This is a genomic window from Bacillus sp. SCT118 (assembly GCF_058566435.1).
On the sequence record NZ_CP191225.1, the window covers coordinates 3,235,344 to 3,293,014 of the forward strand.

50 protein-coding genes and 3 pseudogenes (1 of these 53 only partly in view) are annotated in these 57,671 nt (G+C 47.5%); 15 read left to right on the plus strand and 38 right to left on the minus strand.

Going from position 1 to position 57,671, the window contains the following annotated elements; all coding sequences use genetic code 11:
- Nucleotides 1-128: 128 nt before the first annotated feature.
- Nucleotides 129-476 (minus strand): YflT domain-containing protein, encoded by a 348-nt coding sequence (locus tag ACQVGT_RS16650; RefSeq protein ID WP_015383078.1) that lies wholly within the window; start codon nt 474-476, stop codon nt 129-131.
- 243 nt (nt 477-719) lie between these two features.
- Here ACQVGT_RS16650 and ACQVGT_RS16655 point away from each other — a divergent pair, with 243 nt between their 5' ends.
- The 6 genes from ACQVGT_RS16655 to ACQVGT_RS16680 all read left to right on the plus strand — a co-directional run bounded on the left by ACQVGT_RS16655 (nt 720) and on the right by ACQVGT_RS16680 (nt 6,153).
- The gene (locus ACQVGT_RS16655) at nt 720-1,088 is read left to right on the plus strand and encodes a YfmB family protein (protein WP_003233730.1); all 369 of its coding nucleotides are present in this window, start codon (nt 720-722) and stop codon (nt 1,086-1,088) included.
- Nucleotides 1,089-1,196: 108 nt separating this feature from the next.
- Nucleotides 1,197-2,144 (plus strand): Fe(3+)-citrate ABC transporter substrate-binding protein YfmC, encoded by a 948-nt coding sequence (yfmC, locus tag ACQVGT_RS16660; protein ID WP_015482946.1) that lies wholly within the window; start codon nt 1,197-1,199, stop codon nt 2,142-2,144.
- Nucleotides 2,145-2,216: 72 nt separating this feature from the next.
- A complete protein-coding gene (gene fecD / locus ACQVGT_RS16665; RefSeq protein ID WP_015482945.1) occupies nt 2,217-3,218 on the plus strand; it encodes a Fe(3+) dicitrate ABC transporter permease FecD in 1,002 nt (333 codons plus the stop codon).
- Nucleotides 3,215-4,216 (plus strand): Fe(3+)-citrate ABC transporter permease YfmE, encoded by a 1,002-nt coding sequence (gene yfmE, locus ACQVGT_RS16670; protein ID WP_003243506.1) that lies wholly within the window; start codon nt 3,215-3,217, stop codon nt 4,214-4,216. The genes fecD and yfmE overlap by 4 nt, the downstream gene beginning before the upstream one ends.
- Nucleotides 4,217-4,228: 12 nt before the next feature.
- The gene (gene yfmF, locus ACQVGT_RS16675; protein WP_015383075.1) at nt 4,229-5,029 is read left to right on the plus strand and encodes a Fe(3+)-citrate ABC transporter ATP-binding protein YfmF; all 801 of its coding nucleotides are present in this window, start codon (nt 4,229-4,231) and stop codon (nt 5,027-5,029) included.
- Nucleotides 5,030-5,133: 104 nt separating this feature from the next.
- Complete coding sequence (locus ACQVGT_RS16680; RefSeq protein WP_015482944.1) at nt 5,134-6,153, plus strand: NADP-dependent oxidoreductase; 1,020 nt, start codon at nt 5,134-5,136, stop codon at nt 6,151-6,153.
- A gap of 52 nt (nt 6,154-6,205) precedes the next feature.
- Here the strand turns inward: ACQVGT_RS16680 and ACQVGT_RS16685 are convergent, their stop codons facing one another.
- A complete protein-coding gene (locus ACQVGT_RS16685; RefSeq protein WP_015383073.1) occupies nt 6,206-6,652 on the minus strand; it encodes a GNAT family N-acetyltransferase in 447 nt (148 codons plus the stop codon).
- A gap of 68 nt (nt 6,653-6,720) precedes the next feature.
- The gene (locus tag ACQVGT_RS16690; RefSeq protein ID WP_015482943.1) at nt 6,721-7,851 is read right to left on the minus strand and encodes a DEAD/DEAH box helicase; all 1,131 of its coding nucleotides are present in this window, start codon (nt 7,849-7,851) and stop codon (nt 6,721-6,723) included.
- 172 nt (nt 7,852-8,023) lie between these two features.
- On the opposite strand from ACQVGT_RS16690, the gene ACQVGT_RS16695 reads away from it, so the two are divergent.
- Entirely contained in the window at nt 8,024-9,580 is a 1,557-nt protein-coding gene (locus tag ACQVGT_RS16695; protein ID WP_014476110.1) for an ABC-F family ATP-binding cassette domain-containing protein, read from the plus strand.
- Between the two features lie 35 nt (nt 9,581-9,615).
- Here the strand turns inward: ACQVGT_RS16695 and ACQVGT_RS16700 are convergent, their stop codons facing one another.
- Nucleotides 9,616-10,056 (minus strand): hypothetical protein, encoded by a 441-nt coding sequence (locus ACQVGT_RS16700; RefSeq protein ID WP_041518209.1) that lies wholly within the window; start codon nt 10,054-10,056, stop codon nt 9,616-9,618.
- A gap of 199 nt (nt 10,057-10,255) precedes the next feature.
- Between ACQVGT_RS16700 and ACQVGT_RS16705 the strand changes: the two are divergent.
- Nucleotides 10,256-10,446, plus strand: a pseudogene (locus ACQVGT_RS16705) (GNAT family N-acetyltransferase); the annotation flags it as partial.
- Nucleotides 10,447-10,481: 35 nt separating this feature from the next.
- Here the strand turns inward: ACQVGT_RS16705 and ACQVGT_RS16710 are convergent.
- The 6 genes from ACQVGT_RS16710 to yfmT all read right to left on the minus strand — a co-directional run bounded on the left by ACQVGT_RS16710 (nt 10,482) and on the right by yfmT (nt 17,207).
- Nucleotides 10,482-11,672 (minus strand): MFS transporter, encoded by a 1,191-nt coding sequence (locus ACQVGT_RS16710; protein WP_015383069.1) that lies wholly within the window; start codon nt 11,670-11,672, stop codon nt 10,482-10,484.
- Nucleotides 11,673-11,736: 64 nt separating this feature from the next.
- Nucleotides 11,737-12,159, minus strand: coding sequence for a MerR family transcriptional regulator (locus ACQVGT_RS16715; protein WP_014476107.1), 423 nt, complete (start codon nt 12,157-12,159; stop codon nt 11,737-11,739).
- A gap of 124 nt (nt 12,160-12,283) precedes the next feature.
- Nucleotides 12,284-12,730, minus strand: coding sequence for a YfmQ family protein (locus ACQVGT_RS16720; protein ID WP_015482940.1), 447 nt, complete (start codon nt 12,728-12,730; stop codon nt 12,284-12,286).
- A gap of 122 nt (nt 12,731-12,852) precedes the next feature.
- Nucleotides 12,853-14,742 (minus strand): ABC-F family ATP-binding cassette domain-containing protein, encoded by a 1,890-nt coding sequence (locus ACQVGT_RS16725; protein WP_015383066.1) that lies wholly within the window; start codon nt 14,740-14,742, stop codon nt 12,853-12,855.
- Between the two features lie 133 nt (nt 14,743-14,875).
- Complete coding sequence (locus ACQVGT_RS16730) at nt 14,876-15,736, minus strand: methyl-accepting chemotaxis protein (protein WP_003233767.1); 861 nt, start codon at nt 15,734-15,736, stop codon at nt 14,876-14,878.
- 13 nt (nt 15,737-15,749) lie between these two features.
- Entirely contained in the window at nt 15,750-17,207 is a 1,458-nt protein-coding gene (yfmT, locus tag ACQVGT_RS16735) for a benzaldehyde dehydrogenase (protein WP_015482939.1), read from the minus strand.
- A gap of 249 nt (nt 17,208-17,456) precedes the next feature.
- Here yfmT and bcaP point away from each other — a divergent pair, with 249 nt between their 5' ends.
- The 3 genes from bcaP to ACQVGT_RS16750 all read left to right on the plus strand — a co-directional run bounded on the left by bcaP (nt 17,457) and on the right by ACQVGT_RS16750 (nt 20,982).
- Nucleotides 17,457-18,842, plus strand: coding sequence for a branched-chain amino acid transporter BcaP (gene bcaP / locus ACQVGT_RS16740; RefSeq protein ID WP_003233771.1), 1,386 nt, complete (start codon nt 17,457-17,459; stop codon nt 18,840-18,842).
- A gap of 91 nt (nt 18,843-18,933) precedes the next feature.
- Nucleotides 18,934-19,641, plus strand: a complete 708-nt coding sequence (locus ACQVGT_RS16745) for a YjjG family noncanonical pyrimidine nucleotidase (protein WP_015482938.1) — start codon at nt 18,934-18,936, stop codon at nt 19,639-19,641.
- A 111-nt stretch (nt 19,642-19,752) separates the two neighbouring features.
- Complete coding sequence (locus tag ACQVGT_RS16750; RefSeq protein WP_015383063.1) at nt 19,753-20,982, plus strand: MFS transporter; 1,230 nt, start codon at nt 19,753-19,755, stop codon at nt 20,980-20,982.
- Between the two features lie 29 nt (nt 20,983-21,011).
- Here ACQVGT_RS16750 and ACQVGT_RS16755 read toward each other — a convergent pair whose 3' ends face one another.
- From ACQVGT_RS16755 to cypD, 7 genes are all read right to left on the minus strand, one after another.
- Nucleotides 21,012-21,947, minus strand: a complete 936-nt coding sequence (locus ACQVGT_RS16755; RefSeq protein WP_015482937.1) for a putative nucleotide-diphospho-sugar transferase — start codon at nt 21,945-21,947, stop codon at nt 21,012-21,014.
- Nucleotides 21,948-23,126 carry a glycosyltransferase family 2 protein gene (locus ACQVGT_RS16760; protein ID WP_015383062.1) on the minus strand — a complete coding sequence of 393 codons (1,179 nt, stop codon included), beginning with the start codon at nt 23,124-23,126 and terminating at the stop codon, nt 21,948-21,950.
- A 28-nt stretch (nt 23,127-23,154) separates the two neighbouring features.
- Nucleotides 23,155-24,066, minus strand: a complete 912-nt coding sequence (locus ACQVGT_RS16765) for a putative nucleotide-diphospho-sugar transferase (RefSeq protein ID WP_015482936.1) — start codon at nt 24,064-24,066, stop codon at nt 23,155-23,157.
- A 23-nt stretch (nt 24,067-24,089) separates the two neighbouring features.
- Nucleotides 24,090-25,058 carry a GDP-mannose 4,6-dehydratase gene (locus ACQVGT_RS16770; protein ID WP_003244102.1) on the minus strand — a complete coding sequence of 323 codons (969 nt, stop codon included), beginning with the start codon at nt 25,056-25,058 and terminating at the stop codon, nt 24,090-24,092.
- A gap of 6 nt (nt 25,059-25,064) precedes the next feature.
- On the minus strand, nt 25,065-25,829 hold the full coding sequence (locus ACQVGT_RS16775) for a glucose-1-phosphate cytidylyltransferase (protein WP_015383060.1): 765 nt from the start codon (nt 25,827-25,829) through the stop codon (nt 25,065-25,067).
- A 236-nt stretch (nt 25,830-26,065) separates the two neighbouring features.
- On the minus strand, nt 26,066-27,985 hold the full coding sequence (gene ltaS1, locus ACQVGT_RS16780) for a lipoteichoic acid synthase LtaS1 (RefSeq protein WP_003243930.1): 1,920 nt from the start codon (nt 27,983-27,985) through the stop codon (nt 26,066-26,068).
- Between the two features lie 446 nt (nt 27,986-28,431).
- The gene (gene cypD, locus ACQVGT_RS16785) at nt 28,432-31,617 is read right to left on the minus strand and encodes a bifunctional P-450/NADPH--P450 reductase (RefSeq protein WP_015383058.1); all 3,186 of its coding nucleotides are present in this window, start codon (nt 31,615-31,617) and stop codon (nt 28,432-28,434) included.
- Between the two features lie 149 nt (nt 31,618-31,766).
- On the opposite strand from cypD, the gene ACQVGT_RS16790 reads away from it, so the two are divergent.
- Nucleotides 31,767-32,837, plus strand: a complete 1,071-nt coding sequence (locus ACQVGT_RS16790; protein WP_015383057.1) for a DUF3900 domain-containing protein — start codon at nt 31,767-31,769, stop codon at nt 32,835-32,837.
- Nucleotides 32,838-32,871: 34 nt separating this feature from the next.
- Here ACQVGT_RS16790 and ACQVGT_RS16795 read toward each other — a convergent pair.
- The 5 genes and pseudogenes from ACQVGT_RS16795 to ACQVGT_RS16815 all read right to left on the minus strand — a co-directional run.
- A pseudogene (locus ACQVGT_RS16795) lies at nt 32,872-33,209 on the minus strand (FAD-dependent monooxygenase); the annotation flags it as partial.
- A pseudogene (locus ACQVGT_RS16800) lies at nt 33,209-33,277 on the minus strand (hypothetical protein); the annotation flags it as partial. The pseudogenes ACQVGT_RS16800 and ACQVGT_RS16795, both read right to left, overlap by 1 nt.
- The gene (locus ACQVGT_RS16805) at nt 33,277-33,921 is read right to left on the minus strand and encodes a Bax inhibitor-1/YccA family protein (RefSeq protein ID WP_003244397.1); all 645 of its coding nucleotides are present in this window, start codon (nt 33,919-33,921) and stop codon (nt 33,277-33,279) included. The gene ACQVGT_RS16805 and the pseudogene ACQVGT_RS16800, both read right to left, overlap by 1 nt.
- 109 nt (nt 33,922-34,030) lie before the next feature.
- Nucleotides 34,031-34,198, minus strand: coding sequence for a YezD family protein (locus tag ACQVGT_RS16810; protein ID WP_003244522.1), 168 nt, complete (start codon nt 34,196-34,198; stop codon nt 34,031-34,033).
- Between the two features lie 154 nt (nt 34,199-34,352).
- Nucleotides 34,353-35,225, minus strand: a complete 873-nt coding sequence (locus ACQVGT_RS16815; RefSeq protein WP_015482933.1) for an STAS domain-containing protein — start codon at nt 35,223-35,225, stop codon at nt 34,353-34,355.
- 197 nt (nt 35,226-35,422) lie between these two features.
- Between ACQVGT_RS16815 and ACQVGT_RS16820 the strand changes: the two genes are divergently transcribed.
- The 3 genes from ACQVGT_RS16820 to hmoA all read left to right on the plus strand — a co-directional run bounded on the left by ACQVGT_RS16820 (nt 35,423) and on the right by hmoA (nt 36,795).
- The gene (locus ACQVGT_RS16820; protein WP_015383054.1) at nt 35,423-35,911 is read left to right on the plus strand and encodes a hypothetical protein; all 489 of its coding nucleotides are present in this window, start codon (nt 35,423-35,425) and stop codon (nt 35,909-35,911) included.
- A 91-nt stretch (nt 35,912-36,002) separates the two neighbouring features.
- Nucleotides 36,003-36,365 carry a VOC family protein gene (locus tag ACQVGT_RS16825; protein ID WP_003233803.1) on the plus strand — a complete coding sequence of 121 codons (363 nt, stop codon included), beginning with the start codon at nt 36,003-36,005 and terminating at the stop codon, nt 36,363-36,365.
- Nucleotides 36,366-36,468: 103 nt separating this feature from the next.
- A complete protein-coding gene (gene hmoA, locus ACQVGT_RS16830; RefSeq protein ID WP_003243958.1) occupies nt 36,469-36,795 on the plus strand; it encodes a heme-degrading oxygenase HmoA in 327 nt (108 codons plus the stop codon).
- Between the two features lie 36 nt (nt 36,796-36,831).
- On the opposite strand, the gene ACQVGT_RS16835 is transcribed toward hmoA, so the two are convergent.
- The 16 genes from ACQVGT_RS16835 to ACQVGT_RS16910 form a co-directional block, all read right to left on the minus strand.
- Nucleotides 36,832-37,527 carry a DUF421 domain-containing protein gene (locus tag ACQVGT_RS16835; RefSeq protein WP_015383052.1) on the minus strand — a complete coding sequence of 232 codons (696 nt, stop codon included), beginning with the start codon at nt 37,525-37,527 and terminating at the stop codon, nt 36,832-36,834.
- Between the two features lie 74 nt (nt 37,528-37,601).
- Complete coding sequence (gene lplD / locus ACQVGT_RS16840; protein WP_015482932.1) at nt 37,602-38,942, minus strand: alpha-galacturonidase LplD; 1,341 nt, start codon at nt 38,940-38,942, stop codon at nt 37,602-37,604.
- Nucleotides 38,943-38,950: 8 nt separating this feature from the next.
- On the minus strand, nt 38,951-39,838 hold the full coding sequence (locus tag ACQVGT_RS16845; protein ID WP_003242715.1) for a carbohydrate ABC transporter permease: 888 nt from the start codon (nt 39,836-39,838) through the stop codon (nt 38,951-38,953).
- 14 nt (nt 39,839-39,852) lie between these two features.
- The gene (locus ACQVGT_RS16850; RefSeq protein ID WP_015482931.1) at nt 39,853-40,809 is read right to left on the minus strand and encodes an ABC transporter permease; all 957 of its coding nucleotides are present in this window, start codon (nt 40,807-40,809) and stop codon (nt 39,853-39,855) included.
- Between the two features lie 54 nt (nt 40,810-40,863).
- A complete protein-coding gene (locus ACQVGT_RS16855; RefSeq protein WP_015482930.1) occupies nt 40,864-42,372 on the minus strand; it encodes an extracellular solute-binding protein in 1,509 nt (502 codons plus the stop codon).
- 121 nt (nt 42,373-42,493) lie between these two features.
- On the minus strand, nt 42,494-45,067 hold the full coding sequence (locus tag ACQVGT_RS16860; RefSeq protein ID WP_015383048.1) for an exo-rhamnogalacturonan lyase family protein: 2,574 nt from the start codon (nt 45,065-45,067) through the stop codon (nt 42,494-42,496).
- Nucleotides 45,068-45,110: 43 nt separating this feature from the next.
- A complete protein-coding gene (gene yesZ, locus ACQVGT_RS16865) occupies nt 45,111-47,102 on the minus strand; it encodes a beta-galactosidase YesZ (RefSeq protein WP_015482928.1) in 1,992 nt (663 codons plus the stop codon).
- A 7-nt stretch (nt 47,103-47,109) separates the two neighbouring features.
- Nucleotides 47,110-47,763 carry a rhamnogalacturonan acetylesterase gene (locus ACQVGT_RS16870; RefSeq protein WP_015482927.1) on the minus strand — a complete coding sequence of 218 codons (654 nt, stop codon included), beginning with the start codon at nt 47,761-47,763 and terminating at the stop codon, nt 47,110-47,112.
- Between the two features lie 158 nt (nt 47,764-47,921).
- A complete protein-coding gene (gene rhgX / locus ACQVGT_RS16875) occupies nt 47,922-49,760 on the minus strand; it encodes a rhamnogalacturonan exolyase (protein WP_046340216.1) in 1,839 nt (612 codons plus the stop codon).
- A 45-nt stretch (nt 49,761-49,805) separates the two neighbouring features.
- A complete protein-coding gene (rhgW, locus tag ACQVGT_RS16880; protein ID WP_015482926.1) occupies nt 49,806-51,650 on the minus strand; it encodes a rhamnogalacturonan lyase in 1,845 nt (614 codons plus the stop codon).
- Nucleotides 51,651-51,788: 138 nt separating this feature from the next.
- The gene (locus ACQVGT_RS16885) at nt 51,789-52,415 is read right to left on the minus strand and encodes a YesL family protein (protein ID WP_046340215.1); all 627 of its coding nucleotides are present in this window, start codon (nt 52,413-52,415) and stop codon (nt 51,789-51,791) included.
- Nucleotides 52,412-53,074 carry a YesU family protein gene (locus ACQVGT_RS16890; RefSeq protein ID WP_041517745.1) on the minus strand — a complete coding sequence of 221 codons (663 nt, stop codon included), beginning with the start codon at nt 53,072-53,074 and terminating at the stop codon, nt 52,412-52,414. The genes ACQVGT_RS16885 and ACQVGT_RS16890 overlap by 4 nt, the downstream gene beginning before the upstream one ends.
- The gene (rhgT, locus tag ACQVGT_RS16895; RefSeq protein ID WP_015383041.1) at nt 53,067-53,765 is read right to left on the minus strand and encodes a rhamnogalacturonan acetylesterase; all 699 of its coding nucleotides are present in this window, start codon (nt 53,763-53,765) and stop codon (nt 53,067-53,069) included. Before rhgT ends, ACQVGT_RS16890 begins: the two co-directional genes overlap by 8 nt.
- A 13-nt stretch (nt 53,766-53,778) precedes the next feature.
- Nucleotides 53,779-56,064 carry a transcriptional regulator YesS gene (yesS, locus tag ACQVGT_RS16900; protein WP_015383040.1) on the minus strand — a complete coding sequence of 762 codons (2,286 nt, stop codon included), beginning with the start codon at nt 56,062-56,064 and terminating at the stop codon, nt 53,779-53,781.
- 22 nt (nt 56,065-56,086) lie between these two features.
- Nucleotides 56,087-57,121, minus strand: coding sequence for a rhamnogalacturonyl hydrolase YesR (gene yesR / locus ACQVGT_RS16905; protein WP_015383039.1), 1,035 nt, complete (start codon nt 57,119-57,121; stop codon nt 56,087-56,089).
- A gap of 15 nt (nt 57,122-57,136) precedes the next feature.
- A protein-coding gene (locus ACQVGT_RS16910; RefSeq protein ID WP_015383038.1) for a carbohydrate ABC transporter permease crosses the window boundary here: on the minus strand, nt 57,137-57,671 show its 3' portion. 356 nt of this gene lie beyond the right edge of the window; 535 of the gene's 891 nt are visible here — the last part of the coding sequence; its start codon lies off the right edge, out of view; the stop codon is at nt 57,137-57,139.

A 57,671-nucleotide genomic window follows, 5' to 3' on the forward strand; every position in this document is an offset into this window, starting at 1 on the left:
ATAGCAAATTGAGGGACATCCAGAACCGAAAATGTTCCGCTATCCTATTGCGGCATTCTGCAAAATACCACCGCAAAGACCGCAAAAAAACCAAAAGGCCGTCATGGCCTTTTGGTTTTTTCTTTGCTTTATGCCCAAGCTTTCACTTTTTCGTTATCTGTCACAAAGAGAAGCACTTTTCCTTCATCTAAGCGTTTTTCAAATTGAGCGGCTTCATCTTCAGAAAAACCGATTTCGTGAATTTTATTGCGGAGCTCGTCTCCTTTTTTATTGAAGATATTTCCCACCGCGTGCTTGAAACCTGTTTCTTTGGCTCCGATCGTATTGGCATTCGTGTTGTCTGCCAGGCGTTCCGTTCTGTCATCGTCGTGAGCTAAGACGTATACATCCTCTTTCGCAACACCTATTTTCTGTAATTCCTCTACATCCTTCATAAGCTGCTCGTCATTTGTATACTCTTTTACAACTGGTTTCATGTCGATATTCCTCCTTCATGTTTTCTATATTTCTTTCATACCCGATCGTCTGTACCTGAAACAGATTCCAGAACATTAAAGAGAAAAACAGGAGGAATGGTAGTAGCTATTTGTTTTCCGTCCATGGTAAAGTGATAGGAACGGGACCTATTTTCAGAAAAATCAAAATTAAAGAGAAGCCGCTGCACGGAGCACACGACCATGAAATACTGCCTTTATCCGTACGAGCAGGAGGTATGTCTAATGCAATACTTTTCACCAGAACAGCAATACAATGCTTGGATTGTGAGTGATTTAGTCAAACAGATTTTCCATAAGCGTGCCGGATGTTCACCAGGAATTCACGAGCTTGCGGTTTTTGCCGAGGAACATTTTCATATCGATATCGACTTTGTTTTCTCGATTATCATGAATATCGGCGACATTGAATTTGCACTAACAGATGAAATAGAAAAGAAATTGTCCGGTTATCTCAGCACTCTCCTTCCTTATGTCACTGCTGATATGTTCGAAACCTCTAAAGCCAACGCCCATGCGTTTTTGTCTCGAAGACACGGTAACGCTGCATACCACTTATTTGTGTCTGATGATGCTTTCATGAGAAAGCAGTAAAAACGCAGCTTTCTTTACTAAAAAAATATTGACATGATAAGCCATGCTATTATAGTGTTACATGTGATAATGATTCTCATTACTAAATCTGAAAAAAGGAAGAATGACATGCGCACCTATTCTAACAAGTTGATTGCCATCATGAGTGTTTTATTGCTCGCCTGCCTCATTGTATCCGGCTGTTCATCAAGCCAGAATAACAACGGAAGCGGCGAAAACAAGTCTAAAGATTCCAGAGTGATCCATGACGAAGAAGGAAAAACGACAGTAAGCGGCACACCTAAGCGGGTGGTTGTGCTTGAGCTTTCATTCTTGGATGCCGTTCACAATCTCGGCATTACGCCGGTGGGCATCGCCGATGACAACAAAAAAGATATGATTAAAAAGCTTGTCGGCAGCTCCATTGATTACACATCTGTAGGCACACGCAGCGAACCCAATCTTGAGGTCATCAGTTCCTTGAAGCCTGATTTAATCATCGCTGACGCTGAGCGCCATAAAAACATTTATAAACAGCTGAAACAAATTGCCCCGACGATTGAATTAAAAAGCCGTGAAGCGACATATGACGAAACGATCGACAGCTTTACGACCATTGCTAAAGCATTAAATAAAGAAGATGAAGGAAAAGAAAAGCTTGCCGAGCACAAAAAAGTCATCAACGATCTAAAAGCCGAACTTCCGAAAGATGAAAACCGCAACATCGTTCTCGGCGTTGCAAGAGCGGATTCCTTCCAGCTTCATACATCATCATCCTATGACGGAGAAATCTTTAAAATGCTAGGCTTTACACACGCTGTGAAGTCAGATAACGCCTATCAAGAGGTCAGCCTCGAGCAATTGAGCAAAATCGATCCTGATATTTTGTTCATCTCAGCCAACGAAGGCAAAACCATTGTAGACGAGTGGAAAACGAACCCGCTCTGGAAAAATCTCAAAGCGGTGAAAAATGGACAAGTCTATGATGCGGACCGTGACACTTGGACAAGATTCAGAGGCATCAAGTCTAGTGAAACAAGCGCCAAAGATGTGCTTAAAAAAGTGTATAATAAATAGGACAAATGAGAAGCGAGGGGAAATCCTTGCTTCTTCGTTTTTGCAACCAGACGCAGTAAGGAAGTGAGACTGTTGTATCATTCAGCCAAACGGCGCTCATCATCAAGACTGATGATGTTCATCATTGCACTGATTATTTTTATATTTGGGCTTGGGCTGAATCTTTCAGTAGGAGCCTCAGACATCGGCATCATAGATTCATTGAAATATCTTTTTGTATGGGACGGTTCAAAGGAACAGCTCATCATCTCTACTCTTCGCCTTCCCCGCACATTAATCGGCGTTTTTGTCGGCGCCAGCCTAGCTGTAGCAGGGGCGCTGATGCAGGCTATGACCAGAAATCCTCTGGCTTCACCCCAAATTTTCGGTGTGAATGCGGGTGCATCGCTTTTTGTCGTTGCTTCTCTCGTCATTCTGCCGGCATCGCCCTATTCATCTGTTATATTCGCTTTTGCGGGTGCGGCAGCAGGCGGCGCGATTGTATATATGATTGCCTCATCCGGCGGAATGACACCTGTCAAGCTGGCGCTGTCAGGAATGGCCGTGCACTTGTTCCTTTCCTCTATGACACAGGCCATCATTATTTTAAATGAGTCAGGTGAGGATGTTCTGTACTGGATGACAGGCGCAATCGACGGCAGCAACTGGCAGGACGTCATAACCATCGCTCCGTTTTCTGTCATTGGCATCGGGCTTGCCCTCGTATTTTCCGGTTCTGTTTCTGTTCTCGGTCTCGGAGACGAAACAGCAAAAGGGCTTGGACAAAATATGAACGGCATCCGGATTCTGATCAGTTTGATTATTTTAATCCTTTCCGGCGCTTCCGTAGCCGTCGCCGGGCCGATTGGCTTTGTCGGGCTGCTCGTCCCACATATTGTCCGCAAGCTGATCGGAGAACATTATCAATACGTGCTTCCGTTTTCGGCACTGTTCGGTGCAATTTTGCTGGTGTACGCAGATGTTCTGGCCAGATGGATTGCATTTCCTTATGAATCACCGGTCGGCATTGTCACCGCGATTATCGGAACGCCGTTTTTCTTATATTTGGCAAGGAAAGGGCGACATCTGAAATGAAGAAAACAACCAGAAAACAAAAACGCCCCTTGCTGGCGATACTCATATTGGCCGTGATTTTGATCGTTCTGTCCGTCATCAGCATTGGAATCGGTGCATTATACATTTCACCTGATGCGGTAGTGACGAATCTGCTGGGACTGGATCATTCCTTTGAATTTATCATCCAGCAATATCGCCTTCCCCGCATCATATTAGCAATTTTGGCCGGTGCAGGGCTTGCCGCTGCCGGAGCGATTTTACAGGGTGTGATCCGAAATCCGCTCGCTTCCCCGGACGTTGTCGGCATTTCAAAAGGCTCCGGACTTGCGGCGATGGCTGTGATTCTCATCTTTCCTGAGTCGCCGGTATACGTGCTTCCGTTCTCCGCATTTGCCGGAGCCGCCATTATTGCTGTACTATTATTAATGATAGCCCGAAAAAAGAGCATTCAGCCCTCTTCACTGGCTTTATCAGGCATTGCTTTAGGCGCGGTCTGCCACGCCGGAATGCAATATATGATGGTCAAGTTTCCGGGCGACGTGAATGCTGCACTCATTTGGCTGACAGGAAGCCTCTGGGGAAGAAACTGGGAAGAAGTCAAGCTGCTTGCGCCATGGCTTTTGATTCTTTTTCCGATCGTCTGCATACTCATACCGAAGCTGGATCTTATGTCACTCGGGGATGAGCTTGCACAGGGTCTCGGAGAAAACGCAAACCGGCTGCGGTTCATCCTGATTTTCACCGCGGTGGCACTGGCGGGAAGCTGTGTAGCCGTCGTCGGCTCAATCGGTTTTATCGGCTTGCTTGCTCCGCATATCGCCAGACGGCTTACCGGAGAAAAAGCTAAATATTTACTGCCTGCATCAGCATTAATTGGTGCTATTATATTATTAATTGCAGATACGTTAGGGCGTGGCATCATGCCTCCGGTTGAAATACCTGCCGGAATACTGACAGCCGTGATCGGCGCGCCTTATTTCTTATATTTATTGAAATTCGAAGCGAGGAAACAGTAGGGAGAGGATACCATGGGAAAACTGGCTGCAGACCAGCTCACTCTTTCATATGACAGTACAGTGATTATTGACGGAGTCGACTTAAAGATAGAAGAAGGAAAAATCACTGCGCTCATCGGCGCTAATGGCTGCGGTAAATCAACAATCCTCAAATCGCTCGCCAGGCTGATGGCTCCGAAAAGCGGTACAGTGCTACTAGAAGGAAAAGACATCCACCGCCAGCCATCAAAAGAAGTCGCAAAAAAACTGGCCATTCTTCCACAATCTCCTCAGGCTCCTGAAGGATTGACGGTAGAGGAATTATGCTATTTTGGCAGACATCCTCACAAAAAGCTGTTATCCAAGCATACCCAAGAGGATCATGACATGGTAGAGTGGGCGCTGGAAGCAACGGGCATGATTGAACTGAAGGATCGGACACTTGATGCCCTCTCAGGCGGCCAAAGACAAAGAGCCTGGATTTCCATGGCACTTGCGCAAGGCACTGAGTTGCTTTTGCTTGATGAGCCGACCACGTATTTAGACATCTCACACCAGATTGAAGTACTTGAACTGCTGAAAAAGCTGAACCGCGACCATGGCCGCACCGTTGTCATGGTGCTCCATGATTTAAACCAAGCCGCTCAATATGCTGACTATCTAATCAGTGTGCTGGACGGAAAAATATACAACGCCGGAACACCGGAAGATGTGTTCACCCAGCCATTTTTCCGTGAAGTCTTCGGCTTGGAATGCTGCATCATGAGAAGCCCGATCGACCAGAAGCCAATGTGCCTGCCGACGGGACTGTGTCCGAAATTACGGGCGAAATGAAAAGGAGAGGAGCCCCCTCTCCTTTTTTGTATGCCGGCTTACCTTTTGTATTTCCTCTCCTGTCCATGTTACAGTGGTGTCAACCAAGTGATAGGAGGATGAAAATGACAGCATCTCAGCAGCAAATTCAATTAGCAAGACGTCCACAAGGTATTCCTGTTCATGAAGACTTTCGCTTTGAAACCATTCCGGTTCCTGAACCCAAGCAAGGGGAAGTGCTTGTCAAAACGCTTTATGTTTCGGTTGACCCTTATATGCGCGGCCGTATGCAGGATACGAAGTCATATGTTGAGCCGTTCGCTTTAAATGAAGCGCTTTCTGGCGGGGTTATCGCTGAAGTTGTGTCAGACGGGAATCATCTGAAAAAAGGCGATATCGTCATCGGAAATCTCAGCTGGCAGGAATTTTCCGCTGTGAGCGAGTCTGCCTTGCGAAAAATTGATACAAGCCTTGCTCCCGCTTCGGCCTATCTCGGCATTTTGGGAATGACCGGCTTAACAGCATACTTCGGATTGCTGGACATCGGACGCCCGAAGGAAGGCGAAACCGTGGTTGTCTCCGGAGCTGCCGGAGCCGTCGGTTCAACAGTCGGTCAAATTGCCAAAATCAAAGGCGCTCGAGTTGTCGGTATCGCGGGTTCTGATGAAAAAATCGACTATTTAAAACAGGAGCTTCAGTTTGACGAAGCCATCAATTACAAAACAGCGGATGATATCCAAAAAGCGCTTCTAGACGCTTGTCCTGACGGTGTCGATGTGTATTTTGACAATGTCGGCGGACCGATTTCAGACGCGGTGATGAATCTGCTCAATGAATTTGCCCGCATTCCGGTGTGCGGCGCCATTTCTTCCTATAACGCAGAAAGCGAAGCAGATGACATGGGCCCTCGTGTCCAATCAAAACTCATTAAAACGAAGTCGCTGATGCAAGGCTTTATCGTAAGCGACTACTCCGATCGTTTTTCTGAGGGAGCAAAACAGCTGGCCGAATGGCTGAAAGCTGGTAAACTCCATTACGAGGAAACCATCACAGAAGGCTTCGAAAACATTCCTGACGCGTTTCTCGGTTTATTTAAGGGAGAAAATAAAGGGAAACAGCTGATCAAGGTCAGTGATCCGAGCTGAATGAAGATGAAAACGGGAGGCCTTTTTGCCCTCCTTATGTATTTAGATGAGATCAGCTGCGAAGAATCAGCGTAAGAAAACCATCTTCATCAGGTTCCGTATCTTCCAAAGTGAATCCTGCTGCTTGAAAGCAAGCTAAACTGATTCGATTGTCTTCTTCGATGCATGCCACCCATACCCGCACACTTTTAAATTCAGGGTCATTCAGCAGTTTTTGCAGTATTTGTTTTCCATACCCTTTAAGCCGGTACAAAGGATTGACGATCAATCCAATATACGTCCGCTCCTCTCCGAACTCAATAACGACCATCCCTGCCGGCAGCTGTCCATCATACGCCATGATGACAGTATTGTGTTCATCATTATTTACTCGTGCATACCAGTCATCTAATGGCAGCATCCCATCCATTCTCCGTCTGGTATCCTCAATCTCAAACCAGTGTTCAAGGATGTTCAGCTCTGGCTCCTTCACTGTTTGAAACCTGTCTATTGAAACCACCTTCCCACCCCCTGCGCGAAACTTTTTCTATTATTTTACAATGAAAAAAGGGCTTTTCGCCCTTCTTTTTATTTCGTCTTCAGTTTTCCGCCTGCATACACAGCTTCACTCAGTTCAACACCAAGCTTCTTCGCCATTTTTTTCAGCTTAGATTCCTCCAATTTCGTAACAAGGCTCAGCACGTTGCCTTCTTTTCCGGCCCGGCCTGTTCGTCCTGATCTGTGGACATAGCCATCTTCATCAGGAATATCAGCATGAATCACGTAGGGCAGGTTTTCAATGTCTAAACCGCGTGCGGCAATGTCAGTCGCCAATAAAAGAGGAAACTCTCCGTCTTCGAATGCGGCAATGATTTTTGCCCGCTCCATTTTTTTCGCTTCACTGTGCAAAACGCCGAGTTCAACGTGGTGATATGCCAGTTTTTCCGCATATACACTCAGGTTGCCAATGTCTCTCACAAATACGAGTGCCTGCATGCCTTCAAGCCTTGACAGCTTTTGCAGCAGCTTCACTTTGTCGCGCTGGTCGCAAATCAGGTATTGATGCTTCACTTTCCCTGCCTCCGCCTTGCTTCGCTGTACCTTCAACACCTCAGGCTCTTGCGCCAATTCGCGGAGCACATCCTCTGTTTCCTTTTTAAGCGTGGCAGAGAAACATAGAAGCTGGCGGTCTCTTAATGTCGTTTTAATAATTTGTTTGATCGTCTCGCGATGCTCCGGCAGGATAAGCTGATCCGTTTCATCAAGTACAATCGTTTTCACTTCATGCATTTTGAGTTTCTTTGCTTTAATCAGTTCAAATACCCTGCCCGGTGTGCCGACAATGATATGCGGATGTTTCTTCAGCTTTTCGACCTGCTTCTTCACATTCGCCCCGCCGATTAAGGAAGCCGCACGCAGCTCTGAGCCCGCTTTCCAATCCTGAATCACCTGAAAAATCTGCATGACCAGCTCACGGGAAGGCGCTAAAATCACCGCCTGCGGATGCTTTTGCTCTGGTTTGATCCGCTCCAAGACCGGCAGCGCATACGCCAGCGTCTTCCCTGTGCCTGTCGGCGATTCTGCAATGACATCCTTTCCATCCATGATCAGCTGGGCTGCCTGCTCCTGAACAGGGGTTGGCGTTTGAAAGCCGGAAGCATTCCAATTCTCTTGTATAAATGATTGTGCATTATGTAAAAATGGCCAAGTTTGCGTCATTTTGTTCTCCTCAATTCCTGAAATCTATTCCATAGTATCTCAAAACCTCGCCCGGAACGCAATTTTTCTTTTTCTTTCCTATACCTTTCAACATTCCGAATCCTCCTTTATAATCAAAAGGGTGAATATTACACGCCGATTGTGCGTGTTTGATAACGATAGAGGTGTAAACATGAGTATTTTATCTGTAAAGGATTTAAGCCACGGCTTCGGGGACCGGGCCATTTTTAATAACGTTTCCTTCCGCCTGTTAAAAGGCGAGCACGTCGGCTTGATCGGCGCAAACGGTGAAGGAAAATCAACCTTCATGAATATTATTACCGGAAAGCTTGAACCTGATGAGGGAAAAGTCGAATGGTCAAAAAATGTCCGTGTCGGCTATCTGGATCAGCATACCGTGCTGGAAAAAGGAAAATCTATTCGCGACGTCCTGAAAGACGCATTCCATTATTTATTTGCGATGGAAGAGGAAATGAACGAGATTTACAACAAAATGGGCGAGGCTGATCCCGACGAGCTCGAGAAGCTGCTTGAAGAAGTCGGCGTCATTCAAGACGCGCTGACAAACAATGATTTTTATGTCATTGATTCCAAGGTGGAGGAAATTGCCCGCGGTCTCGGTTTGAGCGATATCGGATTAGAGCGAGATGTCACCGATTTGAGCGGCGGACAGCGCACAAAGGTCCTTCTCGCTAAGCTGCTCCTTGAAAAGCCGGAAATTCTGCTTCTCGATGAGCCGACCAACTATCTTGATGAACAGCATATTGAATGGCTGAAACGCTACCTGCAGGAATACGAGAACGCGTTCATCCTGATTTCCCACGATATTCCGTTCTTGAATAGTGTCATCAACCTGATTTATCACGTTGAAAATCAAGAGCTGACACGCTATGTCGGCGACTACCATCAGTTTATGGAAGTCTACGAGGTGAAGAAACAGCAGCTTGAAGCGGCCTATAAAAAGCAGCAGCAGGAAGTCGCGGAGCTGAAGGATTTCGTCGCCCGCAACAAAGCGCGCGTCAGCACGAGAAACATGGCGATGTCCCGCCAAAAGAAACTCGATAAGATGGATATGATCGAGCTTGCGGCAGAAAAGCCAAAGCCGGAATTCCACTTTAAGCCGGCGAGAACGTCAGGCAAGCTGATTTTTGAAACAAAGGATCTCGTGATCGGTTACGATTCCCCGCTGTCCCGTCCGCTCAACCTCCGCATGGAACGCGGCCAAAAAATCGCCCTTTACGGCGCAAACGGGATCGGAAAAACGACGTTGCTGAAAAGTTTGCTTGGCGAAATCCAGCCGCTCGAAGGCTCTGTAGAACGCGGTGAGCACATCTATACCGGCTATTTCGAGCAGGAGGTCAAGGAAACAAACAACAATACGTGCATCGAAGAAGTATGGAGCGAATTCCCTTCTTATACGCAGTATGAAATCCGTGCCGCTCTGGCAAAATGCGGACTGACGACAAAGCATATCGAAAGCCGCGTCTCCGTATTAAGCGGAGGCGAAAAAGCGAAAGTCAGATTGTGCAAGCTAATCAACTCAGAAACAAACCTGCTGGTGCTCGATGAGCCGACAAACCACTTGGATGTCGATGCCAAGGAAGAGCTCAAGCGCGCCCTGAAAGAATATAAAGGCTCCATTCTGCTCATTTCCCACGAGCCAGATTTTTATATGGATATCGCGACAGAAACGTGGAACTGCGAGTCTTGGACGACGAAAGTGCTTTAATTTATAAAAAACCCGCCTGATGAAGGGCGGGTTTTTTACTGCCATTTTTTCTGAACGATTCTCAAAAGCTCTCTGTCTTTTAAAATGAGCTGCAATGGAGATGTGAATTCATCAAGTGTCAGCTCTTTTTTGCCAGAAAGCTCATAGTCTTCCTCATCAGCCCATGCGGTGAACCATTCAACCGAAAAGCTGTTTTTCATGATGCTGTGTATGTAATGATAGAGCACCTGTAAACACTTCTGATCATATTCGTCAGGCTTTGCCTTATCCATGGCAAACGTCCCCTCTACAGCATGAACCATCACTTGAAATGGCAATCGTAAATGAACGGACACATTCTCAGCTTCTCCAAGATAAATCCCAGCCGCATCAATGCCTGACCGAAGCGGATGCCCTTTCCGCGAACGCCGTTCTTGCTGACCGAAAAAACCGGGTTCTAAAGGGGTTTTAGCTGTTAAATAGTAAAATTGTGTCATAAAGGCTGTCCTTTCCTGCACCAATTCGATTATGATGCCATTATAACGAATAATACATACTGACCGTAAAGGGGTAATAACATGATCATCGGCAAAAAAAGAATTCAATGTAAATGAACTTCAATACATTATTTGATCAGCTCGTGCAGAGGATGCATATAAGCTGTCTGCATTAACATTGGAAAATAGATGGATATGAGTGTTAAAAGAATTTTGGGGCTATGGCATCAAGAAACATCTTTTACAGCAGTCTCTCTCTTGGCCGGATACCAACGTCCTTTCACTATAAAAACATACGTATTTGAAGCAGAAGGAATCTTAAAAAAAGGGAAATTGCTTTCTGACGGAAGCTACTACAATACGGTTGTAATGGGAAAATTCCACGATTAAAAAAAGACACTGCATCTGCGCAGTGTCTTTCGTTATTAATGCCCCGCCTTAATTCCGGCAAGATGTTTACGTCCCATGAGAAGGACAAGCATGCCGACAAAAACGACGATTCCGCCTACTGTATATGGTGTGCTTGCGGTGAAGTGTTCTGACAGCATTCCCGCAATCCACGGAGCGAGCGCGCCGCCGATGAAGCGGACTGAGCTGTAGGCTGAAGACGCGATTGAACGTTCAACCGGCGCAGAACCCATCACAGCGGTTGTCATGATCGTATTCACCATACCGAGGACAGCACCAGCGACAACGATACATGTAATAATCAAAGTCTGATGGTCTGTCCAGATCCCCATAATAACGAGAATGGCCGCAAAGGCGATAAAGAGAACGACGAGCGAACGCACTGTGCCCAGCGCTTTGTGCACGAGCGGCGCCGTAAAGACTGACGTAATCGCCAGCAGAAGGCCCCAGCCGAAGAAGACATATCCAAGACCGTGTTCATCTAAATCCAGAACGAACGGAGAATAAGCAAGCAAAATAAAAAATCCAAAGTTGTATAAGAATGCCGATACCGCCATCGTTAAAAGGCCTTTATATTTGAGCGCCTTCATCGCATCAAACACACCGACGCGTTTCGCCGGTTTCGGCAATTTCGGAAGCATGAAAGAAATCGCGATTAACGCAATAAACATCAGGACAGATACTCCGAAAAACGGCGCGCGCCATGAAATGCTTCCAAGCTCTCCGCCTGCAAGCGGCCCGATGGAAATCCCGAGACCGAGCGCAGCCTCATACAAAATAATCGCTTGGGCGCTTCCTCCGACTGATACGCCGACGATGACTGCAAGCGCTGTTGAAATAAATAAGGCGTTACCTAACCCCCAGCCGCCGCGATAACCGACAAGCTGAGCTATTGAGCTTGAACTTCCGCCAAGCGCTGCAAAGACAATAATAAAAATAAGTCCGAGAATTAACGTCCATTTCGCGCCGATGCGGCTGGAAATGGCTCCTGAGAAAAACATCATAAATCCGGTTACAAGCAAATAACTTGTAAACAAGAGTGATACTTCACTAGGTGAAGCATGTAATTGTGCGGCAATGGCCGGAAGAATTGGATCGACCAGCCCGATTCCCATAAAAGAAATCACACAGGCAAACGCGACAGCCCATACCGCTTTCGGCTGGCTGAGCAAGCCTGTTTTCTGATTCACTTGTGTTGTCTTATCCATTTGACCTGACCTCCATCTTTATTCCATTAAAAGAAACGCTACAAAAATAGCGTTTGGCAAATTTTCATTCGATTGATTGAATGGCACGTTCCGCTTTATTTTTCATGCCCTGCAGGCGTTCTTTAAAGCTTTGGAATGTGCGGATTTTCTCATCAATCAAATCCAGCTGGTGATTCAGGGTTTCCTGAATTTCCTCCAGTTTTTCTTTCCGTTCCTTAGGATCCAGTGACAACAAATACCCCTCTTTGTTTAACTCTAGCTGACGGCTGGTTTCCATGAAATGCTGAAGCTCCTGAAGGGAAAAACCGAGCACCTCTTTTGTGCTGATGACTTTCTCAAGCTCCTCCATATCATCCTCTGAATAAAGCCTTACACCGCCGTCTGTCCGTTTCGGCGCCGGAATCAAGCCGATTTCTTCATAAAACCGGATGGTCCGCTTTGTCAGCCCGCTTCTTTTGGCCACTTGATCAATCTTCATCCATTCCAAGGTAAATCCCCCTTCGCCGTTTCTGTTACCATTATACACCTTTTGAACCTTAACGTAAACGTTAAGGTTTGAAAAACAATAAAAAAGACGAGTAGCATAAAGCACCCGTCTTTCACTTTCCTGTTTAAGCTAAACTTCCCGCCACTGACAGAGACTCTTTTTGAAGGCTTTCAGAAAGCACTCGATACGCGATCACTTTCTTCTTGTACTGTTTCACGACGTCGATATGGTCGTCGTAGCGGTACACGAATAGCTTCACGTCTTTTTTTCCTTTTTTTGTATCTATTACCAGCGGCGTGCCGCCGTTTTCCGGATGTAAATAACGCTCTTCATCACCTGGATAGATATAATATTTTTCCAGGAAGACAGCTTCGTTAAATTGATCAATCACTTTCTGCTTCTCTGCACCCTCGAGGCGTTTTCCATCTAGAGAGAGACTCGCATTTTCGTCACTCAGCTTGGCGTGCACTTCAAATTTGCCGAGGAGCCATTCTATGACGCCTGTAGGAAGACAGGTTAATACGATTTTCACCAGACTCATGAGAATTAACATCACGATCGCCCATGTCATACTTCATCATCTCCGTTAGTTTTCCATGTGCCGCTGACACACAATTTTATCCTAACATAAGCAGGCCGGTTCGTTTTTGTCCATTATGTGAAAAAAAGCGCGGCCTGCTGCGGCCACGTTTTTTAGCTTTCCAGCTCTTCTATCATGAGGGACAATTCTGTCCAGCGGTCCATCGCAGCCTCAAGCTCTTCCGCAGTTTTCGCCTGCTCGGCCATCAGCTCTTGGATTTTGCCAAAATCACTGCCTGCTGCGGCGATGTCAGCTTCGAGCTGCTCATGCTTTTCTTCCAGATGGGCAATTTTATCTTCGATGCCGTCCCATTCCAGCTGGTCTTTGTAAGAAAGCTTTTTCCGTTTTTTCTTCGGCTCGGCTTCAGCCGTTTTTTCCTCAGCTGTCGGTTTTGGGGCCGCTTTTTTCGCTTTTGACTCCTCCATATAGTCGCTATAGGAGCCTTGAAAGCGGGAAATGACGCCATTTCCTTCAAATACAATCAAACGGTCGACGACGCGGTCAAGGAAATAGCGGTCATGGGATACGGTGATGACGACGCCTGGGAACTGGTCAATATAATCCTCAAGAACGCTTAATGTTTCAGTATCCAAATCGTTCGTCGGCTCATCGAGAAACAGGACATTCGGCTCCTGCATGAGAACCTGAAGCAAGTATAAACGGCGTTTTTCCCCGCCGGACAGCTTGCGGATATACGTCTGCTGCATCGAACGCGGGAAGAGGAAACGCTCGAGCATTTGTTCAGCTGTAATCATATCGCCATCTGCCGTTTTTACGACCTCCGCCGTTTCTTTTATATAGTCAATGACCTTTAACTCACCGTTCATTTCACTATGATCCTGAGTATAGTAGCCGATTCTGACCGTCTGTCCGATCGTAATATCGCCTCCGTCCGGCGTATGACGGCCGGCAAGGGCATTTAACAGCGTTGTTTTCCCGATGCCGTTCGGCCCGATGATCCCGATCCGTTCACCTGGTATGACAAGTTCATTAAAACGGTCGACGAGCATGCGGCCGTCATAAGCGATCATGACGTTCTCCGCTTCAATAACCTGTTTTCCGAGACGGTGCGAGCCAATGGCAAAATCGAGTGAACCTGATGACTGAGGGCCTTTCTGCTCTTTAAGCGTCTCTACCCGGTCAATTCTCGCCTTTTGTTTTGTGGAGCGGGCTTTCGCTCCTCGTCTGAGCCAGGCCAGCTCGCGGCGCAGCAGGTTTTGCCGCTTCGTTTCCTTTTGCTCAGCCTGCGCTTCCCGTTCCGCGCGTTTTTCTAAAAACACTTCATAGTTGCCTTTGTACGTGTAGAGGCTGCCTCTTTCAAGCTCATAAATGCGGTTGGTGACACGGTTTAAGAAATATCTATCGTGCGTCACCAGCATGACGGCGCCGGGATATTGGCTTAAATACCCTTCAAGCCACTCAATCGTTTCATTATCCAAATGGTTTGTCGGCTCGTCCAAAATGAGCAGATCAGCGGGCTGAATTAAGTTTTTGGCAATGGCTACCCGTTTTTTCTGGCCGCCTGAGAGCTCATTGACCGGTTTTGTTACGTCGTTGACGCCCAGCTTAGACAATACGGTTTTTGCCAAGGTGTTTGCATCCCATGCATTGTTTGCGTCCATTTTCGCTTGTGCTGCCAGCAGGTGTTTCTGGCGCTGTTCATTTTCGGGATCTTTCCCCAGTTCATACAGCGCTTTTTCATATTCACGCAAGGTTTTCATCACAGCCGATTCACCGGAATAGATATGCTCCAGCACTGTTTGCCCCGCAGGCAGCTCCGGGTCTTGATGAAGAAATTCGACCTGCACGCTTCCGGATTTCGTGATTTCTCCTTCTTCGATAGATTCCAAGCCGGCAATCACTTTCAGCAGCGTTGATTTGCCTGTTCCGTTTGGCCCGATTAATCCGATTCTCTCATTCTCTTCAATATGAAAGGAGATATGGTCAAATAATGTTTTATCTCCGTATGTTTTATAAAGATTTTCCGCTTTTAATATGCTCATGTTTCCTATCAATCCTCACGTAAGTTCATGTGTACATTTTAAATCAGCCGCTGGAATAAAACTAGTAAAACGTCAGACAAATTTCATGGAAATGCAGGATAGAAAAAGACCGGGGACATTTGTCCCCGGTCTTTTACTCTTCTTCAAGCGCTTTTTCAGCCATTTTTGCAAGATGCTGCGCGCTTCCTGAAATCTCCTGCATCGTGGCGGAAATTTGTTCAACGGCAGCGGCTTGTCCGTCTGTATGCTGATTAATCGACTCAATGGATTCCTCCAGCCCTTTCAGCAGGCTGTGGATTTTTTTCGTAATCTGGTCAATTTGGCCGACATTTTCTTTTGAATGCGTCGCTAGCTTTCTGATCTCATCTGCGACGACAGAGAATCCTTTTCCGGACTCCCCTGCTCTTGCCGCTTCGATCGCGGCATTCAAGCCGAGCAGATTGCTTTGGTCAGAGATGCCTTTAACAGTTACTGAAATATCGGCGATTTCACCGGCGCTTTCGCTTACTTTTTTCGCCTGAGAGGAAATGCCCGACATTTGAGTTGAAAACCCGTTAATTGATTCAGAAATGTCGGAAATAGCCGCGGCTGTTTGTTCAACGACAGCTGATAAGCTTTCCGCCACATCATGCAGCTTTGACGACTCCTCAAGGCTCGTTCCGAGGCCGACGCCTCCAATGACTCTTCCATTCTCGTCGTGCAGCGGGATGGCACGCGCGATCAATGGGAAGCCGAACAATTCTTTCGGAACCATGCTCGTCTTCTTCTGATTGCTGCGGATGGCATCTGTGATGATATCCCCTTCCTGCAGCGGATCGCCGGCTTTTACGTTCAGCGAAAAGGTTTTGGCCGGTATATTCACGAGCAGTTTTTCCGTATCATAAATGCCGATTGTAATATCATCCTGAACCAGGCTGTTTAAATAAGGGGCTACTTTGATAAATGCGTCCAGAATATCTGCGGTTTCTTTTTCCGTATTTATGGTCAATTCCATTCACTCCTTTTCATTAATAAGGGAAGCTGCGTTTTTCGTGCTGGACCGAGATCCATTTCAGCGTTGTAAATTCTTCGAGGCTCCACTCACCGTTTAAACGGCCGAGGCCTGATTGCTTTTCACCGCCGAAGGCTACATTCGGTTCATCATTGATGGTCGTGTCATTGACGTGAATCATGCCTGTTTCAATGCGTTTCGCAAAAGCCACGCCGCGCTCAAGATTTGACGTATGAACGGCACCGCTCAAGCCAAACGGGGTTTCGTTTGCGATATCCACCGCTTCGTCTTCTGAATCAAACTTCATAAAGGAGACGACTGGTCCGAACAGCTCTTCCTTGGCAATGCTCATGAACGGTTTGACGTCTTTTAAAATCGTCGGTTCCACGATCGTCCCATTAAAACCGCCAAGCTTCACTGGTACAGCGCCTTCTTCAATTGCTTGCTCAACAGTCTTCATCAGCCCGTCCGTCTGTCTGCTGTTGATTAATGGCCCGATAATCGTATCAGGATCCATTGGGTCGCCGACTTTCAGCGATTCCACTTTTGCCTGGTACAGCTCAAGGAATTTGTCATAAATAGAAGAATGAACAAGCACGCGGTTGGCTGACATGCAAATCTGTCCTTGATGTGTAAATCGGCTGAACACCGCCGCATTGACCGCATATTCTATATCTGCATCCTCTAGCACGATGAAGGCGCTGTTCCCGCCAAGCTCAAGAAGCGGCTTTTTAAAATGCTTCATCGCAAGCTGTCCGATGTAGCTGCCGACTTTCGTAGAACCGGTAAATGAGATGATCCGCGGCACTGGATGCTCAACGAAGCTGTCGCCGATTTCAGCAATGTCTGTGACAACAACATTCAGCAGTCCCTCTGGAATTCCCGCGTTCTCAAAAATTTTCGCAATCAGCGTTCCGCCGCAAATCGGCGTTTCCTCATGCGGCTTTAGCACAACGCCATTGCCGGCTCCGAGTGCAGGCGCCACTGATTTCATAGATAAAAAGAATGGGAAGTTAAACGGACTGATGACACCGACAACGCCTGCCGGCACGCGATATAATCTGTTTTCCTTGCCATCTATTGTGGACGGAAGAATTTTCCCCTCCATGCGGATTGGGAACGTTGCCGCTTCTTTCATGATGTTTTTGACAAGTCCGATTTCAAAAGCCGCTTTGAGCCTTGTACCGCCTAGCTCCTCCATAATCAAATAAATAATAGCTTCTTCATTTTCTTCAATATACGTGACGGCTTTTTCTAAAATGGTTCTTTTCTCAAACGGGTTGACCGCATCCCATTTTTTCTTTGCCAGCGCCGCTGCCCGATACGCTTCATCTACATCGTCAGCAGTCGCTTTACGGAATGTTGTGAATGTTTTTTGAGTATAAGGATTTTTGTTTTCCAATACATTTGGGCTGCTGCCCTCCTGCCATTTCCCGCCGATAAACTGTTTATTCAACTCTTCATATTGAAACATGGTCAGCATCTCCTTTATAACCGCAAATCAAAATATGGGCGAATCTATTTTTTCTATCGGTTCATCTTGCATAAAATTGAATATACGATTAGTAAAAATTACTATCCTATGATACGACAACGCTGTTTCGCTTCTATCATTTAAAGCAGAAAAATATTTTATTGACTGCGTCAAATTTCGACAATATAATACAACAAGAACTGTATATAATGATTAGAATATTTTGAATATTTTCAGGAGGAACTTTTGATGAGTTCATTATTTAGAAAAAAACCGCTTGAAACATTGAGTGCGCAGAGCAAGTCAAAAAGCCTTGCCCGTACGTTAAGCGCATTTGATTTAACCTTGCTCGGTATCGGTTGTGTCATCGGTACAGGGATTTTTGTCATTACAGGAACAGTGGCAGCGACCGGTGCAGGTCCCGCCCTCATCATATCGTTTATTTTAGCGGGGCTCGCCTGTGCGCTGGCTGCTTTCTGTTATGCTGAGTTTTCGTCTTCCATTCCGATTTCGGGAAGCGTGTACTCATACTCATACGTGACACTTGGAGAGCTGCTCGCCTTTTTGATCGGATGGGATCTCATGCTTGAATATGTCATTGCACTGTCAGCGGTTGCCACCGGCTGGTCTTCATACTTTCAATCACTGCTTGCCGGCTTCAATCTTCATATTCCGGCTGCACTGACAGGAGCGCCGGGAAGCACGGCGGGCGCCGTATTTAACCTTCCGGCTGCGGTGATCATTCTCCTCATCACTGCGATTGTCAGCAGAGGCGTCAAGGAAAGCACACGCTTTAACAACGTCATCGTACTGATGAAAATCGCGATCATTTTATTGTTCATTATTGTCGGTATCGGCTATGTGAAACCGGACAACTGGTCTCCTTTTATGCCATTCGGGATGAAAGGCGTCATTCTTAGCGCTGCCACTGTATTCTTCGCGTATCTTGGGTTTGACGCGGTTTCTAACGCCTCAGAGGAAGTAAAAAATCCGCAAAAAAACATGCCCGTCGGCATTATTTCAGCTCTAGCCGTCTGTACGGTTCTGTACATCGCGGTATCGCTTGTGCTGACAGGCATGATGCCTTATGCCAAATTGAATGTCGGAGATCCTGTATCCTTTGCGCTGAAATTTGTCGGACAGGACGCTGTTGCCGGAATTATTTCTGTCGGTGCGATTATCGGGATTACGACGGTGATGCTCGCTTTGCTGTACGCTCAGGTTCGTTTGACATTTGCCATGAGCAGAGACGGCCTTCTGCCTGGATTGTTCGCAAAGGTTCATCCGTCATTTAAAACCCCGTTCCGCAACACGTGGCTGACAGGGATCGTTGCAGCGGGAATCGCCGGCTTTATTAACCTCGGAACGCTGGCCCACCTGGTGAACATGGGAACACTTGCCGCGTTTACGGTCATATCTATTGCTGTCATTGTGCTAAGAAAGAAACATCCTGAAATCAAAGCGTCCTTCAGAGTGCCGTTCGTTCCGGTTGTGCCGATTATCAGCGCAGGCATCTGCCTTTGGTTCATGTACAGCCTTCCCGGCGTCACATGGCTTTCATTTGTCATCTGGATCGCTGTCGGAACGCTGGTTTATTTCCTATATTCGAGAAAACACAGCTTATTAAACAAATAATCTCTTTTTAGCCGGCGGTGCCTCACCCGCCGGCTTTTTCCTTTTTTTATGTGCTATACTTTGAGTACGCATGAGAAAGGGAGACACACAGATGAAACAATACCGCACTTTATTATTTGATGTAGATGATACCATCCTTGATTTTCAAGCGGCAGAAGCTTTAGCCCTGCGTTTGCTGTTTGAAGATCAGAACATTCCTTTAACAAATGACATGAAGGCGCAGTATAAAACCATCAATCAAGGTCTCTGGAGAGCCTTTGAAGAAGGTAAGATGACACGGGATGAAGTCGTAAACACACGTTTCTCCGCTTTGCTCAAGGAGTACGGTTACGAGGCGGACGGCGCTTTGCTTGAGCAAAAATACCGCCGCTTTCTTGAAGAAGGACATCAGCTTATTGACGGTGCATTTGATCTCATCTCAAATCTGCAGCAACAGTTTGATTTGTACATCGTGACAAACGGCGTGTCTCACACACAATATAAGCGTCTCCGTGATTCAGGATTATTTCCATTCTTCAAGGACATTTTCGTTTCTGAAGACACAGGCTTCCAAAAGCCGATGAAGGAATATTTCGATTACGTGTTTGAACGGATTCCTCAATTTTCAGCAGAGCACACATTAATCATCGGGGATTCACTAACTGCTGATATCAAAGGCGGACAGCTCGCCGGGCTTGATACTTGCTGGATGAACCCTGACATGAAGCCGAATGTGCCAGAGATCATACCAACCTATGAGATTCGTAAGCTTGAAGAGCTATATCACATTTTGAATATCGAAAATACCGTCAGCTGCTAATCAGGCTGACGGTATTTCTTTTATAAGAGTCTTTTTTCCTCTTGATAAATTCTTCACCTTATGAATAATATGGTGGTATGCTTTGGTTATATATGTAAGGAGGAGACTCAATTGGCTATCGCCGCCCCGGTAAAAGAAAAAACAATTCAAAAACCAGGCACCACGGTGTATCCGATTTTGATTATTATCGGAATTTGCCATATGCTCAACGATTCGCTTCAAGCTGTGATTCCGGCCATGTTCCCTATTTTGGAACGCTCCATGAGCCTGACGTTTACACAGCTTGGCATCATCGCTTTCACATTAAACATGGTGTCATCCGTCATGCAGCCTGTTGTCGGCTGGTATACCGATAAACGGCCGCGGCCGTATGCGCTGCCAGTCGGTTTGACCGCCAGCATGCTTGGCATTTTGGGCCTTGCATTTGCCCCGTCATTCATAACGATCCTATGCTGTGTGTTTTTCATTGGATTAGGCTCGGCCATTTTCCATCCGGAGGGCTCCCGTGTGGCGTATATGGCCGCCGGCACAAAACGCGGGCTCGCCCAGTCGATTTATCAGGTGGGCGGAAACTCAGGCCAGGCGATGGCCCCGCTGATCACCGCGCTGATCCTTGTGCCGCTCGGGCAATTCGGCGCTGTTTGGTTCACGCTTGTCGCCGCGCTTGCTGTTATGTTTCTCATGTATATCGCGAAATGGTACGCCTCACGTCTCGGCAGCCTTGCCCAGAAATCAGGCAAGCAAAAGAAAACGGCTGAAAACACGGCCATCACCAAATCTGTTGTATCTGCTCTTTTTATTATTATATTTCTCATTTTTGCTCGTTCTTGGTATACGAGTGCGATCGGTAACTTTTACACGTTTTACGCGATGGATACCTATCACGTAAGCATTCAGCAGGCACAAAGCTATATTTTTGTCTTCTTGCTGTTTGGCGCGATCGGCACGTTTCTCGGCGGCCCGCTTGCAGACCGTTTTGGAAAACGCTTCGTTATCCTCGGTTCGCTGTTATGCTCGGCGCCGCTGGCGATCTTGCTGCCATTTGCCGGCCCGGTTCTCGCCTATGGCGTGCTTGCCTTGATTGGCTTGGTTCTGATGTCGAGCTTTTCCGTAACGGTCGTCTACGCACAGGAGCTAGTTCCTGGAAAAATTGGCACAATGTCCGGTTTAACCGTCGGGCTTGCCTTCGGGATGGGCGCAATCGGTGCTGTGGCGCTGGGCGCTCTGATTGACGCCGCGGGACTGACCCCGACGATGATCGCCATTGCCTTTCTCCCTGTTCTCGGCATCCTTGCCTTCCTATTGCCAAGTGACCAGAAGCTGAGAGAATGGCATAGCTGAAAAAACCCCTGCCAGGCGGCAGGGGTTTTTTAATCCAGCTGGATAAAATGAGTGTCAGGCACTGCGTGCTTCGGGATAAAGCCATCCGCAAAGTCCGGAAACGCCGACTGTATTTCATCAATCCATCTTTTCAGATTTAATATATACGGCATATAAATCATCTCAATTGTCGCTTCGTCTTCAATCCGGTAGTACCAGCAAAGATTAAACTCTTTTTCTGTCACCAGCGTAAACCCAGAGAAATGATAGAAAATCAGCGGCGTTTCATCTATATACACGCGGCCGTCCTTTTGCCCGACCTTATAGTTTTCGATATTCCAAAGCGCTGTATTGGCTCCTATTGATTTGACAACATGAACACCTTTAAACTGCGCCGGCCATTTCTCCACATATCTTTGATCACCATATGTCTTTCGTTCCGTATCCATTTCGACCGTGCAAAATTCAATACAGTCCTGTCTCCACTGCCACACCGCTTCATATGCTTCCTTTGTATTACCGGCACCGACAAAGCCTGTATTAAAGCGTCCGGTTCGGTCGTAGTAGGACATGAAGCGCGGCGAATTACGATGATCAGTCAAATACAGAGACGCCGTTGGGTTTTCTGCAAAAATACGCGCCGGATCAGAAAAGAAAAATAGATCCGTATCCATATGGGCAAAGTATTCAGCGTCATCCCACTTGCTCATCACATGAAACAAAAAGGCGGGCTTTAACGTCCAGCAATATTCATGAAACGTTCTGTTGCTTTTCGCTTTCAACAGCTCCGGGTCTTCCATTTCATGCAGCTGCACAAAGGTTACATGCTCCCATGGCACGTGCTGAAGCAATTCATACGCTTTCTGGTCGACACACAGCACATATAAATGAAAATCATCGCAATGCTCATGGAGAGAATGAATCATAGGCATGAGCTTAAAGATATGTGTCCTTGACACTATCGTTGAAAAATGAAATGTACTCACTTATACCACATCCAATGATCTAAGATCCACGTGCAGCAAATCGTTGACAAGCGCATACAGTGCGTTGGCAAAATCGTTCACGCCTAGCTTTTTCTTCGCTTTCGGCAGAAGCTTGCGGACAGTTTGTAAATCAAAGCTTTTCGCCGTCACCCTTGGGGATTTCTTTCTCCAATCCGGATCAATGTTGCGCTCTTTAACAACATGTAGAAGCTCAAGAAACAGATTCAGCAGCATATCATATTTCTGTGATTCCAGCAGCTTTTGAATATCAGCCATGATTCTGTTCGTCATGTCAGGCGGGAACGGCCCATTAAATGCGAGATGAACGTCTAAGGAGCGGATGTTATTGTATTTATCGCACATATAGGCAATGTTTGCCCGAATATCGTCTACAGACTTACAATTGCTTGGATGTTCCTGATGAACACTGACAATATCGCGACGAAGCCTGAAGGTCAATCCGGCCTGATGAAGCCTGATCCCGAGGTCATAATCCTCAAACCCGTACCGTACAATGCCTTCGTCAAATAAACCGAGGTCAACCACATGCTTGCGTTTCACAGAGGAATTATTCGTGATAAAAAAGCGCCATGGCATATGATAGCCTTTCAAGTCATCGCCGTACTCATCTAAAATCTTCTTGAGCACGTCTATAAAGTCGGTATCGAGGTCAAAGCTTTTATCAAGAAAGCTTCCGTTTTTGATGTCCGCTTCCTCCAGCAGCTTTTGTTTGTCTTTCTTCGGCATTTCATCTGTGAGCTTTGCGAGCTGTTCCTTATGTTCTTCTTCAAACCGTTCATAATAAAAACTGTAGATCCGTTTCCAAAACAACCCGCACACGACGAGATTCTCTTCGTTCTCATGGGCTTTAATATGTTTTGCCACAAGGTCCTTTGCCGCAAGCATATCGCTGTCATGGAAAATCAGGATGTCTCCTCTGGCATTGCGAAGCGCCTGATTTCGTCCGTACGCAATGCCCCTGTTTTCTTTAATCCGTGTAAAGATCAGCGGAAAATCCGCTTGAAATGACTCAAGCATCGAGAGCGTCCCGTCCTCAGAGCCATTGTCCGCTACAATGACTTCGAATTCTTCATCGCACTCCTGCTGGTTTAATGACAGAAGGCTGTTGTAAAGGCGCTCCTTTGAATTATATGCAGGAATAATAACGCTTGCTTTCACTTCATTTTCACTTCCTGTATTTACTCATTTATTTGTTGTCATCTTTTGAAGCAAAACCGTTAAATTCAGGGTCTAACGTTTTCATGTGCTGAATGATATGCGGCAGTGTCTCTTGATACAGTTCATGCACAAACGGCAGATCTGTGCGGGTTGTTTCATGAATCTGTTTGATTTCATTGATGCTGACGATTCGGTATCCGCTGAAATGATAAAAGATCAGCGGACTGCCATCCTCCAGCACGATCCGGCCATCTTTCCAGGAAAACGTATGCTGCCCATAATTCCAATGCCCGATGTTCACGCCGGGTGTTGTAATGTCACACACATTCGGAAACAGCTCAGACATATAATCCAAATAGCCCTGATCACCGAATTTTCCTTCACCCGGTGCATTTTTGCATTCCTCAAGACAGCGTTCCTTCCACCACTCCAAGCAATCCGTGCCTGCATCATCATGCTTGAAGCTGATAAACCCGGAATTATATCTGCCTAAAAGACGCTGCAGCATGTCAATCTGCTCTTTCTCAAAAGAAGGGATTACAATATCCCCCCGTGAAAGCAGCACCGAGCAGTCCGGCTGGTTTTCAAAAATCGGCGATGGATCTGCATAGAAAAAGAGATCCCCGTCAATATACGTCACACGCTCCAGCTCAGGATTGCTGTTCAGCACAGCTTGCAGAAAGATCGGCTTCATCGTCCAGCAATACTCACTTTGATCTCTAGTTTCCTTCAGCTTCAGCAGCAATTCATTTTCAAGAGCGGCCACCGGCACAAGGTTCAGCTGCTTCAACTTCAGCTTCTGTAACACGCGGTGCGTATCTTCATCCATGCAAAGTATAAAAATGGGACTGTCTTGATCAACTTGCTCTAACGACTTAAACAAAGCGACTGCCTGATATAATCTTCCTTTTGATAAAACGGTGCAATACGCGCTGGTCACAGTCTTGTTCACCTCGTTTCACATTACTTTTTGAAGAATTCCGTATACCACTCAATCGTTTTTTCAAGTCCCTCATCAATAGTGTAGGCCGGTGTCCAATTCAGCAGCTTTCTTGCTTTTTCCGCGGATAAATATTGATGTTTGATTTCATTGCTTCCCTGATTCAGCACCTTAGGTTTCAGATTACTGTTCATTTTCTTTAATATTTTCTCTACCAGTTCAAGTACGGTCAGCTGGATCTCATTGCTGAAGTTAAAGGCCTCTCCGGCAAGATTGTTTTCTTCCATTTTTTCTGCAAGAAGCAGATAAGCCTGAACGGCGTCTTCAATATAGAAATAGTCCCGTACAAATGTGCCGTCGCTTCGGATTTCCGGCGCTTCCCCGTTCAGCACAAGCTGAATCGTCTGAGGAATGATGCGGTTGAAGTTCAAATCTCCGCCGCCGTATAAGTTTCCGCAGCGCGTAATGCAGACCGGAAGCCCGTACGTGTGAAAATAGGTGTGGCTGATCAGATCTGCGCAGCTTTTTGAGACGTCGTACGGGTGCTTGCCTTGCAGCGGCATGTTTTCATCGTATGGAAGGTTTTCTTGATCGCCGTAAGCTTTATCACTTGAAGCGACAATGACCCGCTTAATTAACGGATGCTTGCGGCAGGCTTCGAGAATATTCCATGTGCCGAGGATATTCGCTTCAAAGGTAGAAATCGGGTTGCGGTTTGCCACGCCGACAATCGCTTGTGCAGCGAGATGAAAGACCGTGTCGATCTCATACTCGCCAAGCGCGCGTTCAATCACAGCCAAGTCCTCAAGAGAACCCCGCACGATGTTCATTTTCTTGATATGTTCTCCCTGATAAAGATTGGATTGAGGCACATGATCCCTGACAAGCCCTGTCACGTTTGCGCCCTGTTCGATCAGCTCTTTCACCAAATAGCTTCCTAAAAGACCTGTACATCCCGTGACAAATACGTTTTTATTTTTCCAGAAACTCAAATCGATTCACCATACCTTCCATACTTGTTGTCCTTGATTCCACATTTTGTTGACTTCTAAGAGATTTTTATACGTATCGATGGCCGTCCAAAATCCGTAATGGCGGTACACAGCAAGCTCCCCGTCTTTGGCAAGGTTCTTCAGCGGTTCATCTTCGAACATTGTGTTCCCGTCCTTCGGCAAATAATCGAAAACCTTGGGACTGAAAACGAAGAATCCGCCGTTGATGATTCCGTCACTTGATGTCTTCTCAGAAAATGTTTTCGCCATGCCGTCCTCAACCGTCAAGGTGCCAAACTGCGAGACTTTGTCAATGCCGGTGACAGTCGCGGCAGCACCTTTTGTCTGATGATAGCTGATGAGATGGAAAAGATTGATATTGGCCAGCCCGTCCCCATAGGTGAGCAGAAATGTTTCATCACCGATATAGTCTTTCGCCTGCAAGATTCTTCCGGCTGTCAGCGTATCTTCCCCAGTCTCCAAAAACGTAATTTTCCACGTTTCAGGCTGCCCCAGGATCTGTACCTCTCCCGTAGAGCTGTCGAGTGTCAGGCTGTTGTGCTTCCATTCATAGTCGAGAAAGTATTCCTTGATTTTTTCTCCTTTATAGCCCAACAGCAGAATAAACTCGTTTACTCCGTAGTACTGATAAATTTTCATAATATGCCATAGAATCGGTTTGCCGCCTATCATGGCGAGCGGTTTAGGAATGTCATTCGTGACTTCACTCATTCTCGTTCCTTTTCCGCCGCAGAGAATGACCGCTTTCATCTCTACCCCTCATCTCTATGAATATTGAGTTCGAAACCTGGTACATCTTCACAATCTATCAAGGCATTTCCCCGATAATTTGTCCGATTTCAATCCGGTTTCAAAATCTACTGTAATGATATGAGAGAAAGCCAGCCTTGGTGACCAAATGGAATCTATTTTTTCAAGTTGGTTGTATAACCAAAAAAAAGAGCCTTGAGCGAAGGCAATGCGCCCGCTCAAGGCTCTTTTTCATCTTATTTGATTTCTTTCTCCTTGCCGTAATGATAGTCTGACGGATCAACGGCTTTGAAATCATTTAGTTTATGGAACCTCAGCAAGTCTTTGTACAGGACACTGTCTGAAAGGCTCAGCTGCTGGTTCACTCTTGTTTTCAGATTCTTCGTTTCTTCATTCGCTTTCAGTTTTTCACCAGTCTTCGTATCGTAAATGATATTGTCGACTGATGTGTACTTCGGCGTTACGAAGTCTCCGTTTCTGAATGCCACTGTATCGTCGTGGTCTTTAGAGAATAAGTCAGTACCAAAGTTGATGTATTTCTGAGAATCAATTCCTTCTAAGTGCAGAAGTGTCGGCATGACGTCAATTTCGCCGCCATACGTATGGTTCACTCCGCCTTTTTTGCCAGGAACGCGGATCATCAGCGGCACACGCTGGTTCTGTGCGTTTTGATAATCTGTGATCTCTTTTCCAAGAATCTCTTTCATCGCTCGGTTATGGTTTTCAGAAATACCGTTATGGTCACCGTAAATCATGATGACTGAGTTGTCATACAGGCCTGCTTCCTTCAGCTCCTTGAAGAATTGCTCAAGCGCTTCGTCAAGGTAACGCGCTGTTTGGAAGTAGCTGTCAACTGTGTTATCGCCAGTTGTCGCTTTTTTAAGAGACGCGTCTTTTTCATCCAGGTTAAACGGATAATGGTTTGTCAAAGTAATCAAATGCGCGTAAAACGGCTGTTTAAGAGACTCAAGCTTTGGAATCGATTCTGTAAAGAACGGCTTATCCTTAAGTCCCATGTTAATCACATTTTCATCTGACATATCATACGTGCTTGCGTCGAAGAACTTGTCATATCCGATATGTTTGTAAATCTGGTCACGGTTCCAGAACGATTTGTAATCACCATGCAGGACGGCGCTTGTATAGCCTTCCTTCTGGTCTAAAATCGCAGGAAGCGACTGGTAAGTGTTTTCGCCTTTCGTCACAAACGCGGAGCCTTCAGGAAGACCGAAGATCGAGTTATCCATTGTCAGCTCGGCATCAGATGTTTTTCCCTGGCCTGTCTGATGGAAGAAGTTATCAAAATACGTCACATCTTCCCCGCCGTGCGCAAGTTTATTTAAGAAAGGCGTCACCTCTTCACCGTTTAGCTTGTAGTCAATCAGGAATGACTGGAAGCTTTCAAGGTGAATTTTAATGATATTTTTGCCTTTGGCAGAGCCGAAGTACTCGGCGTTCGGTTTCGCATAATGAGACGTCGTGTAATTCTCGACGCTTGTTAAATCATCGCTGCTTGCATAGGCCCGTTGCGTTTCTGTTTGAGCCGTCTGCACACCGTCATAAATGGTGTAGTTGTAAAGACCTAAATACTTCACGATATAATTGCGGTCAAACGTTCTTGTCAGCAGCTGCGGACGGTCTTTTTCCGCATAGTGCAGGTTGATGAAAAACAGTGCGATCCCAGAAAGGATCACTAAAGACGCAAAGCGTTTTTTCATTTTGTATTCTTTTAATTCAGGTCTCCAGATCAAAACCGCAATCAAAATGATAATATCTAAGAAATAGAAAATATCATGACCGGCCATGATACTGAAAATCCCGTCTCCCATGTTTCCAACGTTTCCGGACTGTTTAATGTTCGGGAACGTCAAGAAATCGTCAAAGAAACGATAGAATAAAATATTTGCATATAACACAAATGTCATCAAGAAATCGATAATCAGCATAATAATGGCTGATTTACGCCCTTTCGCCAGCAAAGCCAGTCCTAAAAAGAAGACGGCGCTTGAGAATGGGTTAAATATCAGGAGGATCTCCTGAGTTGTGCCTTTTACCCCAAGATTAAACTCAGTCTTGTAGGATAAATACGTTTTTGCCCAAAACAGTATAACAGCCAGCACAAAAAAGCTAAGTTTGTAAGAAAAAAGTTTCTTCATGGCAACCTCTACTTTCTTAAACACTTTAAGTTCTTCATTCATATTTACCTGCTCTTTATATCCTGCCTTCCAATTCCTTCTTTCCAAACAAAATCAAGGCATCACACAACAATAAATACACCGCGGCAAGCCGGAATATTTATGTTTCGCCCCATATCATTTTTATTACAACCATTTGGAAACCAATCACTGGACGAAAGAAACCTTCATTTCGTTTCACATTTTTTTCTCAGAAATAAAAAAAGGATTTCTTTTGTCATGTGTGCCTTTGAAAAAAGAAATAGATACCGAGTATAAGAATAACATAAACTAGCAAAAACGAAAAATAGGTTTTGCAGACAGCCCGCCCTTCCGGCGGACTGAAGTTATTGTATGCATCAATGTTTAGCGCGATCACCATTTTTTCGAAAGGACAAAAAAGACTGGATGTCTCCAGTCTTCTTTATCTATATCCCTGCCCAGACATCCTTAGCGTACATACCGGTATCCTGCAGATGTCTCAGCCAGTTTTGCACTTCTTGCTCCCCGGTGCCATGAACAGACTGATACGCCTTTTGCAGTGCCGCCTCCACATCCGGGGCCATTTTGCTGCCATCACCGCATACATAAAGCCTGCCTCCGCGGTCAAGGATCGATATTAATGTTTCTGCATGGTCAGCCATTAGATGCTGGACATACGTTTTCGGCATGCCTTCTTTGCGGGAAAAGGCTGTGTGGACAGTGACGATTCCGTCTTTTTCAAACTGCTCAAGCTCATCGCGGTATATAAAATCACGATCGTTCCTGCATCCAAAATAGAGATGAGCTTCACCGAGCGTTTTCCCCTCCCGCTTTAAAACTTCACGGGCTTGAAGGAAACCGCGGAATGGCGCTACTCCTGTGCCTGGTCCGACCATAATGATTGGAGTTTCAGGGTCTTCTGGAAGCTGAAACCGGGATTCCGGTGTGCGGATAAACATCACGACATCATCACCGGCTTTACGCTCAGCTAAATCATTTGAAGCCACGCCCCTGTATTCGCCACGGCCGCTCCACGCAGGGCCGCGCACGACACCGACTGTGATCGATGCTTGCCGCGGATTCACTCTTGGAGAGCTTGAAATTGAATAATATCTCGGTTTTAACGGACGTAAAAGCTCTAAAAATCGTTCAAACGGCATGTCACACGCTTCATACTTTTCAAGCAGATCCAGCATGGAAATTCGTTTTTTCAATATTTGCTCCTGATAAACACCCTCTGCTGACAGTTCTTCTAATTCACGCCTATGCGGCGGACACACTGTAAATGCCGCCAGTTCACGTATTTGCGCTCTTGTGGCTGCTTCCTGCACCTCGACGCTGTAGCTGAGAAGATCATGCAGGCTGACAGGACGGCCCAATGGCAGATGCCCCGCACTGCGGCCGCTTGCCGACAATGTCACTTGGTCGGTTCCCTTCAGACCGAATCTGTGGAGAATCCGGCTGACATTGGTTTGGCTGTTTTTTGGCAATACGCCAAGATGGTCGCCCTCTTGATATTCAACATCCGGCGGCAATGCAATTTCGATATGGCGAGTGCTTCGATCGCTGTCTGCAGACTGGAGTTCACGATTTTCGGCAATGGATGCGTGAGAGGCTTCGTATGATCTAGCCAGCGGAGACTCGCCCAGCCCTCTGACAAACTGAAGGCTCAGCGTGCTTCGCTCCTTATCAGCGTTTTCATTAAGCTCAAGTCCGAATGCCTTAATGGCGTCCGCCCACATGCTTTTTTTCCACTCGTCAAGCTGCCCTTCAAAATCACCGCTGACATCACCTTCTCCGCGCGCAGAAAACCGAGTCGCGCCTTTTTCCGCAAGCTGCTCATCAATGAATCTCGGCACGTATTGATACGTGCTCGCCCAGTTGTGGTCGCCGCAGCCAAATACCGCGTAATGAACGCCCTCAAGCTCACCCGGTTTGATTTCTTGAAGCCACTGCACGAACTGTCCGGCATTGCTTGGCGGTTTTCCATTATAAGACGAGGTCACAATGACAACCGCTCCCTCTTTCGGCAGCTTTCCAATTCGGTCGTTCAGAGGTGCTGTCTCTGTCCTTACGCCGTGAAGACTGGCAGTATCAGCAAGCTCCCGGGCGACGCCTTCTGCAGTGCCGGTATCAGAGCCGTACAGTAAGAGAAGCGGGCGGTTGTTAAGACCGATGACCGATGCGCCCTTTGCTTCCGTTTTCTCCTTTTGCTCATCAGACACGGCTTTTTCAGCTGCCTGGACGTCCGCATGAATGGCTTCCTGATTACGGCTTTGAACCCTGATGTGAAAATCGCCCGGCTTAAGTGTTAAGGTTTGTTTGATATCAAGCTCATAATTCTCATGATCAATCAGTGTGAAATATTTTAGAATCATGCCCAGCACAAGTGTGGCTTCATGAAGGGCAAACTGCATGCCGATACAGGCCCGTTGGCCATTTCCGAATGGTTTGTACGCATGGTGAGGCACTTGGTCCTGATGCTCGAACCGTTCCGGCCGGAATTCTTCTGCGTCCTTTCCCCAAGCGTCTCGATCACGATGAAGCTGCGGAATCAGCACAGAAATTCTGTCTTTCGTCGTGATCGGGAATTTTCCGCCAATGACTGTGTCTTCTTTTGGATAAAGGCTGAAAGCCGGAGCTGTCGGCCATAAGCGCAGTGATTCATTTAAAATCATCCGTATGTATGTAAGCTCCAGCACTTGTTTATAGGTCGGCGCTGCATCCGTCAGCACCCGATCGACCTCTTCATACGCCTTTTTCAGTTTGTCAGGATGCTTCAATAAAAAGTAGGTCGCAAAGGAGAGCAGGCCGCTCGTTGTTTCATGGCCGGCAATCAAAAACGTAATGATCTGAAAGCGGATATTTTCGTCGTCGAGCTTTTCACCCGTTTCCGGATCTTCCACATTCAGCATGCGGGCGAGCAAATCTTTTTCATCCTGGTCTCCATTCGATCGGCGCTCTGCAATAATGCTGTCGACTAACGAAAACATCGTTTGAATATCATGGCGGAATTGCCGCTTTGTTCTGACCATAAGCTTATCTTGAACATCAAGCCGCTGCATTTGATGCATCGCTTCATCAAGCGCCCGCACCATGCTGTTGATAAACGGGTGGGGCGTTTCTCTGTAGTAACTGTTAAAGCGGTAGTTAAACCCGCATAGCCCAATGGTGTCGAGCGTCAGCCGGGTCATATCTCCCGGGACATCGACTGCTTCATTCGGATTGAGCCTGGCCCATTTTTGAATGAGCTGAACAGCGATATCGACCATTTTCTCATGATAGTCCTTCATGGCCCGCTGGCTGAACGTCGGCATCAGAATGTTGTGCGCTTTTCTCCAGTTAGGCTCATGCGTCCAGCTCGTAAACAATCCGTCACCGGAAAATGCGCGAACCTTTTCCAAGGCGCCTTCAATGCTTTTATCAAACCGTTCTTCATCACAAACCTCTTTCACCAATTCGTGGCCGGACACTACAATGGTCGTGCCCGCGGGTGTATGGATTTGAAAAATCGGGCCCTGTTCTTCCGCCAGTTTGATCAGCGAAAGCGTCGGCTTGTCTTTATCGATTAAAGGCAAATTGCCTAGCGGCCCAAACGTCTTCGGCTGAGGAATCGGGCTTGTTTCCTTCATCGAACCATTCCTTTCCGTATGAGATGCCTTCTATTTGACTACATTTCCCTTTCATGGTCATGATTATTCCGTTCTCCCAATTGACGCATGATTGCTGTTTTTTCTATACTTGAGAAGCTGTACAATACGCGAATAAGGTGAGTTTATATATGGATTTTGAAATTCGGTTTTTATCCTTTTATGTCATACAGGTGGAAGGCAAAGATGAGCAGGCGAACAAACAGTTCAAGCACTTCCAGACCCTTGATACGGGCGAATTTGAAGAAAGCGAGCTAAAGGACTTTCTCGACGGGGAACTGAAAAAAATCGTCAAACGGAAAGCAGACCGCCATCCGCAGTCCGAGCAGGTCCCGACGAAAATCGGCCATTTTATCGTCGAACCCGGCCACGAGCTCGATTCCAACCCAAACTACAACATGTTCAACCGCGCTCGTCTGGCGGAAACAAAAGAAGACTTCAATGAGCTGAGCGAGCAGTTCGTCCGCACGTACCTTGACACAAGCGCGGTTCGCGGCGGCGTGTTTCTCGTCGCTTCGGCCGTGCCGAGAAAATACTTTGACGAGTCATTTGTCTTCATTATGAAATGTGACTTTGAGCCGAAGGTCGCCCGCATCTCTGACGCGTCTTCTCTCATTAAAAAAGTCGAAATGGCGATCACGACAAAAAACATGAAAAGCATCCAATACCCGTACATGCCAGAGGAAGGAATGGTCGAGGAAGGTGAGCTAAAAATCCACCAGGCCTCACACGCCCGCTATTTTGAGGACTTTCTGAAATTCGTCGAGTACGGCGAATCGATGCCGGAAATCATGAAAAATCAGGTCATGAACATGGTACAGGAGCACGTCTACGAGACATTTGAAGACAACAGCGAAGAACTCAAGCAGTTCGAGCACGACATTGAGATTTGGGAAGCAAGCGAAAAACGGGAAATCCAAGAGCGCCTCGACACCCATCAAGTCATCGAAGCCTCCGCCCAAATCATCGAGCACACGCCAGAGGCCCAACTGAAAATGAAAGTCGGAGAAACAGAGATTAGGGGATTGCTAGCGGATTTTGGCGATTCTATTCATCTCGCAAAAGTAAACGGACGCTATGTCGCGCTGATTGAAGCCGAGACAATTTCGTTTGAGAAAGGCAGTTCACCGGTGGAGTTTTATAAGCCTGAGGGGCTGCATGAGGTGATTGAGCGGATAAGGAATAAAACAGAGCAAGACTAAAAAGTCCAGAAATCACTTTCTGGACTTTTCCTATTTAATACCCTTCCCTCAACACCGCATAGCACTCCCCAATCAGTTCTTCCGCTCCCGGCTCTCCTTTCAGCCCGCGGCGTACGATTTCCGATGATAGGTTCTGGACTTTGAGCGCTCGTGGGGCTCTTCTTTTGTAGTACGCCTGTAATGCTGTTTCGTGGTCGGCGTGTTTTTGGAGTTCTTCGGCGAGGACGATGGCATCCTCGATCGCCATTGCCGCTCCTTGCGCCAGGGTCGGCGCGCCGGCGTGGGCGGCGTCTCCTCCGATGATGACGGGTCTTCGTACCATGGCTCCAGCACTGTGACCTGCTCCAGTGTATTTAAAATGATAGGATACTCATAAACACTCCACCTGCCTTTTTTATGTATAGCAAAAAGCGCCTATCCAATGACAGGCGCTTTTTCATTAATCATCACTGCTCAAAATGCCGAAGAAGCGGAGCAGGTTGATGAATAAGTTGATAAAGTCAAGGTACAGCGATAACGCCATAACCGGAATCAAGTCTTCCGTAATGTGGCGGTGTTTGATTTGATTCAAATCATACAAAATGTAAAGGGAAAAGACGATGGTTCCGATCACGGAATACGCCATCATCGCCGCTGAGTTTAACGGGCTGAAAATGTTGAAAATCCCTACCACTGCGAGTGCGAGCACCGCAACCAGCAGAAATGACCACAGGAAGGATAAATCCTTCTTCATTTTTGCGCCGATTGTACCCAAGACGGCAAAAATGACAAATGTAGAACCAAAGGCTTCAAGCACGACATAGGCGCCGGCGATGGAAGCGTAATGGCTGACGATCGGAAATAAGGTAATGCCGGAAACGAACGCGAATGTATATACAAACGCATACCCGACCGCTTTTCTTCTGCGCATCCAGAAGGCCAGAATAATCATCGCCACTTCAAGAATAGAAAGCGGCAGCATCAAAGCGACAGGAACAAATTGGCCGATAAAAAGGCCGACAGTCGCGATCAGCAATGTGAAGACAAAGACTGTCAAAATGCGTTGCATGATCGATTGCTTACTCTCGTGAACCGTAGCTTGCATGTCAAAAATCCTCCTAAAAAATGATCTTAAAGGTCTATTATATAAAAATTGGATGAAATATGTATATGTTTTAAGGAGAATTTAATGAAAACAAACGCCCTTTACATTATCATTTTGATTCTTTCCTTTTCAGCGAAAAACGGTGCTTTTCTATTTTCTCAATTTGGGTAATCTGAGAATCATGAACCGTAATCTGAACGGTGCCGAAATCGAGTGTTTCCAGCGAGCTGATGATTTTTTCAATCACTTCCGGATCAATCGTTGATTTTGAAACCAAAAGACCTTCCCCCCTGTTGAATAGGTTTTAATTCACAGTATTCTTATAAGAATTATAATATTATGTTTTTTTTGATAAATCAATGGTGATTTCTGTTCAAATCAAAAAGGCATATGATCACCCGGTGACGGACAATCATATGCCTGGAAACTTCCTATTTGTTTTCTTCCAATTCCTCAACAATACAGCGGACACCCATATTTTCTAATGCCTGCTTCAGAGTGCCATACGTTTCATATTCACTAAAATCAAGCCCCAATTGAATCGATGTTTGGGCCACATCCGGGCGAATCCCTGAAAATACGGCTTTGACGCCTAATAAGAAAAGCGTTTTAGACAGGTTGTACAATTGCTGAGCCACCATAGTATCCACAATCGGAACACCCGAAAGATCAACGACGAGGCTTGTGATTTTTCTCTCGACACAGCGGACCGGCACTGTTTCTAAAATGACCTGTGCTCGTTTTGTATCAATGGAGCCGATAAGCGGCAATATCCCGATTCCATCGGCAATGGAAATAACCGGGCAGCCAAGCTCTGAGATCAATTCCTGCTGAGATGTGAGCCTCATCAGCATGAATTTTTGGTACTGCTCGGAGAATTCAATAATCAGCTTATCGAACGACTGATTCACAATGCGGTTCCATCGGTCTGCATCCTCATTTGTCACAATCTCCTGATTCTCTTTTATAAATGTGACGACTGCGTCCCAGAATGAGATTCTTGAATTGGATATGGCTTCTACGACCTCATGAACTTGAACATCCTGCTCTACCCTGTTTTTCGCAACGTTTTCCGCCCATTTTGTCATGTTTTCTTGAAAATCGGTTTGATCCTCCAGAAATGCGCTTGCGATTGTTATATTGGTAAATGTATGCTGCTCGGTTAAAAGCGTTTTCGTTGCTTCACTTAAATGGCTGGCGGAATATAGCTCGCCTTTAAGCTGGCAACGCAAACTGAACCATTTCTCAGTAATATCCGCAGTGTTGTCTATGATATATTGATATAATAATTGATCGATATTCACGGTCTGTCTCCTTTTTCGTAATAGAAGCACTTTCATTATAAAATGATAAAGCGGAATTGTGAATAAGACTAGAGAAAAATCAAATGATTCTGCTCTCTGAGCGCATCCTAGCTTCATATCCTTAGGCGAATGCACCAATAAGAGTCCGCCCGCATAAACTGCAATGTACAGTTTACAATGAGAAAGGACGTAATCACATGTATTATGTTGATCCTTATATGTTTGCGGGGCATTTTTATGAGCCTTGGCCTGCTTTTGAATATGAATACCGATATCCATGGCCTGGCATTGGCAGCGGTGCTGTTCCGGGCTCTGGCGGCGGCCCTGGCATTGGCGGCGGTGCTGTTCCAGGCTTTGGCGGCGGCGGCGGCCCTGGCATTGGCAGCGGTGCCGTCCCAGGCTTCGGCGGTGCGCCGCAGGGACCTCCTCCTTCCCAAATACCAGCGAAACCGCCAAAACCGCAGGGTTCTCAAGGAGCCGTTTTGTTAGTTGAACCAATCACCATTCGTCCTTGCCTTTTCCGATTTACCTATGTTTGGTTAACCAATGGCCGCTCATTTTGGTTTTACCCGATCATCCTTGGCAGAAGATCCGTCGGCGGCTTTTATTGGGATTCCTCACGTCGCCGCTGGGTTTATTTCGCCTTAGACACAAATCACATCGATGTTGTAAGCTGCTCATTTTAAAAATCAGCCGGTTTCCCGGCTGATTTTTTTATGTTACTTCGGCCGTAAACAGGTTATAGTATTATTATCTTTTCAACTTGGAGGTTTCCCTATGATCAAACAAATTGGCACTGTTGCTGTATATGTCGAGGACCAGCAGAAAGCGAAGCAATTTTGGACAGAGAAGGTAGGCTTTGATATTGCAGCGGACCACCCAATGGGACCTGAAGCAAGCTGGCTGGAGGTTGCGCCAAAAGGGGCCGAGACTCGTTTAGTCATTTACCCGAAAGCCATGATGAAAGGCTCAGAGCAAATGAAGGCTTCTATTGTGTTTGAATGCGAAGACATCTTTGGTACATACGAGAAAATGAAGACAAACGGTGTAGAATTTCTCGGTGAGCCCAATCAAATGGAGTGGGGCACCTTCGTTCAATTTAAGGACGAAGACGGAAATGTGTTTTTATTGAAAGAATAAACTGTTGCGCACGGCGGTTCGATTCCGCCCTGCGCTTTCTTTGACATTGAGAATGAATTTCATTTACAATTATTCATATGTGAGAATGATTGGAGTGAGACAAATGTTTGTACAGTTGAGAAAAATGACGGTTAAAGAAGGCTTTGCAGATAAAGTTATAGAACGTTTCAGCGCTGAAGGAATCATTGAAAAACAAGAAGGTTTAATTGATGTGACAGTGCTTGAGAAAAATGTGCGCCGCGGTGATGAAGAAGTTGTTGTCATGATTCGCTGGGAATCAGAGGATCACTGGAAGCAATGGGAAAAAAGCGATGCGCATATCGCCGGCCATAAAGCAAACAAAGGCAAACCAAAGCCTGACTATCTGATCAGCACTGAAGTGAGCATGTACCATGTACGTGCTGTCAAACAAGGGACATACAATCAATAAAAAGCTTGCGCCTTGCTGCAAGCTTTTTTCTAAGAGTCATGTTGATCTGCTTTGTTCGTATGTTACAGTATACAGCGGCTTATTTTTATGCCATTCTGCAAATAACACGTCCTCCGTCTTATCAATGTTCTTCTTTTTCAATTCTTGCTTCAGCCACTGTTCATCCACACCTGCTTCCTTCAAATTATCCCGGACAACCTCTCCATCTATGATTAAAGTGATCGGCAGAGAAACGGACTTCGAAGGAATCTGCAAATCCTTATTTGTCGGTTTGTCAAAATCAGATTTGGGGAGCACGCTGACCATCCCGTTTGTTTCCAAAATCGCATATTCTACTTCTTGGATCGAAAAACTCCCCGCTTGCCTCAATAGGCTTTGCAGCTGGTTAATGTCTATCTTATTTTTCTTCATTACTTTATATTGAAGCTCTCCTTTGCGGATGACGATATTCGGCTCACCCTCCAAGAACTTTCGCGATGATTTCATTTTTTGCGTGATAAATTCAATAACATAAATCAGCACGCCCCACAGCAGCGAAGCAAAAATGATTTCTTTTATTTTGATATCATGATCGTAGACGGCATTTCCGACCAATTCTCCTAAAATTAAAGCAGAAATAAAGTCAAACGGCGTAATTTGAGAAAATTGGGTTTTCCCCAGAAGCTTTAAGATAATAAATAAAATGCCTAAACCGCAGACCAATTCTACCGCAACACTTAAATAATCTCCCATATTGATAGCACCTACTTCTTGATTATACTATCAGTATGGTCAATGGTTTCTTTTCTAAACCGGAAAAGCTCCGCTCAACGTTGCATGGTGCATTGGAGCATGTCATTGAAAAGCTGCTCTGCATCACTGCGGTCAATCCTGACAAGCGGGTCATTGAGGAAAGCTTGAAACGCGAGGCCAGTATCCTTTGTTAGACCTGCTTCCGACACTGCCTCTTGATTGGATATATGCCTAGCCGCCAGCATTTCCACACCTTTCGGAAGCGCTCCGGAAAAAATCGGCTGGACACGGTTCCTTGTGATGAATGCGTTTGTTTCGACAATGGCTTGTATAGGAAGGTTTGAGACCTGGCCTTGATTCGGCATATTTACATTTGTGACGAGTTCACCCAATCCGAGAAGAGCCGCTATGATGTTCACGCCTTCTTCTCCCGAAGCTTTCTCAGCAACGCCCCGTTGTTGCACGATCAACCGTTCTGTTTCTTGTCGTTTCTCAGCTCTGTCTTGTTTTCTGAATGATATAGGTGTGAGATGAAATCTCCATACTTCAGGCTGTTTGAGGTATGGGCCGGGAAGAAACTCTGCCAGATGCCTGTCTCCTGCAGCAGGGATGGCGCCATACGTTTCAAATAAATCAAACGCAACACGGTGTGCCGAACAAAAGACGCTGTCCCTCCAGCTTTCCCCCTCCAGCTCATATCCTGATTCCCCATAGTGCGCGCTGAATTCACGGAATATAGGCAGCAGGTCAATATGGCGGTAAGAGGCTTTTGTGATCCATGTAAAATGGTTAATGCCGAGCACATTAACGCGGATATCCTCACGCCGCGGCACCTCTATCCCCAGCCTTTCCGTGACCATTTCCACCAATAGCTTTTGCGTCCCAAATACCTCGTGGCAGCAGCCAATCGCTTTGATTCCGGGAAACACTTTATACAGCACTCTTGTACAGACAGACATCGGGTTTGTATAATTAATGACCCATGATTCAGGTGCGTAGTCTCTTATTGCCCGGGCAATTTCCGCAAATATCGGCACAGCACGCAAGCCCCTGATGATCCCTCCGGGCCCGACAGTATCACCTACAGACTGATAAATACCGCAGCGCTCAGGCAAGTGGACATCGACTTCCATATCATCCAGTGATCCCGGCAAAATGGAAATAATGACGATATCAGCGGCTGATAACGCCTTTTTCAAAGTAGAAACAGCCTCATATCTCCATCTGCCGTTCCCGCTGTGATTGCCGATCACTTCATTTTTCTGAGCGGCTTCAAAATCAAGATCATAGAGCGCCACCGTGCCTGACATCCGTTCATCAATCGACAAATCACTCATCAGGCTTCTGGCCCAGCCTTGGGACCCCCCGCCGATATAGGCAATCTTAATCTGATCTAATGTACTGATATGAAACACTCCCTTTCTCAGCCTTTCACCGAACCGATCAGCATTCCTTTTGCAAAGTGTTTTTGTAAAAATGGATAGACCGCCAAAATCGGCAGCGTCGCAATGACAATGACAGCGAGTTTAATTCCCTGCTCCGGCGGAACTGCATTTTGCATCGTATCACCATTGGTCGCCGTTAAATCCGATAAAATTGTGACTTGGCGAAGCACCATTTGCAGCGGCCATTTTGCACTGTCATTGATATATAAGAGAGCGTGGAAGAAATCATTCCAAATCCCGACCGCATAAAACAGCGCAAAGGTCGCAATAACTGGCTTTGACAGTGGCAGGGCGATCCGCCAGAAGACGCCGATTTCGGAACAGCCGTCAATTTTTGCTGATTCCTCCAGCTCGCGCGGCAGCTGCTGAAAGAAGTTTTTGATAATAATAAGGTTGAACGGATTAATTGCCATCGGCAGAATCAATGCCCAATACGTATCCAAAAGGCCAAGTGATTTTACGACAAGGTACGTCGGAATCATGCCGCCTGAAAACAGCATGGAGAAAATCACCAGATTCAACAGCAGATTCCGTCCCTTCACATGCCGCTTCGCCAGCGGATACGCCATCGTGAAGGTGAAAAACAGCTGTACAGCCGTCCCGACCACGGTGATGAAGATGGACACACCCATGCTTCGAAGGAACGTCGGTGTCGAAAACACATACTTGTAAGCATCAAGTGTAAAGGTTTTCGGGAAAATAAAGAAGCTCCGCTGGGCGAGTTCCGCTTCTGTCGCAAAGGAACCGGCGATAATATACAAAAACGGCAAAATGGTAATCGCGCCGACACCGCCGAGAAACAGAATGTTGCAGACGTCAAACACCCGTCCGGCTTTGGTGTTGTGCATCGTGTGAATTTCAGCCATACCTCTCCCCTCCTCTAAAACAATCCTTCCTGATCAAACTTTTTCGCAATGTAATTGGCGCCAAAAATCAAGATAATCCCGACAACTGATTTAAACAAACCGACCGCCGTGCTGTAGCTATACGCCCCTTGGGTAATCCCCATCATATACACATACGTGTCGAAGATGTCAGCCACACTGCGGTTGAGTGAGTTCGTCATCAAATACACCTGTTCAAAGCCAAGATTCAAAAAGCTGCCGATTCTTAAAATCAACAAAACGATAATGGTGCTTCTGATCGCCGGCAGCGTAATATGCCACATTCTCCTGAACCGCCCCGCTCCGTCCATGATGGCCGCTTCATACTGCTCTTGATCAACCGTAGCGAGCGCTGCCAAAAATAGAATCGTTCCCCAGCCTGTTTCCTTCCAAATGCTTTGCATCACAATCATCGGCCGGAACCAGTCTGCATCCGACAAGAAAGAAATCTGCTCACCTGTCAGGCTCATGATCATTTTGTTGATCACACCTGTATCGACAGTAAAGAAAACGAAGGTGATGCTGACCACAATTGTCCATGATACAAAATGGGGTACGTAAATGAAGGTTTGGATACATCTTTTATACGCGGCCTTTCTTACCTCATTCAAAAGCAAGGCTAAAATGAGAGGCGCGGGAAAGGCAAACAAAAGATCCAGGCTCGCCAGCATGAGGGTGTTGCGCAGCAGCCGGAAAAAATCCGGATTCATAAAAAAGTCTTTGAAATAATCAAAACCGACCCATTCGCTTTTCCAGAAGCCAAGATATGGCGAATAGTCTTTAAAAGCGATCAGCACGCCCCACATCGGCAAGTATTTAAAAATCAAAAAATAAAGCAGACCGGGAATAAGAAGAAGATAAAGCCATTTGTCCCGTTTGAGCGCAGCCATCCAGCTGATGCCTTTTCCAGCGGTGAGAACAGGTGAATCTCCCTTCTTCGGCACTGTTTCCATATCTGTTCTCCTTTCGTGTTACCGGGGCGCCCGCCGAAAGGCAGGCGCATCGGTTTATTTTGACGATTGATACAATTTGTTCAAGTCCTTCATCAGTTCATTGCCGCCGCTTTTTTTCCAAAGCTCCACTGCATCATCGAACCCTTTTTCATCAATTTCTCCAATGATAAATTGTGTTCTCGCGTCGAGGATGATGTTGTCAAGCTGGGCTCCTTTTTGGGTATAGACATCAGATACAAGCGACTCAGCCGGGTTAAAGACCGCTATTTTTTCTCCTTCGGTTATGATGTCCTTGCGATGCTGGAAGAGCTTGGTTTTCTGGTCTTCGATGTAATACTCGCTTTTCGGAATCGACATGCTGAACTGTGCCAAGCCTTCATGCTCATACAGGAGAGATTTGTTGTTTTTTTCAAGTGAGGTGAATACGCCGTCCTTGAGCTCGTAATTGCGGCCCTTCACTCCGTTGTTCGTGAGAATCTGCGCTTCCTTATCATTCATCTTATCGAGGAAGGACAGCACCTCTTTCAGCTCTTTTTCGGTTTTGACGCTTGATTTTGGTATCGCGATCATGCCTGAATATCCAGATGTCGGGAAGGTGCGCTTGCCATTCGGTCCCTCAAGCGAGCCGACGATATCAATGATATCCTTGTTCGACTCATCAGCCTCCTCCATCGCGCTTTGGATTTGAGACGCTCTTGAGCCTGTATCAACGATGACACCCGCTTTTCCTTTTACAACCGGATCATTCCACTTCGCGGAATCCATGACAGCAAAGTCCTTATTGATCAAGCCCTCATCATAGAGCTTTTTAAAAAACGTGAGCGCATCCATGTATTCCTTCGTTGTAAAATCCGGAATCAGCTTTCCGTTTTCAACACCGTAGCGGTTCGGAGCGCCGAACCAGATTTGCAGAACATCCCATGGGCTTCCGTTGCCGAGTCCCATCCATTTCGGCACGACCATGCCGTACGTATCATCCTTGCCGTTTCCGTCAGGATCTTTTTCCTTAAAGGCTTTCAGCACTTCATAGAAATCATCAAGCGTTTCCGGCATATCCAGACCGACATTTTTCAGCCAGTCGGTTCTGATAATCATACACGCCCTGATCAGGTCCCTCGTTCTGTAGATTCCGTACACCTCGCCGTTCACCGAGCTGTTCTTCAAAATCTTTTCATCTGCCTGGCTTACATTCTTGTAGTCTTTTAAATAAGGAGACAGTTCCCAAAACGCCCCTGCTTTGACAGACTTGATAAAGCCGGCTGACTTATCTTTAATAACAATCGCGTGAGGCATCTCTCCTGAAGCCATGACGATGTTGAATTTGTCGTTGTAGGATGAATCAGGCACCCATGTGACCTTAATCTCTTTGCCTGTGTATTTTTCGAGCGCTTTTAATGAAGGGCTCTTATCACTCGGGCTTTCCGGCGATAAAAGTGGCGCCATAATTTTGATCGTATCTTTCGAACCGCTTGCTGAATTGGAAGTTTCCGAATGGCTGCATCCGGCGATCATCATGGCAGCAAGCGGCAAGGCCATCCATTTTTTTCGCATTCTTATTTTCATGATGCGTAAGTCCCCCTTTTTTCAATTTGCATTTCCCCTTTGCCCCTCTCAATATAAAGCGCTTACATAAATTCTTGCAATCTTCATTTTTTGCACCATTTCTCCTATGAAATTCCGGCTGTTATCCTTTTTTGCCCGATGTTTCTTTTTTTGCCGGAAGAGAATCTCCGATCAGTTCCAGTGCCGCTATGACATTTAAACACCATTGAGAGACAGTGTTCGTTGTCACCCATGGAAGCTCCTCTATCTGCGTCCATGTCTCGATGCGCTCCGGTTTGATCGGAAGCGGCGTATGGCTGAGCTTATCATCGAGCAAAAGATTCCACACATTGGCGGCGAGATGAGGATCTTGCTTTTTTCTCGCGGCGTAGGCTGTCATACCGGCGGCGAACATCGGCCAGTGAAAATGCCCGTCATGAAGAGCGCCTCCGCTTTTTTTCCGTTTTTCCTCATCACTGAGTGTGTAAAATTCGCCGAATTCACTCAGCATATCCTCCCATTCCCGGTCATCAAGAAGCTCAGCCAGCTCCATCCACACTTGCGGCGCGCCGAAGGCAATGATCATATGATATCCGCCCGCAATGCCGTCTCCCATGTGATGAAGCATCGAGGTCGCCGGGTCATATTCAAATGTCGGGCCGGATAATAAGCGGAGCGGCAGCCGCTTCAGACAGTTGATTCCCGTTTCGATTTTTTTGAGATATTCCGGATTTTCGGTCCGCTCCCATTCCGCCAGCCAGTTCGAGCAAAACGCCGCCCAGTCCGGTCCCGTTCTGGCGTGAGTCGGGTGCTTGCCTTTCTCGTAAAAAGCGCGCATCGGATCGGTTTTGACGAGGGCATAATCGGCATCCTTCACTTCTGTCAAAAGATCTCCCGTCCGCTCATCACCCGTCAGATAATAATAGAATTTATAAAGCCCGGCCATGCTGATTCTCGCTTCCTTGCAGCCGCATCCCCAGTGCACAACGTTATGCCGTGAACCAAGCCCTGCGTATTCACCGAGGTGAAAGCTGTCCGTTTCGCTCGTATGGCGGGTCATGGCTTCTGCCATGCGAAACATATCCTCTCTGCCTGAGCGGAAAAACGCCTGCCACAGCCATAAGGTCGGAACGAGCTCATTGTTTTGCCATGCGTATCCGCCGAGATCGTACCGCCACATATGCCGGATCGGGTCATACGTATGCATGACATCGCCATAATGCCAAAAACCGTACCATCTGCGTTGCTCTACTTCCTTTTTATAAAACAGAAAGGCCGCATCGAGCTGGTCTTCCAGCTCTTTTTTGAGCGGATGGGATGTGTCAATGATGCTCCAAACCCCGAGTGCTTTTGATTCGTAATAGACGTCCGGCTCGAATACAATGAGCGGCGGCGCCTGCCATTTGTCAGCGAGCGCATTGAGGACTTCGTCAGACGGCATGTGCGAAAAGCACGCCAGGCTGATTTCATTTGTGTTCGCAATGCCTGTCGGATCAGAAAGCATTTCATCAAAGCCTTCATACGCGCTGGCCACGTGGGTGTTTCCTGTATAATGCCGCAAATCCATCGCTTCGCCGTCTGGGGGCCAAAGCCAGATAGTCATTTTGGGGCGGCTGCCGGCAAGACCTGTGATTTCCAGTGCTGAAGGATATTTCTCAAAGAAATACCTCAGGCCGAGAGCCACACCGCCATTTTTTCCGCCCGCATAGCAGAGCCCCTTCGCCCGGCTGCCATGCAGTATTCCAACCCACGCATAATCTTTTCCGGTCCGTTTTGACAGGCTGTAATGATCGCTGGAATCCTGAACAAGCTTCACATCGTCCCAAACCGCATTCTGTGTGCCATGTGCAAACCATTCCTTATGCTCTTCATCTGGAGACAGCATTTCGCCATTGATTTGTTTTTCATAAAGCGGATATCGTTCATTGAATTTACGTGTGCCAAACAGCTGGACGGGTTCTTTATACATCCCTTTCTCTCCCGCAAACCGGAAATGGCGGTTGTACGGCTCCCCCTCCAAAAAAAGGGCAAATTCGATGCCGAGGCCCTTAATGAATTCTTGTTTACCGTTCCTGTCAATCAGCTGCGTGTGCACAAGGCCGATCTCAGACAGCCCGGCATAAAACGCCAATCGGATGACAAACGGCAGCCATTCTTCATTCGTTTTATGGAGCACATGCACTCCCTCGATTTTGACTACTGCTTTGACAGGACCACTCTGCTCAATCGCCGCCCGTTTGATAAAGCTGACAGACCTTTCATGCAAAAGAACCGTTTCCGCCGCCGACTCTTTTCTCGTTTCTCTTATGGCAACGAGCCTCCCGCCTGCGGCGATCGGCTTTCCGTTGATCTGCAATGATTGAATGAAATCAGATCCTGTTTTATGAATGGTACAAACGAGTGCTCCTGTATCCACTTGGATATCATGCTCTGACTCATGAATGCTGAGCGATTCAGTTGGCTGCGGGACTTCTCTTTTGTGCACTGTAAAGCTTTGGTTTTCCTTACCGCCAAACACCGCCGCGTGCTTCGTCCACTTGATGCTCCCGTCCGGCCAATAGGCCGACGGTTCGCTTTGCACATATCGCGTTTCCGCGTTTTCATTCATAAGCGCCAGACGGTCACCCTTTTTTAATTCTCCTTTTTTCCATGGCACGCCCCACGTCACGCCGCTTGTCACCTTTGGCTGTCCTGATAACCATTTGATCTTTTTCATCGGTCTCTCCCTCCATAGAAAAAAGCTGATTCGATGCAAAGAATCAGCTGTGATTGTCAAATTGAATCACACGGTATTCATGCGGTCCGACCGCCAGCCTCCCCGCCTTTTCCAAGCGGTGCGTCAACAGATCTGTTCCCGCTTCCGGCAGTGTCACACTTCCTCCTTTTCCATCCATATTCACGATGATCCACACAAGGCCGCTATCGCCTTTGCGCGGGGCAACGATCGTGCCGGGCGTAACATCCGACCGGCTGGAAATAACAGCTTCCTCCGCGTAATGCCTGACGAGCGCTTCCAGCATCGCATCCCCTTCTTTCCCGGATGGAAGCGAGCCCAGCATGACAATTTTCCCCTCGCCGTAATTCCGTTCCGTCAGAAAAGCATGGCCCGCCCCCGGTCCTGATTCAACCGTGCCAAGGGTGTTTCCGCTCTCTGTGTCAAACACCGCGCTCCACAGCCCAAGCGGCGCCGTGATGCCAAACGCTTTTCCTGTATTCACGTTCTCATTCATCGGAAAGGTAAACAGTGTTTTGATCCCTGACGTTTTCTCAAGTTCGCCAAGTCCGCAAGCGGTATGAATGGTATGCTCACATGTGCGCCCTCCTGTCAGCGGACCGGCGATCCAGATGCCGCCCGCTTCAGCGAATGCCGAAGCTTTTTTGATAAATTCAGAAGACAAATACGGCACAAATGGCGTAAACAGCAAGCGGTAGCCGTCCAGCGGAGCGCCTTCCGGAATAAGGTCACGGTGAATCCCCGTGTTGAGAATACGTTCATAAAAATGCGTCACAAGCGAACGATGCCGGAGCCCCCGGTGAGGCTCAGTTTTAATAAATGCTTTGGCTCTGTCAGAGTAAGTCATCGCCGCCTCGGCTTGAACGGGTTCAGTTGATAGAATAACAGGCTCGATTTCCTTTCTTGCCCGCTCAACCGCCAGCACATTTTGGTAGCCGATGGTGGGTTCGCCCCATGCACTGAGAACCGAACCGTGGGAAATCTCGCTGCCTGAACGCTGCTGTCGCCATAGCCAGTAGCAAAACCCCTGGCTTCCTAAGGCGTAGGACGATACGGCTTCAGCCTGCAAATACCCGTCTGCGTGCGGGTAAGCGGAGCTTTCAAGCGAGGCGGCATACGACGGACTCGTTTCCAAAATCCAAAACGGGCGCCCCTGTTTCAGATTTCTCCATAAATCACAGTTCAATAAAAAGGCAGAGGCGTTTTCCTGCGAAGCGTACGTGTCATAGGAGGCAAAATCGAGATTCTGAAACATTCGCTCATTGTCCACGCTGAACATGACTGATCCGTTATGCGTGATCGGCGCATCTGAATAGCAGCGGATGATTTTGGCCTGTTCATCCGCAAACGAAGCGATCATCTCCATCGAAAACAGCTGATACATAGTGCGTAAAGAGGCATGATGCAGAAACGGGGCCGGTCCCGGCTGCGGGACTTGCTCAAACGTCTGATAGGTTTCGCTCCACACATCGGTACCCCAAGCTTCATTCAAGCGTTCAATCACTCCGTAGCGATTTTTGAGCCAGTCATGCCATAAGCGCATGCATGTCTCACACATGCATGCTGCAACATGGCATTTAAACTCATTGTCTAGCTGCCATCCGATCAGCCCCGGGAGCCGGCCAAGCTCCTTGGCGATGGCTGTGGTGATGACGGCGGCTTTTTTTCGAAAATACGGGTTGTTCGTACAGGCATGCTGACGGGAGCCATGCCCCATGATCTCTCTTTTTTCATTGACATGCATGCGTTCGGGCCGGCCGTGTGAGAACCAAATCGGCGGGGTAGGCGTCGGCGTGCACATAATCGTTTCGATCCCGCTATCATACAGCCGGGCGATGATTTCTTTGAAAAAACCGACGTCAATTTTTCCTTCTTCAGGTTCCATGACAGACCAGGCAAATTCGCCGATCCGCACAACATTTACGCCAACTTCACGCATGATGTCAATGTCCTGCTGAATCGTCTCTTCATCCCATAATTCCGGATAATAGCAAGCGCCATGATAGAGTTTTCTCATCACATTTTCACCTTTCTTTGATGATCGATTCTGTCAATGGCAGGCCGAGCTCCTTTATGCCTTTTGCCACAAGTTTCGCCATTTCATTTGCGCCTTTTTTTGTAAAATGCGTGTAATCGTTAATCCCTTCTGAAATCATAAAATAGGTGTATACTTTTTCCTCGCCCTTCTCAGTAAAGAAAGCAAGGCTTTTCTCCATCAGATCAATGAGCTGGACATTCTCCTCTTCAGCCGTCTGCTTCATGGCAATGCAGTAATCAGGAAAATCGTTCAAAAACACGCCGTTTTCGTAATGAAAGCGGGCTACGGGGGTAATGAGAAGCGGGTGGGCACCTTTTTCCCGCGCGCCAGCGATATACTGCTTTAAATATTCTTTGTAGGTGGTATAGGGCTCGGTGTAGCGCTCCGGCTTATTTTTCGACGCGTCATTATGGCCCATCTGCACGAACAGCCAATCATCCGGCTCGATCACATCAAGGATTGCCTGAAGCCTGCCCTCTTCCACAAATGTTTTCGAGCTTCTTCCCCCGATCGCTCTGTTGATCACTTGAATATGCTCCGGCAGATGCGAGCCGAGAAACTGCCCCCAGCCCCCTTGATTTGTGCTGTCTCCATACGTTTGAACAGTCGAATCGCCGGCAAGATAAATATGATTTGCCATTTTTTCATTCCTCCTCGTTTTTTATACAGCTTCCATCACGGATAGCTCTTCCCTTGAAAAAGACCGGTGCGTACAGCGCTTGAGCATTGGTTTGTCCTGCCCGTTCGTTAATCATCTTGTCGTAGCGTTCAGCCTTTGCTGCTTATCCCTTAGCCCTCCTACAGCGGCGCCTCCGCTTTGCTTCCCGCTATGTACAGGGCGGGCTTCGGCGGTTTTTTCATTTCCGTTCCGAGGTAAAAGCTCGTGTGCGGCGGCTGGTTGTAGGCGGTATTCTGCCAGGCGATGCCGAGCCTGTAAACCGGATCATGCATCAGCGTGTAAAAGCGGTGGCGGGTGAGATGTGTCGTTGTATAGATACGGAGCGCGCTGCTGTCTTCCGTTCTCCATATCACTTCTTCCCGCCAGTCTCCGAACAGGTTGGCCTGAAGAACCGGGTTTCCTTTCGTGCCGTTGTTGGACAGCACGCCGGCCGGCTGAAATATCGTCTTCAGACAGCGCTTTTCAGCATCCCATTTTTCAATCTTTGGCCTGCCAATCGTTCCGTCCCAGTCATGATCAAGCAGTTCTCTGACCAGATCGCCGTCCCACCAGATGGCGAAATTGGCTGAAGCGGGCGCTTTGTCACTGATTTTTTCGCCTTTGCTCGTGAAAAGCCCATACGACTTGCCATCATTGCCCGGCGGATCAATTCCCCAGACGAGCGCCCCTTTGTAGCTTGGATCAATATGAGCCGCCATGCCCCGGCCAACGTCAGTTCCAGCATGGACGCCCCATAATATCTCACCGGTTCCGGCATCTCGCAGTGACAGTCCGTACGGCTTCGTGGCGTCCTCATGCACCTGGAACACTTCAAGCCCTTTTCGTGACGGGTCCAGATCCCCTACATGCATCGCGTCTCCGTGCCCGAGCCCCGTTGTATACAGGCCGGTTCCGTCATGATCGACCGCCATTGCGCCGTATATGATTTCATCTTTTCCGTCTCCATCGACGTCCGCCACGCTCAAGCTGTGGTTCCCCTGTCCTGCGTACGCTTCATGTCCCGGATGGTTGGAGTCAAATACCCAGCGTTTTTTGAGCCTTCCGTTTCTGAAATCGTATGCCACGAGCACGGCTCTCGTATAGTAGCCGCGCGCCATTACAAGGCTCGGCCGCTCCCCATCCAAATAAGCGATTCCAGCGAGAAAACGGTCCATCCGGTTTCCATATCCGTCTCCCCAATCCTCCAGCTTGCCGCGGGGCGGTTCATATTCCACGGTCGTGAGTGCCTCACCGGTTTCTCCTTTAAACACAGTCAAATATTCCGGACCGGACAAAATTCTGCCCTGTTCGTTTCTAAAATCGGCCTGCTCATCACCGATGATATGTCCTTTCCCGTCTGTTGTGCCGTCAGCTGTTTTCATGGCGATTTCTGCTTTTCCGTCACCATCCAGGTCATACACCATAAATTGTGTGTAATGAGCACCCGCTCTGATGTTTCTGCCGAGGTTGATGCGCCACAAAAAGGTGCCGTCCAGTTTATAGGCATCTATGAGCACCTCCCCGGTATAACCGTCATGAGCGTTGTCTTTTGAATTGGACGGGTCCCACTTCAGGATCATTTCATATTCTCCATCCCCGTCTACATCCCCGACACTGGCATCATTGGCGCTGTAAGTGTACGGCTTTCCGTCCGGCGTGATACCGCCTTCCGGTCTGGCAAGCGGAACCTCCAGGACATTTTCCTGCCAAACACGAGCTTCCTTGGAAAGCTTTTCTTCCCGTCCTTTATTGACAGCCGCCACTTGATAAACAGAGTCAGTCGTTCCGTTTTGATCGAGAAAATTAGTGCTGTCCAGGATCGGCTCGCAAGTAATCCGCATTCCGTCCCGATAAAGGTGAAAAGCCGTCGTTTCATGATCCGTGCCGAGAAAACGCCAGCTGACAAACACGCCCTGTTCTGTCTTTACTGCAATCAAACCTCTGGTCAAGTATTCCATTTGCCTCTTTTTTGGTTTCATTTGATGGGAACGGGCTGCGCGCAGCCCGTTCCTTCCCCCTTTCAGTTAAGGCGTATACATATTTGGTTTTGGCTGTTCCACCATGCCGTCTCCTAAAAAGAAGCTTGTGTGCGGCGGCTGGTTATAGGCGACATTTTGCCAGGCGATGCCAAGCCGGTACACCGGATCGTGCATCAGCGTATACAGCCTGTGCTCAGTCGGAATGGTCGTCGTGTAAATGCGCAGAGCACTGCTGTCCTCCGTTCTCCACACGACTTCCTCGCGCCAGTCACCGAGCAGATCAGCCTGAAGCGCCGGTGTTGCTTTTGTGCCGTTGTTAGATGCTGCGCCTGATGCAGTCAGCACATTTTTCGATACGCCGTTTTGATAATCCCACTTATCAATTCGGTTGCTGTCCAGCTGTTCCCGCAACAGATCGCCGTCCCACCAGATGCCGAAGTTGGTCGAGGACGGAGCCCCGCTTCCAATTTTGGCCCCTTTCGCTGAGTAGAGAGAACCGTTTGCCCACACCTCCTGTCCCGGATAACGCGGGTCAATATCAGCAGCCATTCCCCGGCCTACATCCTTGCCGGCATAAACGCCCCAAAGGATTTTTCCGGTTGCAGCATCCCGGAAAGATAAGCCGTATTTTGCATTTTTGTCCTCATGAACTTGAAACACCTCAAGCCCCGGCCGGCCCGGATCAAGATCTCCTGTATGGAGGGCATCCCCATGGCCTAAGCCGGTCGAGTACATGCCTTTCCCGTCATGATCAACAGCCATTGAGCCGAAAATAATCTCATCTTTTCCATCCCCGTCAACGTCCGCGATGCTCAGGTTGTGATTCCCCTGTCCGGCAAACGCTTCATTTCCTGACTTTGAGGAGTCTAGCGTCCAAAGCTTTGACAGCTTTCCATCCCTGAAGTTATAGGCAACTAGCATGGTTTTAGCGTAATACCCTCTGGTCATGATCAGGCTCGGCCGCTGTCCATCAAGGTAGGCAATGCCGGCGAGAAAACGGTCAACACGGTTGCCGTAGCTGTCTCCCCAATCCGACACATTGCCGCGCGCCGGTTCAAAATTTGCGGTGACAAGCTCTTTCCCGGTTGAACCTTGAAACACAGTGAGATATTCAGGGCCTGAAAGCACACGCCCCTGTTCATTTCTGTAATCAGCATTGGCATTTCCAATTACTTTGCCCGTGCCGTCTTTTGTCCCGTCTGCCGTTTTCATTGCCACTTCCGCTTTTCCGTCACCATCAAGGTCATACACCATAAACTGGGTGTAGTGCGCGCCCGCTCTTATGTTTTTGCCGAGATTGATCCGCCATAACTTTGTGCCGTCCAGTTTATATGCGTCAATCAGCACGTCACCCGTATAGCCATCCTGTGAATTGTCTTTTGAGTTAGAAGGGTCCCATTTCAGGATCAGCTCGTATTGCCCGTCACCATCCACATCGCCAACACTTGCGTCATTAGCGCTGTACGTGTAAGCTTCACCCTTTGGCGTCGTGCCGCCAGCCGGTTTATCCAGCGGGACGGAATGATACGGCTGCGCCCATACGGAGGCTTTTTCAGAAGCCGGCTGTTCGGTACCGTTTACAACAGCTCGAACCGTATACGTTGAGCCCGTCGATCCGTTTTTATCCACATAGTTCGTGGTTTTGACAGGCGCAGCATTCAGTTTTTGCCCGTCTCTGTACACATTGAACAAAACAGATGCGTTTTCGGTTCCAAGAAACCGCCAGCTGACAAAAATGCCCCCGTCCGTCTTGACCGCTACAAGCCCCCGGTTCAGCGCTTCCATCTGCCGCGCTGCCCCTTCAGCTTTCACAGGACATACAGAGGCTCCCATCACCAACAAGACCAGCAACGTAACAGCAGTAAACATGCGTTTCCTTCGTGTAATCATCAGACAGCTCCTTCTCATTTATCTGTAAGCGCTTACTTAAATTGGATTTTATGCGCTGCGTGAGCTGTCTTCAATTTCACTTTTTTGCATCTGCCTATTTCGGACACTGCACTTTTTTGCGTATTTGTCATTTTTTTGTTACCCGGCTTGATGATGTTGGGCCTCCGTCTTTTGAAATCCCCTAAGAGCAAAAAACATCAACACAAGCCCAAATAAACACGGGCCGTAAAATGGAATCAGGCCAGGAAGCGTATACAGCAAATAAAGGACAAATCCGCACCCGATCAGCATACAGCCGGTCGTCAGCGGTCTCATGGCGCCAAAAAGCAGTGCCTGCGGAATATATTTGCGAAGCGGGAGCTGGTAATGCACATAAAGGGGAAACACATACATCAGCGCGATGATATACAAAAGCCCTGCAAGCAGCGTGCAGCTTGTTACGGCAAAGGACAGCCAATCCGTACTGGCAGAAAAATAATGATAGTTCGCGGACAATATGAGCAAAAGAGCCGAAAACGCCAATCCGATCGCATTAACCTTGAAAAACTCTTTTTTATAGGTATCGAGAAATAACGGAAATACCGGGACATCCTTTTGCCCCATCAGCCATTTCCTTATAACGGCACACATCGCGGCTGTGCTTGGCGCCCATCCGAAAAGAACGCCGCCCAAAAGTGTAAACAACAGCCACAGCCCGTTCAGCCATGCTATTTTCACCACCGCTTCGCAGCCTGCATAAAGCGCATCCGTTACAGTCGTCTTCATCTTCTCACCGCTTGATGTACGGCAAAATCCCTGTAAGCTGCTTTCATGGGGGCCATCTGCCGGAACCCGATTTTTCCTTTTGTTAACACAGGCCCATATGTGCTGCCGTCGTCCATCCACTCAAGAATGGGCAGACCATTGATTGAAAAGTGCACATAGCCTTTGTCTTTGATCAGCTTCATACGATACGGAGAATCAGCGTCGTCTGGAGAAGGCAGCGGATCGGCCCCCATTGCGGCGAGGTGGAAACCGCGGCTTTTTCTTAAATTGCAGGTGCGGAATGCTCTTTCCTCCGGGTATTTTCTGCGGAAATATGACAGGTGGAGGGCATTGATATCTCCTGAATGATACTCAGGGTATGTTCCTGTTCTTTTCCTGAGACTTGGGTCAAACAAATCCTCGCCGCTTATACCCGCAGCGGCAAAAAACAGCATACACAGTCCAGGCTGCTCGATCGGAGAGAAGTCCCATGTCACAATGATGCCGTCTGGAAAGGTTTCCGGACACCAAAAGACAAAGTGCGCTTCGTCCTGGACATGTGACAGGTGCAAGCGGTGATCGTCAAATGAGATCTGTCCGCCTCCCTCCATCCGCCAGTCCTTTACATCACTAACTGACCGGAGCGGATTGTGGTACAGGCACGCGCCTTCCTTATACATGTTCTTTCCCCTCCCGGCTCACAAGGTAGTCCTTCAGCGGAAGTCCGAGCTCTTCAATGCCTTCTGCCACAAGCTTCGCAACCTCCATTGCACCTTTTTCCGAAAAATGCGTATTGTCCTCAATACCGTCCGGGTAATTCGGATGTTCATTCGGCTGAAACCAAACGAACAATCGCTTCGACTCCTCCGGCCCGTATACTTCATACAGCACCTTTGTTTTCGCAAGCAGATCAATCACAGGTACATCGAGCTCCTTCGCCAGTGCTTTCATCGCATCGGGATACTCACCGAGGGAATGCTCGATCCGTCCGTTTTCATCAAAGCGGCGGCGCTGCACCGATGTAACGAACACAGGATGCGCGCCCTTTTCGCGTGCCGTATCTGCAAACAAGGTAAGAAATTGCTGAAATGTGGAGTACGGCTTCGTCCCCCGCGGTTTTTGGTCATTGTGGCCGAATTGAATCAACAAATAATCGCCTTGTGTGATGCGTTCGGCAATTGCTTGAAGCCTTCCTTCCTCCACAAAAGAATTGGTGCTCGCTCCACCTTTGGCATGATTGCGGACAAGCACATCTTCTGAAAACAATTGCCCGAATACCTGCCCCCACCCCGCCATCGGCGCTTCATGAGGCGGGCAGTCACTCACAGTGGAATCCCCCGCTAAAAATACTTGAATCGGTTTCTTCATCACATGTTCTCTCCTTTCACGGCGTTTCCTGATACATTTGCCTGAAGACACCCGGCGGCATGCCGACCTGTTTTTTAAAAATCCGATTGAAGTAATTGTGGCGGTAGCCGACTTCTTCTGACACGTCATGAATTTTTTTATTCGTATTGACCAGCAGTTCTTTCGCCTTTTCGATTCTGATCTGGGTCACATAATCGATAAAATTAATGCCGGTCACTTGCTTAAATGCCTTGCTTAACGTATATGAATTCATGCCAAGCGCATCGGCACAGCTTTCCAATGAAATGTCCGCCATATACTGTTCGTGAATCATCGCAATCACACGTTCTGCCAGCTGCTTTTGCTGTCTGTTTGTTCTGCCCTCAAGCTTGGAAAGGTAAGGCGTCACCACTACATCCATCAGCCAGGCCGCCGCTTCGTTAGGTTCGCGCAATTCTGAAATATCAAGAAACGGATTCCGGTGCTGAAACAGTTCGCTGGGATTGAGCCCGGAATGCAAAATATCCTCCTGAATGCGGGAAAACAGCTGAATCAGGGCGGAATGCACATGCCTGTCTATGGCCGCTTTTTCCGACAGTTCCTTCATACATCCATCTATCAGTTCCTTGGCTTCCTGTTTTCTTTCCAGCCGGATGGCCTGAACAATTTGTTTTTCCAGCTCAAAAGGGTAATAAGGAGCGAACTGCTCATCCTGAGGGAAGTCGGCCTGCAAATCAATGACCTGATCCCGGTTAGAAAACTTCCTGCGGGATTTGCCGCTTTTCACATTCTGAAATAAAGAAGGGATTTCCGTGACACGCTCCGTCTTGCTGCTCAATGTCGAGGTCAGGCATAGTCCGGTTACATCTCCAAATTGGCGTGCCAGCTCCGTTATATACGCCTTCAGATCAGAGCTGTTTGTTTTCATCACAAGAACGGTGACAGAAAGCCGGCCGATATCAAGTATGGAGAGCTGAAAAACGCGTTTATCCGCCAATTCCTCAGCCAGATTGGTCAGGGTAAACACGGCAAGCTGTTCATCACCTTCACGGAAGATGCTTTTTTCACAACGGAGCCCTGTCACCTGTAGATCAAGCACATGAAACGCGTTTCCGCCGATGTTCCAGCCAGCCTCCTCCATCCGCAATCTGAGGCTTTCCTCGTTGTCATAGTAAAAATCGCCCTGCAAGAGATGCTGCAAAAAACTTTTTTTCATATGGGGCGTCTGCCGCAGGAGCTGCTCTTGGAGCTTCCGGCTTTCAAGGGATAGATCCTGCCATCTCTTTTCAATCCACTTGAATTCATCCTGCCCGGACGCCTGCCATGTTTTCTTCTCTCCTCCGGTAAACAAGCCAAGCAAATGCTGAATGGGACGATAGATTTTTTTTGATGCATACCATGTCATGCATACCGCCAAACCGATGCAAATGACCAGCATCACGATGATCACTTTTGATAAAAACACCATCGGCGCTGTAATAGCTGAAAGAGGCGCCGCTGACACAAAGGTCCATTGCTGATGCATCCGGTTCATTTCTCCAAAGGAGACAGAATACACCTTGCCTTCCCATTCCATCTGAAAATGGCCGTTCTCAGCAGGCTGTTTTTTTATCTCATGAAGTAAAGTCTTTTCAAAATCTTTTTCCCCCTCATGAAACAGCACCTCTCGATTTTGATCTAAAAGCAGCGCACTGCCATCAGGATAGGGGGACAAGCTTTGCAGGATTGATTCCATTTCTTTCGGATCAACCGCCAGCATGATCGCGCCGAACGGTTTCTCCGCCGCGCCCGGGATGAGCTGGATCAGCATCGCTTGATTTCCCGACCGTTTCCAATAAATGCTGTGGTCTGAGGCAAGCAGCGAGCGATACTTGCGAAGCGCCTCCTGTTCTGTCAAAGCGCTGTATTCAGGGCTCAGCACAAGTGGCCGGGGGCTGTTCAGAAAGATGGAAGCCTGCTCGATCAGCGGCTGCTGGTCCCGCAAAAGAAACAGCTTTTTCGTTAATTGATAGGAGAACGTAAAGTCTTTCTCCAAATCCCTCTCGGCCAATCCGTTCATCAGTGAAGAATCGTAGGCCATCTGGGTGAGTGCCAGTTCAAGCACTCCCAGCTTCTCATCCATTCGGCTGACCTCACGCGCCACCTGTGTTTCATGCGACCTTTGCAGCTCTTTCTCCACCTTGTCGATCGAAAGAAAGTAGATTGCGCCGCCAGTCAGCAATCCGGGAATACAGGCAATCAGCAAAATGAAGACAAAGTTTCTTTTGAAATACGTTCCCTTCCAGCGAGAAACCCGTTCCTTCTGTTGAAGCTGTTTTTTCATCCCTCTCCCCCCGCCGCTATCTTTACTGATACACGCGTTTTTTCGTTTTCAAAACATCAGCAAGAAACGTCAGCGCAAGTCCCTGCCCCCATCCTTGTATTCGTTTGTAAGGCACCTGTTTGTATCCTTCGGCATTTTTCATGACGGCTGTCCCGGCCGATACCTTGCTGATCCGTCCGTCCTCTTCCACCGCATCCAAAATGGCTGCAAGCGATTTCTGCACATATTTTGTATACAGCTTTCCGCTCGACATCAGAGCAGAAGCAATACCGGCTGATGCCGAAACCTCCAGATAAGAATCCGGATCATCCAAAATCGTATGCCACAGCCCTGTTTCATCCTGAAGCCGGACAAGCGCGCTCAGCTGGTCTCTGAGCGATCCGTCGATGATCATAAAGGAAGGATGTGTCACCTCAATAAGCGGGAGCGCCTTTGCCATCGTGAGTGCCGCCCAGCCGTTCGCCCTGCCCCAATAAATCCCCGACAGATGATTTTGCGCTTTGTTGTCCCAGGCGTGGTAGTACAAATTCGTGACAGGGTCCTGAAGCACATCCTCATGTCCGTGAAACTGACGCAGGCCGTCTTCAAAATAATCCTCACGCTCCATGATCCGCCCGATTCTCAGCATAAACAGCCCAGCCATCATCAGCGTATCCGCCCATGCCTGTTCAGGGAATACGTATTCTGCCGCATTCACCGTATGCTGAAGGATCCCCTCGCCAAAGCGCGGCGCCTTATGCAGCACATATTCCGCCATCTCGGCCGCTGTTTCCAAATACACGTCATCACCCGTCACCTTGTGGAGGAACAAAAGCGTATGCCCGATGGAAACTCCGTTGATCGAAAGCGGCGGCAGCCCATCCTCCAGCTGTTCATCCACCCACGTTTTTAGCAGATTGATATATTCCTCGTTTTCTGTCGCTTCATAGGCCTCCGCTACGCCGTAAAACGCGACGCCGCCCGGCCAATCCCACGCAAAATCCATCTGAAATGTCCGTTTCACGATCCGGTCAATAACCGACGTCACCTTTTCTTCATCAAAAATAAGCTGTGCCATCTGCAACACTCCTTTTTATTTTAATCCGGTCGTACTGATGCCCTGAACGATATATTTCTGAAACAAAAAGAATACAAGAATCACAGGCAATAACGAGACGGCCGACATGGCAAACATCGCGCCCCAGTTCGAAGCCGACTCTGTATCGAGAAAAAGCTTCAGCGCAAGTGAAACAGGGTAAAGCTCCGGCTTATTCAAATACAAGAGCGGCTGAATCAGCTCCTCCCACTTCCAATAGAAGGAGAAAATCGCAGACGTCGCAAGCGCGGGGGCAATCAGCGGGAGAATGATCCGCCAAAAGCAGGCAAAGCGCCCACATCCGTCGATTCGCGCGGCTTCATCCAGCTCCTCGGGAATCGTCCGGATAAACTGGATCATCAGAAAGATAAAAAACGCATGCCCGAAAAATTGCGGAACGACAATTGGTTTAAAGGAATTCAGCCAGTCTAATTTCGCAAACATAATATACTGCGGAATCATCAATACTTCATGAGGCAGCATTAACGTCCCCATCATGCACGCAAACCAAAATTTTTTCCCCTTAAACGGA

Excerpts from the sequence above, each read along its gene's own strand:
- ACQVGT_RS16650 (WP_015383078.1), bottom strand. The coding sequence starts at position 476 with ATGAAACCAGTTGTAAAAGAGTATACAAATGACGAGCAGCTTATGAAG.
- ACQVGT_RS16655 (WP_003233730.1), top strand. The coding sequence starts at position 720 with ATGCAATACTTTTCACCAGAACAGCAATACAATGCTTGGATTGTGAGT.
- yfmC (WP_015482946.1), top strand. The coding sequence starts at position 1,197 with ATGCGCACCTATTCTAACAAGTTGATTGCCATCATGAGTGTTTTATTG.
- yfmE (WP_003243506.1), top strand. The coding sequence starts at position 3,215 with ATGAAGAAAACAACCAGAAAACAAAAACGCCCCTTGCTGGCGATACTC.
- yfmF (WP_015383075.1), top strand. The coding sequence starts at position 4,229 with ATGGGAAAACTGGCTGCAGACCAGCTCACTCTTTCATATGACAGTACA.
- ACQVGT_RS16680 (WP_015482944.1), top strand. The coding sequence starts at position 5,134 with ATGACAGCATCTCAGCAGCAAATTCAATTAGCAAGACGTCCACAAGGT.
- ACQVGT_RS16690 (WP_015482943.1), bottom strand. The coding sequence starts at position 7,851 with ATGACGCAAACTTGGCCATTTTTACATAATGCACAATCATTTATACAA.
- ACQVGT_RS16695 (WP_014476110.1), top strand. The coding sequence starts at position 8,024 with ATGAGTATTTTATCTGTAAAGGATTTAAGCCACGGCTTCGGGGACCGG.
- ACQVGT_RS16700 (WP_041518209.1), bottom strand. The coding sequence starts at position 10,056 with ATGACACAATTTTACTATTTAACAGCTAAAACCCCTTTAGAACCCGGT.
- ACQVGT_RS16710 (WP_015383069.1), bottom strand. The coding sequence starts at position 11,672 with ATGGATAAGACAACACAAGTGAATCAGAAAACAGGCTTGCTCAGCCAG.
- ACQVGT_RS16720 (WP_015482940.1), bottom strand. The coding sequence starts at position 12,730 with ATGACATGGGCGATCGTGATGTTAATTCTCATGAGTCTGGTGAAAATC.
- ACQVGT_RS16725 (WP_015383066.1), bottom strand. The coding sequence starts at position 14,742 with ATGAGCATATTAAAAGCGGAAAATCTTTATAAAACATACGGAGATAAA.
- ACQVGT_RS16730 (WP_003233767.1), bottom strand. The coding sequence starts at position 15,736 with ATGGAATTGACCATAAATACGGAAAAAGAAACCGCAGATATTCTGGAC.
- yfmT (WP_015482939.1), bottom strand. The coding sequence starts at position 17,207 with ATGTTTCAATATGAAGAGTTGAATAAACAGTTTATCGGCGGGAAATGG.
- bcaP (WP_003233771.1), top strand. The coding sequence starts at position 17,457 with ATGAGTTCATTATTTAGAAAAAAACCGCTTGAAACATTGAGTGCGCAG.
- ACQVGT_RS16745 (WP_015482938.1), top strand. The coding sequence starts at position 18,934 with ATGAAACAATACCGCACTTTATTATTTGATGTAGATGATACCATCCTT.
- ACQVGT_RS16775 (WP_015383060.1), bottom strand. The coding sequence starts at position 25,829 with ATGAAAGCGGTCATTCTCTGCGGCGGAAAAGGAACGAGAATGAGTGAA.
- ltaS1 (WP_003243930.1), bottom strand. The coding sequence starts at position 27,985 with ATGAAGAAACTTTTTTCTTACAAACTTAGCTTTTTTGTGCTGGCTGTT.
- cypD (WP_015383058.1), bottom strand. The coding sequence starts at position 31,617 with ATGAAGGAAACAAGCCCGATTCCTCAGCCGAAGACGTTTGGGCCGCTA.
- ACQVGT_RS16790 (WP_015383057.1), top strand. The coding sequence starts at position 31,767 with ATGGATTTTGAAATTCGGTTTTTATCCTTTTATGTCATACAGGTGGAA.
- ACQVGT_RS16805 (WP_003244397.1), bottom strand. The coding sequence starts at position 33,921 with ATGCAAGCTACGGTTCACGAGAGTAAGCAATCGATCATGCAACGCATT.
- ACQVGT_RS16820 (WP_015383054.1), top strand. The coding sequence starts at position 35,423 with ATGTATTATGTTGATCCTTATATGTTTGCGGGGCATTTTTATGAGCCT.
- ACQVGT_RS16825 (WP_003233803.1), top strand. The coding sequence starts at position 36,003 with ATGATCAAACAAATTGGCACTGTTGCTGTATATGTCGAGGACCAGCAG.
- hmoA (WP_003243958.1), top strand. The coding sequence starts at position 36,469 with ATGTTTGTACAGTTGAGAAAAATGACGGTTAAAGAAGGCTTTGCAGAT.
- ACQVGT_RS16835 (WP_015383052.1), bottom strand. The coding sequence starts at position 37,527 with ATGGGAGATTATTTAAGTGTTGCGGTAGAATTGGTCTGCGGTTTAGGC.
- ACQVGT_RS16845 (WP_003242715.1), bottom strand. The coding sequence starts at position 39,838 with ATGGCTGAAATTCACACGATGCACAACACCAAAGCCGGACGGGTGTTT.
- ACQVGT_RS16850 (WP_015482931.1), bottom strand. The coding sequence starts at position 40,809 with ATGGAAACAGTGCCGAAGAAGGGAGATTCACCTGTTCTCACCGCTGGA.
- ACQVGT_RS16855 (WP_015482930.1), bottom strand. The coding sequence starts at position 42,372 with ATGAAAATAAGAATGCGAAAAAAATGGATGGCCTTGCCGCTTGCTGCC.
- ACQVGT_RS16860 (WP_015383048.1), bottom strand. The coding sequence starts at position 45,067 with ATGAAAAAGATCAAATGGTTATCAGGACAGCCAAAGGTGACAAGCGGC.
- yesZ (WP_015482928.1), bottom strand. The coding sequence starts at position 47,102 with ATGAGAAAACTCTATCATGGCGCTTGCTATTATCCGGAATTATGGGAT.
- ACQVGT_RS16870 (WP_015482927.1), bottom strand. The coding sequence starts at position 47,763 with ATGGCAAATCATATTTATCTTGCCGGCGATTCGACTGTTCAAACGTAT.
- rhgX (WP_046340216.1), bottom strand. The coding sequence starts at position 49,760 with ATGAAACCAAAAAAGAGGCAAATGGAATACTTGACCAGAGGTTTGATT.
- rhgW (WP_015482926.1), bottom strand. The coding sequence starts at position 51,650 with ATGATTACACGAAGGAAACGCATGTTTACTGCTGTTACGTTGCTGGTC.
- ACQVGT_RS16885 (WP_046340215.1), bottom strand. The coding sequence starts at position 52,415 with ATGAAGACGACTGTAACGGATGCGCTTTATGCAGGCTGCGAAGCGGTG.
- ACQVGT_RS16890 (WP_041517745.1), bottom strand. The coding sequence starts at position 53,074 with ATGTATAAGGAAGGCGCGTGCCTGTACCACAATCCGCTCCGGTCAGTT.
- yesS (WP_015383040.1), bottom strand. The coding sequence starts at position 56,064 with ATGAAAAAACAGCTTCAACAGAAGGAACGGGTTTCTCGCTGGAAGGGA.
- yesR (WP_015383039.1), bottom strand. The coding sequence starts at position 57,121 with ATGGCACAGCTTATTTTTGATGAAGAAAAGGTGACGTCGGTTATTGAC.